This window comes from Gorillibacterium massiliense (genome assembly GCF_000455485.1).
Taxonomy (GTDB): Bacteria; Bacillota; Bacilli; order Paenibacillales; family NBRC-103111; genus Gorillibacterium; species Gorillibacterium massiliense.
Genome location: NZ_CBQR020000161.1, coordinates 1 through 57671, shown reverse-complemented (window position 1 = coordinate 57671; position 57671 = coordinate 1). Strand labels below are relative to the sequence as shown.

At 52.5% G+C, this 57671-nt stretch carries 55 protein-coding genes; 28 read left to right on the top strand and 27 right to left on the bottom strand.

Features of this window, described 5'->3' with window-relative positions; all coding sequences use genetic code 11:
• Nucleotides 1-6: 6 nt before the first annotated feature.
• Nucleotides 7-198: a hypothetical protein gene (locus tag TJ79_RS22865; protein WP_040952663.1), complete on the top strand. Its 192-nt coding sequence runs from the start codon at nt 7-9 to the stop codon at nt 196-198.
• Nucleotides 199-266: 68 nt separating this feature from the next.
• Here the strand turns inward: TJ79_RS22865 and TJ79_RS22860 are convergent, their stop codons facing one another.
• From TJ79_RS22860 to TJ79_RS22850, 3 genes are read right to left on the bottom strand one after another with little or no spacing between them, the layout of a single operon-like run.
• The gene (locus TJ79_RS22860; protein WP_040952662.1) at nt 267-719 is read right to left on the bottom strand and encodes a hypothetical protein; all 453 of its coding nucleotides are present in this window, start codon (nt 717-719) and stop codon (nt 267-269) included.
• A 58-nt stretch (nt 720-777) separates the two neighbouring features.
• Nucleotides 778-2493, bottom strand: coding sequence for an ATP-binding cassette domain-containing protein (locus TJ79_RS22855; RefSeq protein ID WP_040952661.1), 1716 nt, complete (start codon nt 2491-2493; stop codon nt 778-780).
• A complete protein-coding gene (locus TJ79_RS22850) occupies nt 2484-3341 on the bottom strand; it encodes an energy-coupling factor ABC transporter ATP-binding protein (protein WP_040952660.1) in 858 nt (285 codons plus the stop codon). Before TJ79_RS22850 ends, TJ79_RS22855 begins: the two co-directional genes overlap by 10 nt.
• A 119-nt stretch (nt 3342-3460) precedes the next feature.
• Between TJ79_RS22850 and TJ79_RS22845 the strand changes: the two genes are divergently transcribed.
• From TJ79_RS22845 to TJ79_RS22820, 6 genes are all read left to right on the top strand, one after another.
• Nucleotides 3461-4063: a biotin transporter BioY gene (locus TJ79_RS22845; protein ID WP_040952659.1), complete on the top strand. Its 603-nt coding sequence runs from the start codon at nt 3461-3463 to the stop codon at nt 4061-4063.
• A 255-nt stretch (nt 4064-4318) separates the two neighbouring features.
• Nucleotides 4319-4615 (top strand): ArsR/SmtB family transcription factor, encoded by a 297-nt coding sequence (locus TJ79_RS22840; RefSeq protein WP_040952658.1) that lies wholly within the window; start codon nt 4319-4321, stop codon nt 4613-4615.
• Nucleotides 4608-6275 carry an FAD-dependent oxidoreductase gene (locus tag TJ79_RS22835; RefSeq protein ID WP_040952657.1) on the top strand — a complete coding sequence of 556 codons (1668 nt, stop codon included), beginning with the start codon at nt 4608-4610 and terminating at the stop codon, nt 6273-6275. Before TJ79_RS22840 ends, TJ79_RS22835 begins: the two co-directional genes overlap by 8 nt.
• Before the next feature lie 165 nt (nt 6276-6440).
• A complete protein-coding gene (locus TJ79_RS22830) occupies nt 6441-7007 on the top strand; it encodes a TetR/AcrR family transcriptional regulator (protein WP_040952656.1) in 567 nt (188 codons plus the stop codon).
• Nucleotides 7008-7126: 119 nt separating this feature from the next.
• Complete coding sequence (locus TJ79_RS22825) at nt 7127-8251, top strand: ABC transporter permease (protein WP_040952655.1); 1125 nt, start codon at nt 7127-7129, stop codon at nt 8249-8251.
• Nucleotides 8248-8955: an ABC transporter ATP-binding protein gene (locus TJ79_RS22820; RefSeq protein WP_040952654.1), complete on the top strand. Its 708-nt coding sequence runs from the start codon at nt 8248-8250 to the stop codon at nt 8953-8955. Before TJ79_RS22825 ends, TJ79_RS22820 begins: the two co-directional genes overlap by 4 nt.
• A gap of 91 nt (nt 8956-9046) precedes the next feature.
• Here the strand turns inward: TJ79_RS22820 and TJ79_RS22815 are convergent, their stop codons facing one another.
• The 4 genes from TJ79_RS22815 to TJ79_RS22800 are packed head-to-tail and all read right to left on the bottom strand — an operon-like array spanning nt 9047 to nt 13567.
• Complete coding sequence (locus tag TJ79_RS22815; protein ID WP_040952653.1) at nt 9047-9478, bottom strand: RbsD/FucU family protein; 432 nt, start codon at nt 9476-9478, stop codon at nt 9047-9049.
• Between the two features lie 48 nt (nt 9479-9526).
• On the bottom strand, nt 9527-11056 hold the full coding sequence (locus tag TJ79_RS22810) for a rhamnulokinase (RefSeq protein ID WP_040952652.1): 1530 nt from the start codon (nt 11054-11056) through the stop codon (nt 9527-9529).
• Between the two features lie 30 nt (nt 11057-11086).
• Nucleotides 11087-11746: a class II aldolase/adducin family protein gene (locus tag TJ79_RS22805; RefSeq protein WP_040952651.1), complete on the bottom strand. Its 660-nt coding sequence runs from the start codon at nt 11744-11746 to the stop codon at nt 11087-11089.
• Between the two features lie 21 nt (nt 11747-11767).
• Nucleotides 11768-13567 carry an L-fucose isomerase gene (locus TJ79_RS22800; RefSeq protein WP_040952650.1) on the bottom strand — a complete coding sequence of 600 codons (1800 nt, stop codon included), beginning with the start codon at nt 13565-13567 and terminating at the stop codon, nt 11768-11770.
• Nucleotides 13568-13728: 161 nt separating this feature from the next.
• On the opposite strand from TJ79_RS22800, the gene TJ79_RS22795 reads away from it, so the two are divergent.
• Entirely contained in the window at nt 13729-14745 is a 1017-nt protein-coding gene (locus TJ79_RS22795; RefSeq protein ID WP_040952649.1) for a LacI family DNA-binding transcriptional regulator, read from the top strand.
• A gap of 405 nt (nt 14746-15150) precedes the next feature.
• Here TJ79_RS22795 and TJ79_RS22790 read toward each other — a convergent pair whose 3' ends face one another.
• The 6 genes from TJ79_RS22790 to TJ79_RS22765 form a co-directional block, all read right to left on the bottom strand.
• Nucleotides 15151-15879 (bottom strand): LutC/YkgG family protein, encoded by a 729-nt coding sequence (locus tag TJ79_RS22790; protein WP_040952648.1) that lies wholly within the window; start codon nt 15877-15879, stop codon nt 15151-15153.
• Nucleotides 15880-15941: 62 nt separating this feature from the next.
• Nucleotides 15942-17453, bottom strand: coding sequence for a LutB/LldF family L-lactate oxidation iron-sulfur protein (locus tag TJ79_RS22785; RefSeq protein ID WP_040952680.1), 1512 nt, complete (start codon nt 17451-17453; stop codon nt 15942-15944).
• A 107-nt stretch (nt 17454-17560) separates the two neighbouring features.
• On the bottom strand, nt 17561-18289 hold the full coding sequence (locus tag TJ79_RS22780) for a (Fe-S)-binding protein (protein WP_040952647.1): 729 nt from the start codon (nt 18287-18289) through the stop codon (nt 17561-17563).
• Nucleotides 18290-18376: 87 nt separating this feature from the next.
• Nucleotides 18377-19132 (bottom strand): DeoR/GlpR family DNA-binding transcription regulator, encoded by a 756-nt coding sequence (locus TJ79_RS22775; RefSeq protein ID WP_040952646.1) that lies wholly within the window; start codon nt 19130-19132, stop codon nt 18377-18379.
• A 59-nt stretch (nt 19133-19191) separates the two neighbouring features.
• The gene (locus TJ79_RS22770) at nt 19192-21261 is read right to left on the bottom strand and encodes a bifunctional rhamnulose-1-phosphate aldolase/short-chain dehydrogenase (RefSeq protein ID WP_040952645.1); all 2070 of its coding nucleotides are present in this window, start codon (nt 21259-21261) and stop codon (nt 19192-19194) included.
• 198 nt (nt 21262-21459) lie between these two features.
• Nucleotides 21460-22746, bottom strand: a complete 1287-nt coding sequence (locus tag TJ79_RS22765) for a class II aldolase/adducin family protein (protein WP_040952644.1) — start codon at nt 22744-22746, stop codon at nt 21460-21462.
• 257 nt (nt 22747-23003) lie between these two features.
• On the opposite strand from TJ79_RS22765, the gene TJ79_RS22760 reads away from it, so the two are divergent.
• A complete protein-coding gene (locus TJ79_RS22760) occupies nt 23004-23252 on the top strand; it encodes a MoaD/ThiS family protein (RefSeq protein WP_040952679.1) in 249 nt (82 codons plus the stop codon).
• A 33-nt stretch (nt 23253-23285) separates the two neighbouring features.
• On the opposite strand, the gene TJ79_RS22755 is transcribed toward TJ79_RS22760, so the two are convergent.
• Entirely contained in the window at nt 23286-24059 is a 774-nt protein-coding gene (locus TJ79_RS22755) for a HesA/MoeB/ThiF family protein (protein WP_052339891.1), read from the bottom strand.
• 169 nt (nt 24060-24228) lie between these two features.
• Between TJ79_RS22755 and TJ79_RS22750 the strand changes: the two genes are divergently transcribed.
• The 4 genes from TJ79_RS22750 (at nt 24229) to modB (ending at nt 27311) form a co-directional block, all read left to right on the top strand.
• Nucleotides 24229-25257 carry a MoeB/ThiF family adenylyltransferase gene (locus TJ79_RS22750; protein WP_040952643.1) on the top strand — a complete coding sequence of 343 codons (1029 nt, stop codon included), beginning with the start codon at nt 24229-24231 and terminating at the stop codon, nt 25255-25257.
• Nucleotides 25258-25300: 43 nt separating this feature from the next.
• Nucleotides 25301-25510, top strand: coding sequence for a TOBE domain-containing protein (locus TJ79_RS22745; protein WP_040952642.1), 210 nt, complete (start codon nt 25301-25303; stop codon nt 25508-25510).
• Nucleotides 25511-25641: 131 nt separating this feature from the next.
• Nucleotides 25642-26538 (top strand): molybdate ABC transporter substrate-binding protein, encoded by an 897-nt coding sequence (modA, locus tag TJ79_RS22740; protein ID WP_040952641.1) that lies wholly within the window; start codon nt 25642-25644, stop codon nt 26536-26538.
• Entirely contained in the window at nt 26535-27311 is a 777-nt protein-coding gene (modB, locus tag TJ79_RS22735) for a molybdate ABC transporter permease subunit (protein WP_081757103.1), read from the top strand. The genes modA and modB overlap by 4 nt, the downstream gene beginning before the upstream one ends.
• A gap of 47 nt (nt 27312-27358) precedes the next feature.
• Here modB and TJ79_RS22730 read toward each other — a convergent pair whose 3' ends face one another.
• From TJ79_RS22730 to TJ79_RS22715, 4 genes are read right to left on the bottom strand one after another with little or no spacing between them, the layout of a single operon-like run.
• The gene (locus TJ79_RS22730) at nt 27359-27934 is read right to left on the bottom strand and encodes a nitroreductase family protein (RefSeq protein ID WP_040952640.1); all 576 of its coding nucleotides are present in this window, start codon (nt 27932-27934) and stop codon (nt 27359-27361) included.
• A gap of 53 nt (nt 27935-27987) precedes the next feature.
• The gene (locus tag TJ79_RS22725; RefSeq protein WP_040952639.1) at nt 27988-28326 is read right to left on the bottom strand and encodes a histidine triad nucleotide-binding protein; all 339 of its coding nucleotides are present in this window, start codon (nt 28324-28326) and stop codon (nt 27988-27990) included.
• Nucleotides 28327-28363: 37 nt separating this feature from the next.
• On the bottom strand, nt 28364-28702 hold the full coding sequence (locus TJ79_RS28695) for a YqkE family protein (protein WP_081757102.1): 339 nt from the start codon (nt 28700-28702) through the stop codon (nt 28364-28366).
• A gap of 43 nt (nt 28703-28745) precedes the next feature.
• Nucleotides 28746-29942: a DUF3900 domain-containing protein gene (locus tag TJ79_RS22715; RefSeq protein WP_081757101.1), complete on the bottom strand. Its 1197-nt coding sequence runs from the start codon at nt 29940-29942 to the stop codon at nt 28746-28748.
• A 146-nt stretch (nt 29943-30088) separates the two neighbouring features.
• Here TJ79_RS22715 and TJ79_RS27625 point away from each other — a divergent pair, with 146 nt between their 5' ends.
• From TJ79_RS27625 to TJ79_RS22700, 3 genes are all read left to right on the top strand, one after another.
• Nucleotides 30089-30295, top strand: a complete 207-nt coding sequence (locus TJ79_RS27625) for a DUF5808 domain-containing protein (protein WP_040952638.1) — start codon at nt 30089-30091, stop codon at nt 30293-30295.
• 197 nt (nt 30296-30492) lie between these two features.
• Nucleotides 30493-30927 (top strand): Lrp/AsnC family transcriptional regulator, encoded by a 435-nt coding sequence (locus tag TJ79_RS22705; protein WP_040952637.1) that lies wholly within the window; start codon nt 30493-30495, stop codon nt 30925-30927.
• Nucleotides 30928-30947: 20 nt separating this feature from the next.
• Nucleotides 30948-31619, top strand: a complete 672-nt coding sequence (locus tag TJ79_RS22700) for a LysE/ArgO family amino acid transporter (RefSeq protein WP_040952636.1) — start codon at nt 30948-30950, stop codon at nt 31617-31619.
• Nucleotides 31620-31656: 37 nt separating this feature from the next.
• Here the strand turns inward: TJ79_RS22700 and TJ79_RS22695 are convergent, their stop codons facing one another.
• Nucleotides 31657-32838 carry an MFS transporter gene (locus tag TJ79_RS22695; RefSeq protein WP_337588962.1) on the bottom strand — a complete coding sequence of 394 codons (1182 nt, stop codon included), beginning with the start codon at nt 32836-32838 and terminating at the stop codon, nt 31657-31659.
• A 185-nt stretch (nt 32839-33023) separates the two neighbouring features.
• Here TJ79_RS22695 and TJ79_RS22690 point away from each other — a divergent pair, with 185 nt between their 5' ends.
• Both TJ79_RS22690 and TJ79_RS22685 read left to right on the top strand, forming a co-directional pair.
• Nucleotides 33024-33920: a LysR family transcriptional regulator gene (locus TJ79_RS22690; protein WP_040952634.1), complete on the top strand. Its 897-nt coding sequence runs from the start codon at nt 33024-33026 to the stop codon at nt 33918-33920.
• A 194-nt stretch (nt 33921-34114) separates the two neighbouring features.
• Nucleotides 34115-34363: a hypothetical protein gene (locus TJ79_RS22685; RefSeq protein WP_052339896.1), complete on the top strand. Its 249-nt coding sequence runs from the start codon at nt 34115-34117 to the stop codon at nt 34361-34363.
• 54 nt (nt 34364-34417) lie between these two features.
• Here TJ79_RS22685 and TJ79_RS26285 read toward each other — a convergent pair whose 3' ends face one another.
• Complete coding sequence (locus TJ79_RS26285; RefSeq protein WP_162162983.1) at nt 34418-35227, bottom strand: AraC family transcriptional regulator; 810 nt, start codon at nt 35225-35227, stop codon at nt 34418-34420.
• Between the two features lie 153 nt (nt 35228-35380).
• Here TJ79_RS26285 and TJ79_RS22675 point away from each other — a divergent pair, with 153 nt between their 5' ends.
• The 4 genes from TJ79_RS22675 to TJ79_RS22660 all read left to right on the top strand — a co-directional run bounded on the left by TJ79_RS22675 (nt 35381) and on the right by TJ79_RS22660 (nt 38958).
• Complete coding sequence (locus TJ79_RS22675; RefSeq protein WP_040952633.1) at nt 35381-36166, top strand: ABC transporter ATP-binding protein; 786 nt, start codon at nt 35381-35383, stop codon at nt 36164-36166.
• A 138-nt stretch (nt 36167-36304) separates the two neighbouring features.
• Entirely contained in the window at nt 36305-37339 is a 1035-nt protein-coding gene (locus tag TJ79_RS22670; RefSeq protein ID WP_040952632.1) for an ABC transporter ATP-binding protein, read from the top strand.
• Nucleotides 37339-38145, top strand: a complete 807-nt coding sequence (locus tag TJ79_RS22665) for an ABC transporter permease (protein WP_040952631.1) — start codon at nt 37339-37341, stop codon at nt 38143-38145. The genes TJ79_RS22670 and TJ79_RS22665 overlap by 1 nt, the downstream gene beginning before the upstream one ends.
• Nucleotides 38146-38160: 15 nt before the next feature.
• Entirely contained in the window at nt 38161-38958 is a 798-nt protein-coding gene (locus TJ79_RS22660) for an ABC transporter permease (protein WP_040952630.1), read from the top strand.
• A gap of 270 nt (nt 38959-39228) precedes the next feature.
• Here the strand turns inward: TJ79_RS22660 and TJ79_RS22655 are convergent, their stop codons facing one another.
• From TJ79_RS22655 to TJ79_RS22640, 4 genes are all read right to left on the bottom strand, one after another.
• A complete protein-coding gene (locus TJ79_RS22655; RefSeq protein WP_052339888.1) occupies nt 39229-43269 on the bottom strand; it encodes a chitobiase/beta-hexosaminidase C-terminal domain-containing protein in 4041 nt (1346 codons plus the stop codon).
• 38 nt (nt 43270-43307) lie between these two features.
• Entirely contained in the window at nt 43308-45605 is a 2298-nt protein-coding gene (locus TJ79_RS28305) for a carbohydrate-binding protein (RefSeq protein ID WP_238323112.1), read from the bottom strand.
• A gap of 658 nt (nt 45606-46263) precedes the next feature.
• Nucleotides 46264-48201, bottom strand: coding sequence for a copper amine oxidase N-terminal domain-containing protein (locus tag TJ79_RS22645; RefSeq protein ID WP_040952629.1), 1938 nt, complete (start codon nt 48199-48201; stop codon nt 46264-46266).
• Nucleotides 48202-48453: 252 nt separating this feature from the next.
• On the bottom strand, nt 48454-49542 hold the full coding sequence (locus TJ79_RS22640; protein ID WP_040952628.1) for a Gfo/Idh/MocA family protein: 1089 nt from the start codon (nt 49540-49542) through the stop codon (nt 48454-48456).
• A 134-nt stretch (nt 49543-49676) separates the two neighbouring features.
• On the opposite strand from TJ79_RS22640, the gene TJ79_RS22635 reads away from it, so the two are divergent.
• Both TJ79_RS22635 and TJ79_RS22630 read left to right on the top strand, forming a co-directional pair.
• Complete coding sequence (locus TJ79_RS22635) at nt 49677-50552, top strand: helix-turn-helix domain-containing protein (protein ID WP_040952627.1); 876 nt, start codon at nt 49677-49679, stop codon at nt 50550-50552.
• A 32-nt stretch (nt 50553-50584) separates the two neighbouring features.
• Nucleotides 50585-51232 carry a DUF1054 domain-containing protein gene (locus TJ79_RS22630; RefSeq protein WP_040952626.1) on the top strand — a complete coding sequence of 216 codons (648 nt, stop codon included), beginning with the start codon at nt 50585-50587 and terminating at the stop codon, nt 51230-51232.
• 80 nt (nt 51233-51312) lie between these two features.
• Here TJ79_RS22630 and TJ79_RS22625 read toward each other — a convergent pair whose 3' ends face one another.
• Together TJ79_RS22625 and pnpS are read right to left on the bottom strand one after the other, a co-directional pair.
• Nucleotides 51313-52026 (bottom strand): response regulator transcription factor, encoded by a 714-nt coding sequence (locus TJ79_RS22625; RefSeq protein WP_040952625.1) that lies wholly within the window; start codon nt 52024-52026, stop codon nt 51313-51315.
• A gap of 138 nt (nt 52027-52164) precedes the next feature.
• On the bottom strand, nt 52165-54030 hold the full coding sequence (gene pnpS / locus TJ79_RS22620; RefSeq protein ID WP_040952670.1) for a two-component system histidine kinase PnpS: 1866 nt from the start codon (nt 54028-54030) through the stop codon (nt 52165-52167).
• A gap of 297 nt (nt 54031-54327) precedes the next feature.
• Between pnpS and TJ79_RS22615 the strand changes: the two genes are divergently transcribed.
• Both TJ79_RS22615 and yfbR read left to right on the top strand, forming a co-directional pair.
• Nucleotides 54328-55221, top strand: coding sequence for a polysaccharide deacetylase family protein (locus tag TJ79_RS22615; RefSeq protein ID WP_052339887.1), 894 nt, complete (start codon nt 54328-54330; stop codon nt 55219-55221).
• Nucleotides 55222-55258: 37 nt separating this feature from the next.
• Nucleotides 55259-55876, top strand: a complete 618-nt coding sequence (gene yfbR / locus TJ79_RS22610) for a 5'-deoxynucleotidase (RefSeq protein ID WP_040952624.1) — start codon at nt 55259-55261, stop codon at nt 55874-55876.
• Nucleotides 55877-55890: 14 nt separating this feature from the next.
• Here yfbR and TJ79_RS22605 read toward each other — a convergent pair whose 3' ends face one another.
• Complete coding sequence (locus TJ79_RS22605) at nt 55891-56787, bottom strand: LysR family transcriptional regulator (protein WP_040952623.1); 897 nt, start codon at nt 56785-56787, stop codon at nt 55891-55893.
• A gap of 64 nt (nt 56788-56851) precedes the next feature.
• On the opposite strand from TJ79_RS22605, the gene TJ79_RS22600 reads away from it, so the two are divergent.
• Together TJ79_RS22600 and TJ79_RS22595 are read left to right on the top strand one after the other, a co-directional pair.
• Nucleotides 56852-57301, top strand: coding sequence for a CidA/LrgA family protein (locus tag TJ79_RS22600; protein WP_162162982.1), 450 nt, complete (start codon nt 56852-56854; stop codon nt 57299-57301).
• Nucleotides 57302-57671, top strand: a 370-nt coding sequence (locus tag TJ79_RS22595; RefSeq protein WP_040952621.1) for an LrgB family protein, incomplete at its 3' end; no start/stop codon positions are given.

Sequence of the window (57671 nt, the reverse complement as noted above, 5' to 3'; positions counted from 1 at the left end):
GTCGTGATGCAGAAATGGAATGCTTGGCTGGGAAGATTAGCTCATGAATATACGCTGATCGTCTTTGCCGCTGTTTTATTCTTTACCGCAAAGGCTATCATCGCCTACTATTCCTACCGTCACTATGACAAAAAATTAGACCGTATCGAACAGCAGGTGCAGGAATTGTCCAGAAGGAAAAACATGCCGAAAAGCTAATCGTTTTTGCAGCGATCAAACGTAAAAAGGCTCCGACCTCAGTAGGTCAGAGCCTTTTTTTTCCCATCCTAGCTTATCTCGACAGATCTCAGACTATTAAGAATATGACCGATTGCGAACAAGGCGTTGCAGATAAAAAGCGGCAAGGAATGCAGAACGGCAGAAGCGCACATGAAATATAGAACCGGAAAGACGGCCATCGGGACCGGAATGGCAAGGAGCGAAGAAAACAAAAGCCGGTATTCCTGATTTCCCGAAAAATAACGCAGCCACTCCACGTAATAGAAAGCAAGAAATAACGCCATTCCAATCCATGCGGCGATTTCGTAAAAACGATCCGTATGAATCGCGTAAAATATCGGGATCCCGAAGGAACCGACCCGGCCTATACCTTCAAATGCGGTTAGGAGCCTGTTTCCTTTCGGTTGTTCGGCGGGAGCATTCCTCGGCGGCCATTTTATAAATAGAAGATTCGGCAGCAGGATCATGAACGGAATGAGCAGACTGGGCAGGTGGAACAAAGGGAGCCCTCCTTTTGATAACACTCAGTATACGGGATGGAATGGGAAAAGGATGTGATCATCTCATCAGATTCGCCGCAATCAGCAGGAAAAAGAGGAAAAGCCCCAAGCTGAGCGCCATCGTATCCTTCCGTGACCAAACGAAGGTATCTACGCCGAAATCGAGCCGCGAATCTCCCTTCTTCATTTCCATCGCCATCACCAACTCTTCGCCCCGAAACAAGAGCGCGAGGAGAAGCGGCACGACCAGGGCGGGAAGATCGCGCAGCCGAATAGCGCCAGGCCGAAGCGCAGCTTTCCCTCTGGCCCGGACGATGACGGAGAAGCGTTGCCACTCCTGACCGATCATCGGCAGAAACCGGAAGAGAAACGAAGCGGCCAAGGCGAAGGAATAGCCCGGCAACCGCAGTTTATCCAAGGGCTTCACGGCCCAATATAAGCCCTGCACCATGCTCCGGCTAGTATTGGCAGCAGATAGCCAATAACTGGCGGCGGCGATGATGAACAAGCAGCTGGCATTCCAGGCCGCGGCTTCCACTCCCGCTATCGAAAAATGAATATGCGGCTCGTTCAATCCGCCGGACCATGCGAATCCTGCCAATAGGACAGCTAATCCCACTAAATAAAGCAGGGGTCTCAGCGCTTTCCACCCGTTTTTCACCTTTATCAACGGAGCGCCGATGAAACCCGCGGCAGAAAGACTAGCGCAAACCATAAGTCCCCACCATGAAATCTGCACCATTGTCGCGATCGTGATCAATAAGTAAAAGGCCCACTTCAGCCGGGGGTCCCGGTTCTGCCACCACCAGGAATATGCGGATTGGACAACAGTCAAAACTTTTGCCGCTGTATCGAATTCTGCATCGGCCTTAATCCGCGATAGGTTCAACTCTGCAGCCCTCTGTCCTGTTTCTTCTAATGAAGTATGCATCACATGGATAATCGCCTCGGCAGCTTGATCCGGTGTGAAAAGATCACCGCGAACCGACAATCCCTTCGCCGCGAAACAGGCAGCCAGTTCGGCACAGGCCGGAAGACCGACTCCGGCGGCAAGAAGCATTTGCGGCCGGGAGACGACCTCACTCGGCGTACCGTCTGCCGCAATCTCCCCTGCCGCGATTACGATAACTCGATCGGCAAGAGGCAAAAACGTGTCCAGGTCATGGGTGGACACGACCGTTCCGAGACCAGCTTGTTTCCTTGCCGCAAGCAGCTCGGCCAAGCTGCCTGCCGCAGCCGTCTCCATAGCGGCTGTGGGCTCGTCCAGCAGCAGCCAACCAGGAGCTGCAGCTGCCGTTGCTGCAAGAGCCAGCTTTCTTTGCTGGCCGCCGCTAAGGGAGAACGGCGAACGCTCCCGTTCATAAAAACCCGCTCCGCCTAATAACCGGCTGGCGTAAACCGCCTTCTCTTCTTTCTCTTGATTATTCATTCGATAGGGTGCAAAGGAGTAAGCGAACTCCTTTTCCATATTCCGGGCAAAAAGCTGCTGCTCCGGGAATTGAAAACCCAGGCTGACGTCCAGCAGATTCATTTTTGCCGCTTTACCGTTTCCGTCCCAATGAGGACAGCCGTTCAAGCTGACTATACCAGCATCTGGCTTGCGGATGCCCGCCATCACATGGAGCAGCGTCGACTTCCCGGCTCCCGACCGTCCGATGAGGAGCGTAAGCTCCCCTTCCCGCAGCGTCAGATTCATATTCTGCAAAATCGGCACCGGCGCTGTACCCTCCACGGAAACGGCGTTTACCGAAACATGACTCAGTTCTAGCGGCATCGTAAGATCACCGCCTCAGCCAAATCTTCCCACGTTAAAGGCGACGGGGAGAACCGGCACTTTTTTGCCGCCAGTTGTTCTACGGTCTTGACGATAAATGGCGGTTCCAAACCCAAACTGCGGCAGGGTGTGATCATCGCGCATGATTCTTCGTGGTTCCCCGCATCGCCTGTTTCTTCCCCGTAAAAAAAGACCCGCGGATCCCCGTCAAAAGCGACGGCCCCGTCGGAAAAAGCAACAACTCGGTGAGCGTTAGCCGCCTCTTCCAGCCGGTGGGTAATCCAAACCACCGCCGTTCCGTTCCGGTTGGCGGTCCGAACAGCATCGATAGCGATAGCGCGGGTGGCCGGGTCCAGCATCGCGGTGGGTTCGTCCAGCACCAATAGATCCGGTGAAGAAGCCAGCACCGCCGCAAGATGAATGAGTTGTTTTTGGCCTCCTGACAGCCGTTGAACGGGATGATCGGGAGACAAGAGGAGTCCGACACGGCTCAGCGCTTCATCCACCGCACTTCGCATCCGGGCGGCATCCTGGATATCCGCGCCAAGCTGCCAGGCGAACTCTTCTCCGATGGTTTCCCCTAGGAATTGGGCATCGGCGGTTTGGAGCAGACCGCTCAGCTTCATCCCTTCTTGGCGGTGTAGCTCCCCAGCCGAAAGGGGGCAAAGGCCCAACAGAACGGAAGCAAGGGTGCTTTTGCCGCTGCCGTTGGCTCCCGCTACGACGACCCATTCCCCGCGTTTTACGGTTATCGAAACGTCCGACCAAACCCGGCGGTGTGCTCCCGCTTCTGCGGGATAGATAACGGCGGCATGCCTTAATTCGATTAATCGCAAATGGCTATCCATAACGTAAGGCTATCCTTTCCGCTCGTTCCATGTTATGCTGTAATCCTCAATTGTTAACCTATTTCAATCTTCGTTGGTTAACAATACAACTCTAGCAAAAGAACGGAGAAGTGACAACCATGAATTGGACCCTTCGTGGAACGGTATTTACAGCACTATTTGCCGCCATAGTCGTCGTTTTCGGCTACATAAGCATTCCGTTAGGTTTTACGGCGGTTCCCATCACCCTGCAAACCCTTGGCGTCATGCTGGCCGGCGGACTGCTCGGTCCTCGCTATGGCTTCATCAGCATGGCGCTCATCATCCTGCTTACCGCACTGGGCTTTCCGCTTTTGCATGGAGCCGGAGGCATGTCTGTCCTGCTCGGCTATACGGGAGGCTTCGTCATCATGTGGCCTTTTTCGGCCATGCTGATCGGATTGCTGCAGCCTTTTTCACCAAAAAAAGGATGGTTGAGCTCTCTCTATTCCTTCATAATCCTAGAAGTATTCGGATCGCTCATTATGTACACCACCGGAGTCGCCTGGTATGCCCATGTCGCACATGCATCATTGGCTAAGAGCATGGCTGCGGCTTGCTATCCTTTTTTACCCGGAGACGCCATAAAAGCCGCAGCCGCTACAGCGATCATCGCCGCCGTGCGCCAAGTGTTTCCCCCGGAGCGATTAACCGGCGCCGCCCATCGCCGCGTCGTCATGGAAAACAAATCGCCGCTTGCCTAAAGGGGTAACAATCGTAAACGACTACCCGTACATCGAGTCTTACAAGCATCATGACTTTCTTTTCCGTGATCGTGAATATAGGGAGCAGCCGGTATATCGACTGCTCCCACACTGGTGAAGTGCTAGCTTCTGAACGGCGTGGAATAACTCATGAAACAAAAAAGGAAGGGTCTACCCTTGCAGCTTTACACATTATATCGTATTATATGAATATATTAATTTAGTTTTTCATTTCTTAAGAAAGGGGGCATTGTTTTGGACAGCAATTATCAGGCTTACCAAAAATCCGCCGAACTGCTGAAGGCACTGGCCCATCCGGTCCGGCTCTGCATCGTTCATGGACTGCTACAGAAAGGCAAGAGCAACGTCACCTATATACAGGAATGTTTGGACTTGCCCCAATCCACCATCTCTCAGCATCTGCAAAAACTGCGAAGCTTGGATATTGTCCGAGCGGAACGTTCGGGACTGGAAATGATTTATTCGGTACCGGATGAACGCATCGGAATCATCATAAAAATACTAATCGGAGAGGATTCCTACCATGAGTAAAAAAGTTCTGATTGTCGGCGGAGTCGCCGGTGGCGCATCTGCAGCAGCACGTTTAAGAAGATTGGATGAAGAAGCCCACATCGTCATGTTCGAACGGGACGCCCACGTATCGTTTGCCAACTGCGGCCTGCCCTATTATATCGGAGGCTCGATCAAAGACCGCGGCAAGCTTCTGGTGCAAACGCCGGAATCGCTTTACAACCGGTTCAACATCGATGTTCGCATCCACAGCGAAGTCATCGCCATCGACCCGACCGCCAAAACCGTCACCGTGCAAAGCCGGGACCGCGGGCAATATCAGGAAAGCTATGACGCCCTCATTCTGTCACCAGGCGCGAAGCCGATCCGTCCGGCTCTACCGGGGGCTGAAAGCGCCCGAATTCACACCCTTCGCAACATTGCGGATACCGACCGGATCATGATCAGCCTCAGTCAGGGCGCGGCAACGTCAGCCGTCATTGTTGGCGGCGGTTTTATCGGAGTCGAGCTGGCGGAAAATTTGCGGGAACGCGGACTTGCCGTAACCCTCGTTGAAGCGGCCGACCAGATTCTCGCCCCCTTCGATCAGGAAATGGCCGGAGTGCTGGCGAAGGAAATGGAAGATCGAGGAGTCCAACTGATTTTGTCCCGCAAAGTGGAGGGCTTCCAAGAGACCGCCGACGGCATCGATGTCCGTTTGGATAACGGAGCTGTCGTTCACGGCAGTTTGGCCGTCTTGGCTATCGGCGTAACGCCGGACACCGGCTTTTTGCGGAATAGCGGGCTGGAAATGGGACCCCGGGGACACATTATTGTCAACGAGCGGTTGGAAACCAATCTGGAAAATGTGTATGCCGCCGGCGATGCCGTCGAAGTCGTCGATTTCGTCAACGGAGCGAAAACAGCCATTCCTTTGGCCGGACCCGCCAATAAACAAGGCCGCATTGCGGCGGATAACGTTTGCGGACTGGGTTCGGTATTCAAGGGCTCTCAAGGCACTTCGATTCTGAAGGTGTTTAACCTAACCGGAGCCGCAACGGGCAACAATGAAAAAACTCTCAAGCGGCTAGGCACATCTTACCAAGTCGTCAATGTTCACCCAAGCTCTCATGCCACTTACTATCCCGACGCTTCCCCAATGTCGCTCAAATTGATATTCGATGAAAAAGGGACGATCTTGGGCGCCCAAGGGGTAGGAACGGACGGGGTAGACAAACGAATCGGTGAGATCGCAGCCGTTTTGCGGCTCCGCGGGACGATCTACGATCTGGCCGAGCTGGAGCATTCTTACGTTCCTCCCTACTCTTCTGCCAAGGATCCGGTACATATGGCTGCCTTTGCGGCGGAAAATGTATTGGCCGGTCTGACCGAAGTATTCTTGCCTCGGGATCTCGCATCCATGGACCGCAGCAAGTCCATTTTGGTGGACGTGCGCACGGAGCTGGAGCACAAAAACGGCAACATTCCGGGCAGCGTGAACATCCCAGTTGACGAGCTGAGAAGCCGCCTCGGTGAATTGGATTCATCCAAGGATATCTGGGTGTACTGCCAGGTCGGACTTCGGGGTTACACCGCCAACCGGATTTTAACGCAGAAAGGTTTCCGCGTGAAAAACTTGACGGGCGGATATAAATCCTACCGGATGGCTGAGTACAAGCCGAAGGCCCCATCCTTCGAATAAGGCGGAGCGGCCATCGCATTCAAGGGACTGTCCCAGACGGGGCGGTCCTTTCGCTTTTCTCCCTCAACGTTTCGGCTCAAATCAAAGGTCATCTCCACCTTGGCCTTTTATTTTGATACAATGAAGAAAATGTAGAGCGGCTGGTCTTAAGGAGATGAAGCGCAGATGGGAAGAAAACAAACCTATAGTCAAACGGAGCTTTTGGATACAACGAAGCGTTTGTTGTTGGAGCATGGCTACGACGGCTTTCATTTGAAGCTTTTATCCCAACACCTCCATGGGGCCAGAAGCACGATTTATCAATATTACGGCAGCAAAGAACAAATTGTGGCCGCCTGTATGAAACGCGTGATGACGCTCATGTTGGACGATGCGTTAAAGGTTGATGAATCGGATTGCATGAATGCGTTACAACAACTGTTGGGCATCTACGTGCAGGAATCTACATTTCATCAGCTCCTAGGCGAAAAGCATAAAATTAATACGACGGATTTCCCCGATGCCGCAAACGATCTTACGTTTGTGGAACAATCCCACGAGACGCTGAAGGCGCAGCTAACCCGGCTGTTCGAACGTGCGCAGCAAGAAAACAAGCTTCGCAAAGACGTTCCGCTCCCCGTTCTGATCGGAGTCTTTTTCAATCTGATCGATACGCCGAATATGCTGAACCTGCCTGCCGATAAGTGGAGCAAGTATCTGTTCGAAATTTGGTTCACAGGCGTCCAAAAATAAATTTTTAGTTTATTTGACACAAGTGTCATTTATGGAGTTTAATAAAAACAGCCTTTCAGGGATGAAAGGGCCAAATTTGACACAAGTGTCAACTATATTTTCGTAAAGGGGTTGATTCCATGTTCTTGGCAATCAAGGAAGTGATGCACAATAAAATGAGATTTCTCATGATTGCGATCATTTTTGTGCTGATCTCTTGGCTGGTTTTTATTTTATCCGGGTTGGGAAACGGTTTGTCATCCTTGGCCGCTTCTACAGTAAAACAAATGAAAGCCGATTATGTCATTTTTGAAGAAGGATCACAGTCTTCGCTGAGTAAATCATTGCTGTCGGAGCAATTGATGGCGGAAGCCGAGAAGCAGCCAAATGTGAAAGCCGCCTCGCCCATTGGCAGCACGATGGCCACAGCCTTGAAGGGTGAGAGTAAAAAAGATGAAGACAAACTGGACATCGCCATTATCGGAATTACTCCCGGCAGCTTTCTTGAACCGGCGGTCGTGGAGGGAAATGGTTTGGAAAGCGGCAAACCCAATGGGGTGCTTGCCAATCTATCCATGAAAGACGAAGGGTTTCACCTAGGCGATACGTTTAAGTTGGATGGCTCCACGGAGTCCTTGACTATTGTCGGGTTCGTGAAAGGCGAAACCTACAACCATGTCGCTTCCGTATTCACCCCTCTTGAGGAGTGGCGCAAAATTGCTTTTGCCGCGCCGGGTTCGGATAACAGCATTGTCCAGCCCATTAACGCCATCATGCTGCAGGGCAAAGAGATCCACCCGGTCGACATGAATAAGAGCCTGCCGAATACGAATACCGTCACTCGCGCAACGGCGGTGCAAGGGATGCCCGGGTACAAAGAAGAGAACGGCTCCATCCTGATGATGCTTGCGTTTCTCCTGACGATTTCCGCCTTCGTTCTCGGCGTTTTTTTCTATGTGCTCACCATGCAGAAATCCAATCAGTTCGGCGTGATGAAGGCGATCGGAGCGAAAAACGGGTTTTTGGCAAAAGCGATCCTATCACAAGTTTTCGTGATCTCCGTGGCCAGTATTGCAATCGGAGCCCTGTTGACCTACGGAACGGCCGTCGTTTTGCCTAAAGGAATGCCATTCATTTTGAGCACGAAGCTGGTCGTCCTCTATTCCATTCTTCTAGTCATCATCGCACTAGTCAGTTCTCTCGTATCGGTACGAACCATAACGAAGGTTGATCCATTAAAAGCGCTGGGGAGGGTTGAATCATGACAACAGGACTCGACATTCGCAACGTGACGAAGTATTACGGGGAAGGCGATAACCGTATCGCAGCCCTCGATAACGTGTCCATCACGGTTAATCCGGGAGAATTTGTCGCCGTTGTCGGCCCGTCCGGTTCGGGAAAAAGCACGTTCTTATCCATCGCAGGGGCGCTGCTGAAGGCGTCCGAAGGGGATGTGAGGATCAATGGAAAAGAAATCTCCAAACTGTCGGACCGCGATTTGTCTGCTATCCGCTTGGAGGAGGTCGGCTTTATCATGCAGTCCTCAAATTTAGTCCCTTATCTGGACGTTTTGGATCAGTTGCTGATCGTGAAACGGATGTCGGGCAAAGTGAAGGCGGCGGACAAAGCAGCTGCTGTCAAATTGTTGGAGGAGTTAGGGCTCGGCGCAAAGTTGAAAAGCTTTCCGGAAGAGCTGTCCGGCGGCGAAAAACAGCGAACCGCCATTGCCCGGTCGCTCATTAACGATCCTAATGTGATATTGGCGGATGAACCGACGGCTAGTCTGGACACGAAGCGCGCCCACGAAGTCGTCCGTTTGATCGCCCAGGAGGTTAAAACCCGGCGGAAAGCGGCGGTCATGGTGACCCATGACGAGAGGATGCTGGAATATTGCGACAAAGTCTACCGCATGGAAGACGGCAAGCTGACCCTATCCCGGGAAGCTTCCCGGGCTCATGTAACCGTGTGACCTGAAATAAAAAGGGATTGTTCCGGAAGCGCCAAGAATCGGCGGCTTCTGGTACAATCCCGTCTTTTTTTGCGGGAAACGGCGATAGCGGTTACTCCGTGACGACGCCCTTTTTTAGGATCAGGTTGGCGTAAAGCGCTCCTTCGCCTGTCGCCACGATGGCGTAAGCGTTTTTTGCCCGCTCATAGAAAGCGAAGCGCTCCACCTGCTCGAAGGGCTCCACCAAAGAAGCGCGGGCTGCAATAATACGGCGGTACTCCTCCCAAACGGGGGTTTCCACCGGATCACCGGGCACGACCTGCATCAGCGCCGCCGGCTTTGCCACATAGGGATCAAGGGGAAACAATTGCAAAAGAGCGTCCAGCAGAACGGGGATGGCGATACCATCGCACCGCACCAGCCGTTTGGCATGGCTTACTGCCGGAAAGTTGGCGTCTCCCAGTACGATTTCGTCACCGTGGTCCATCTCCATGATGATTTTCAAAAGCTCGGGGGAGATCACCTTGGGAATTCCTTTTAACATGCCGCATGTCCTCCAATCGAAGGGTTTATATCGTTCGGGCAACCCGCTTTATTGACCGGATACTTTTGCTTGGCTATGGCGTTCCTCTAGCTGCAGAAACCCTTGGTACGCGGCGTCCCATGACCGCCGGCTTTCCGCTTCCGGCTCGTAAATGATCGGATCGACGGAAGCTTTGGCCAGTTCCCGTGCTTCCTGCAAATCCCGGCAGTGTCCCATAGCCGTAAGCTGCAGCAGCAAATTCCCGATAGCGCTGGCTTCAACTGGCCCTGCCCAAACGGTCCGGCCGATGGCGTTAGCCGTCAACTGGCATAATAGCTCGTTCTGGATGCCACCGCCGACCATATGCAAGCCGGGATAATGGCTGGACGCCAACTCTTCCGCATGCTCCAGCGCATGTCGGTATGTGAGCGCCAGGCTTTCTAGAATGCAGCGAGTAATGGCTCCGATATTTTCAGGCACCGGTTGGCCATGCTCGCGGCAGTAGTTGCGGATTTTGTCCGGCATGTCGCCGGGGGCGTAAAACCGCGGATCTTCCACGCGGATCAAGCTGCGGAACGGCTCAGCCTTGCGGGCGGCTTCCACCAGCTCGGTATAGGAGACGGATTGCCCATCATCCTCCCACTCCCGCTTGCATTCCTGGAGAATCCACATCCCCATGATGTTTTTCAACAATTGGTATGTGCCGCCGGCTCCGCCTTCATTGGAAAAATCATGCTCCATCGCCTCTTCGCTCAAGACGGGTCCGGACTGTTCCATGCCGAAAATCGACCAGGTGCCGCAGACCAGATAGGCCGGCGCGACACTGGCGGGAATGGCCGCCACAGCGGATTCCGTATCGTGAGAGGCGACAGCGATGGCCGCAATAGGCGGAACTCTCAGCTCCCGGCACACTTCCTCGGACAGCTCACCAATCCTGGTTCCCGGCGCCACCGGGTCCGGAAACAGACCAGGCGGGATGCCGAGTCGGCTCATGAGCGCGTCGTTCCATACCTGCTTATCCGGGTGGTAGAGCTGAGTTGTCGTCGCCATGGTGAATTCGCATACCTTGCGTCCCGTCAGCAAATAAAGTAGAAGATCCGGTGTGAGCAGCAGCGTCTTGGCGATATCCAGCTTGGGCGATGCTGCTTTTTTCATGGCGTACAGCTGGTAAAGGGTGTTGAAGGGCATATTTTGCAGGCCGCTCTGGAAAAAAAGCTCCTTTTTCCCGATCAGCGCCAGAACTTCATTTACCGCTTCCTCGGTCTGGGGGTCGCGATAATGATAGGGATTGCCGATCAGTTCGCCGTTTGCGTCCAACATTCCGAAATCGACGCCCCACGTATCGATGCCGAAGGCTTCCGGCGAATAGCCTTGCTGGAAGGCGGCGCGAATCCCCTTCTTCACTTCCTGAAAAAGGCTCAGAATGTCCCAATGCAGATGTTTACCGACTTGCACCGCCTGATTGGGAAAACGATGGACCTCCGTAACGGTCAGTTTTCTTCCTTGTCCGGAGCCTCCGATTTCCGTCAGTTGGCCTACCAGCGCTCTGCCGCTGCTGGCGCCGATATCAAAGGCCAACACCGTTGCGATGATGCTCACAGGAAACTCTCCTTTCTCTGCCTGGGCGGTTCACTTCATTTTCTGCAGGAGTTGGATACGGTAGGCTTCGCTTTCCAAAGAGGCGATTTCGTCGACTTCTTCGTCCGTCAATACCTTAGGTTCGCGGACGGCGCTGGCGGTGAGGAAAATCTTCGCGCTCTCCTCCACCACCTCCGTGCGGTAGTACGCCTCGCGCAGGTTGCGGCCCGTGGTGACAAGGCCGTGATTGCCGAGAAGAATCGAGCTCGCTATGCCAACTTTTGCAGTAACCGCGTCAGCCAACCGGTCCGTCGTCGGCAATACATAGGGAACATAATCAGTTCTGCCAACCAAAGCGGCTTGATCCGGGAACATGATGGGCAGTTCCTGCTCCACAAGAGTGAAAGCGATGCAGTTGGGCGGATGGGTGTGCACCACGGCGCCGATGCATGGATTCGCCCGGTAGGCGTACAGGTGCATCAAAACTTCCGACGAGGGGCGCAAGCCGTTGTCAGTAATTGTTCCCGCGGCGATGTCCACCTCTACCCACTGCTCCGGCAATATTTCATCCAGGGCAAAGCCACTGGGAGAAAGGTACATTTTACCGTCATGGCTGGCGCTGATATTGCCGCCGGGTCCGACGACCAAGTGGGCTGCGACGATTTTTTGAGCGTATTTGCATAACTCCTGGCGAATGTTCGCGGAATCCATTTGTTTAGGCTCCCTTCTGGGTTATTTGTAAAGCGGGCCAAAGTTGGCGCAAGCGCGATAGTCAGCTTCTTCCGGATTCGCCGTGCCGAACAATCCCCAAGCTCTCGGACGGAAAATGCTCTCTTCCTGAACGTTGTGCATGCAGACCGGAATGCGTAGGATGGAGGCCAAGGTGATCAAATCGGCGCCGATGTGCCCGTAGCTGATGGAACCGTGGTTCGCTCCCCAATTATCCATGACGTCGTAGACGGTGCGGAATGCGCCTTTTTCCGTTAAAATCGGAGCAAACCAGGTGGTCGGCCAGGTCGGGTCGGTCCGTTTGTCCAAGGTGTCATGGACGTGCTCCGGCAGATCAACCGAGTAGCCTTCGGCGATTTGCAGCACCGGTCCGAGACCTTTTACCAGGTTCAACCGGGTCATCGTCATCGGCATGCCGCCCTTGGTTAGGAAGTCGGAGGAATAACCGCCGCCGCGGAAATACTCGACGGATGCGGGACGCCAGGAGGTGGCTTTCAGGCAGTTATCGGCTTCTTCCTGGCTGATTTCCCAGAAGGGCTTCATCACCGGTTTGCCGTCACGGGTTTGTTCGCCGGTGCCGTCCAAGGTGGCTGAACCGGAGTTGATCAAATGCAGGATGCCTTGGCTTGCGGCGCCTTCCAGCTTGTAGCCGGTTACCCGTTCTACAGATTCGGGGCTCCAGTACGTGCGGACGTCGGCAAAAATTTGCGCCGTATTGGTGAGCAAGTAGCCAAACAGCATGGAAGCTCCGTTCAAGCTGTCGTTTTCGGTGGCAACGAGATAAGGAGCGCGGAGACCGTTCCAATCGAAGGAAGAGTTCAGGATCGATTCCAAAAAGTCGCCGTTAGGGAAGTGGTCTGTCCATTGCCGTTGTCCTTGAAAACCGGAGACGATGGCGTTATGACCATTGGCCTCTTCCTCAAAGCCTATTTCCTTGAGACGCGGATTGCCGACCATCATGTCCCGGGTAATTTGGGTCATTTTGACGACGGTTTCCCAGTTTTGATCTTTCTGCTCGCGGGACTGCTGGATGGCTGCCGAGTTGTTGTCCGGGCCTTCGATACAGTTTTCCTTCACCCAGTTCATCGCTTGGACGAATTCTTCTTTGTCGTAGATGCCCTCATCCATGCGGCGCACGAACTCGGACATATCGATGTATTCATTGCGCATGCCTAAATATTCTTGAAAAAAGACGTCGTTCACAATGGAGCCGGCGATCCCCATGGATACCGAGCCCATGGACAGATAGGATTTGCCGCGCATGAGGGCGACGGCAAGACCGGCTTTAGCAAAGCCGAGGAGCTTGCCTTTTACGTCTTCGGGGATGGTGGCATCGCCGGAGTCCTGCACATGTTCGCCGTAGATGCCGAATGCGGGCAGTCCCTTTTGGGCATGGGCAGACAGAACAGCCGCCAAATAAACCGCGCCAGGACGCTCCGTACCGTTGAAGCCCCAAACGGCTTTGGGTACAGACGGGTCCATATCCATCGTCTCGGTGCCGTAACACCAGCAAGGGGTTACCGTGATGGAAACACCTACCCCGGCTTTGGAGAATTTGTCGGCACAAGCCGCCGCTTCCGCCACGCCGCCGATGCAGGTGTCCGCGATAACGCTTACAACCGGCTCGCCGTTAGGGTAACGCAGCTCGGCTGCCAGCAATTCGGCAACGGCTTTAGCCAGATTCATTGTTTGCGCTTCCAAAGATTCGCGAACGCCTTTGCGGCGGCCGTCGATAGTGGGGCGGATGCCGATTTTCGGATAACCGTCTTGCCAGCAGGTTTGATTAACGAAGGATGATGACATGATGGATGACCTCCAATTTTTGGTGGGGTTATCGATAACTCTAAAATAGCAACGAAGCCCATTGCTGTCAATGCTTTTCTTCGGTAAGATGATAAAAAGATTATTCGGCCAAGTTTGCGAGTATGATTTCTCACGCCAAACTATTGAAAACGGAGATTGCTATGGTTACGATTTACGATATTGCTTCAAAGGCTGGCGTGTCCGCCATGACCGTGTCCCGGGTCATCAACAATACGGGACGGATCAGCGAGAAAACCCGAGCCAAAGTCAGACGGGTCATGGAAGACCTGAATTATGTCCCCAACCAGACCGCGCGAAGCCTGGTGCTTCAGGAAACGCGGATTTTGTTTCTGCTCATCACCGACATCGCTAACCCGTTCTATACCACCGTTGCCAGGGGCGCTGAAGATGCGGCGCGGCATTACGGGTACCGGTTGTTTTTCGGCAACAGCGACGAAAATATCGAAAAAGAGCAGGAGTACGTCCAGGTCATCCTGTCGACCCGGGCCGACGGCGTGCTGATCGCACCGGCGGGCGACCCCTCCCGGGACAACCTGGAAACCTTAGGCAAGCACCGCGTGCCTCTCGTGCTGTTGGACCGGGAGGTGCCGGGCATCGCCTGCGACGTCGTCATGGGCGACAGCAAAGAAGGCGCCCGCCAACTGGTGGAGCATCTTGCCGCTCACGGCCACCGGCGTATCGCTATGATCAACGGCTCCCCCTCCATTTCCAGCGCCCGCTCCCGGCTGCAAGGTTTCCAAGAAGCGCTGGCGCTTCTCGGTCTGCCGGCGTTTCCCGGCAACATCTATGAAACCAGCTTTGGCCCGACCCAGCAGCTTGCGGACGCGGAAGCTTGGCTCAGCGCCATGGATCCGCTGCCCACCGCCATCGTGGCGGGCAATAACGTCCTGGCGGTAGAACTCATCCGCTTGCTACGGGCCCGGGACATCCGCGTGCCCGAAGATATCTCCGTCGTCTGCTTTGACGACCTGGGTCCCTACTCGGAGGTGGACCCCTTCGTCACCGTCGTAGCCCAACAAGCTTACCAATACGGCTATCTGGGCATTGAGCTGCTGGTGGAACGCCTCCGGCAAGGAGACGAACCCGAGCCCTGGAAGCGCATCGTGCTGCCTACGGAACTCCTCGTCCGGCGTTCGGTGAGCACGGTGGGAGAGTAGTTGCTTGGTTTTGCTGAGCAGTCAGCGGGTATATGCCTTCTGTGCAGTTGCGTAACACTGCCACTCTGCCCACTGCCGATTTGCCACTTTCTTACCAACTGATCTGCGCCAACTCTCTCTATCAGCAGCGGCAAAACGGCAAAATAAATGTAATGCATTTTGTGCAGCATATTTGGGCTCAGATCCCATTTTTGAAAGAAAAGCCAACATTAAGCTGCAGGTGGTGCAGCATATTTCCGTATCGGGCTGTTTCCGGTGAAATATGCTGCACTTTTTGCATTTCACACAAAAATGGTTGCTTCTCACAAGCGCCATTCTGTGTATCAGGATAGCTGAGGTTTGTACCGGGGGGTGCGGGCTCTCATCGGCTGACCGCCCTTTGAGAACCTCAGACAATCGAGAGTCTCAACCCACCAGTAGAGCGAAAACGATACCGGGGCCATGGACGCCGATGGTCAGATCGTTTTCGATGTCTGCCGACCGGCTGGGGCCGGAGATGAAGTGAATGCCGGCTGGGAGAGCCGACTGCCCAGCTTGGTCAAAACCGGCCAGCACTTCGCCCAGTCGCGTTTTCACTCGTTCCACCGGAATAAGGGCGAATAGCGCCGTCGGCAGCAAGCTGACCGACCGCCCTTTATCCCGGTGGGACACCGCGACGATGGAGCCGGTGCTGGCGACCGCATGATCGGCAAGGATGATGCCGATGTCCGCTTCGGCTGCCCGAGCCCGCATGTCTTCCGCCGGATCGCGGTTCCACCGGGTGATCCGTGCCTCCTCGGGCAGCCGCTCCCCAAGCTGGAGCGCATCCAGTTCCGGCTGATTCTGCCGGACTACGTAGCGGGCGCCCAGCTTCTCTGCCTGCCGGGCGATGTACTCGCCCGCCGCATCCCAGTCCGGCAGCCGCTCCACGATGCCTCCGGCTGCGGTAAAATTGGCCGCGAAGCGCGCAAGCCGCTCCGGCAATGGCCACTCCACCTGCTCCCAAAAATCGGGAGCGCCGCGAAACGGATGCTGCGGAGCCGAAAGCGGCCGCGGCCGGTTAAGTCTGCCGGCAATGCCGTTCATCATCGCCTCCTGCATCCGGCGAGATTCCGCCTCGCGTTCGTCCAGCCAAGCTTTATAGGTATCTCCCATGTTCCCGCCTCCTTCTTTCCTTCATAACGGGTCCCACCTCTGTTTTGCCCACGCGTTTGACCCTACTCCTCCACTTTCTCCTTTCTACCCACTTTTTTCAAAACCCGCTCCCGCAAAACGGTCTCCATCCGGCTTTTCATCACCGGGTCCAGCTCCCGTTTTCCGTTTCCCACTTCCCGGCTCAACCGCTCCCAGCCTTCACGGAACGTTTCGGCGGGTAAGGCAGGCATCACCCTGTAACGGTTCCACCCTTTAAGCGGACCAATCTTCGCGCGGATCTCGCCGTTTTTCGCAATAAGCCGCTGCCCAATCCGCACCGCACGCAGCGCACGCCTATACCGCTTCGCACTGGCCATGACGGCGCCGAACCCCTTCATCCCCACGTTTTCGCCCAGCTCCCCGTGCCCCTGCTCCACCTTGCGCCGGCGCAAGTAAACGAGCATTTCGTGGAGCGGAATCTTCACGGGACAAGCTTCGTAGCAAGCCCCGCACAGGCTGGAAGCTTGTGCGATATCGTTCCACTCCGCGGAATCCTTGTTCAGCGCAGGGGTCAGCACCGCCCCGATAGGACCGCTGTACGTCCCGCCGTATGCATGGCCGCCGATATGCCGGTATACCGGGCAAGCGTTCAAGCAGGCTCCGCAGCGGATACAATTCAGCAGTTCCTGAAACTCTGGATCGCCCAGTTGCAGCGACCGCCCGTTATCCACGATAACGATATGCATCTCCTCCGGGCCGTCGCCGTCTCCCTCCCGCCGGGGACCGGTAATGCCGGACATGTAGACAGTCAGCTTTTGTCCCGTCGCCGAACGGGGCAGCAAGGTCGCCATCACCTCCAGATCCGCCCAAGAGGGAATAATCCGTTCCATGCCCATGAACGTAATCTGCGTTTTCGGCAAAGTCGTGACCATCCGTGCGTTGCCTTCATTTTCGAACAGAACAATCGAACCCGTTTCGGCGATGGCAAAATTACAGCCGGTGATGCCGATATCCGCCGCAAGAAATTTTTGCCGCAGCTTGCGTCGGACGTATCCGGCCAAGACGGCCGTATCCGGCGGCAGCTCCTCTCCAGCGTCCCGGGAAAGCAGATCGGCTATGCGATACCGGTTCATGTGAATCGCCGGAATGATAATGTGGGACGGAGCTTCACCCGCCAGTTGAATGATATACTCACCCAAATCCGTTTCTACCGTCTCCACGCCTGCATTCTGCAGCGCTTTGTTCAGGTGCAGCTCCTCCGATACCATGGATTTGGATTTCACGGCGGAAACCGCGCCCTTACGCTCCGCAATCTCCAAAGCCAACTTGACCGCATCCTCTGCCTTCGGGGCAAAATGCACACGCACCCCGTTAGCCCTCGCATTTTCCACAAATAGATTCAAATAGTAATCAAGATGAGCGATGGTATGCAGACGGATTTGCCGCCCCCGTTCCCTCCACTCCTCCCAGTTGCCATGTTCTTCCGCAGCCTGCTTTTTGCCGGAACGCAGACGTTCGGTGGTAAAACGCACCGCCTTGCGCAAAAACTCGTCATTCAGCGCTAGCTCCGCCCGTTCTTTCACGGTTCCGTCCATCGGTCCGCGGCCGTGGCTATCGCCAGTCCCACTCCTGCCGACAGCATTTCGTCCCGCATCCGCCGCCTTATGCGCCACTGCCGCGCTATGATCTTTGATCTGTCCGCTCACGCCAGCCGCACCCCTTCCTCCAGCAGCTCGGCCAGGTGCATCACCCGCACCTTTTTGTCACGGTATCTTAAATGCCCGCCGATATTCATCAGGCAGCCCATATCCAGCCCGGTCAGCACCTCAGCTTCCGTCTCCAGCACGTGATCCGCTTTTTCCGTCACCATCGCGCCAGAAATTTCGGCCATTTTCACCGCAAACGTCCCGCCAAAGCCGCAGCAATCCTCGGCAAAAGGCAACGGAACCAGCTCCATCCCCCGCACATGGCGCAACAGTTCCATCGGTTCAGCCTTAATTCCCAAAAGTCTACTTCCATGACAGGAAGGGTGATACGTCACCTTATGAGGAAAAACCGCCCCGATGTCCGTCACGCCCAACACATGAACAAGAAATTGCGTGAACTCGTAGGTTTTTTCCTGCAATCGCTGCGACCGTTTCAACAAGTCCGGTTCATGCTCGAACAGCTTTGGGTAGTGATGAATCATACCGGTACATGAACCCGATGGGGAGATTATGAAATCGCTGTCATCAAAAGCCTGCAAAATCGTGCGGGCGCTCCTTCTCGCCTCCTCCCAATAGCCGCTGTTGAAAGCCGGCTGGCCGCAGCAGGTCTGCTCGAGAGGAAGCGACAGGGCGATGCCGTACCGCGCCAGAAGCCGCACCATCGCGTCCCCCACACGGGGGAACACCGCATCGCTCAAACAGGTGATGAACAAGGAAACCTTCATGGCGCACCTCTATTCTTTTTGCTGGAGTTCTAAAAGGCTCATGATATGGGAAAGGGCAAACCACCGGGAAGGAGGTTCGCCCTCTTGCTATACGATTTTCACGGAAAGCGAACGTTCGGCAAGCTGAGCTAAGGTCTCATTGGCGATACGCTTATCGGTGATGATCGTGTTTACTTTATCGAGAGAAGTCACGTGAGTGAAGGCTTGAACGCCGAATTTGCTGGCATCGGCCAACAAGATCACTTCATCGGCTATTTCAATCATTTTCTGCTTGATCCGCGCTTGCAGCTCATTTGATTCGCTGGCCCCTCGGGTCAAATGCACGCCCTTGCAGGAAAAAAAGGCTTTATCCACGTAATAGGCATCCAGCGAGCGTTCGGCAAGGGGACCGACGAAGGAAAGGGAGGTAGGAGCAAGCTGGCCGCCGGTGGAGATCACATCCACTCGCTCTTTCGTGCTGAGCTCCGTCGCCACTTTGATGGAGTTGGTCAGCACGGTCAAGGGAATGTCCGGCAAAATCGCCGCCATGTACCAAGCGGTGGTGCTGGCATCCAGCAAGATTCGGTCCCGCGGCTTGATGAGCTTGATGGCTTCGGCCGCGATCCGCTGCTTTTCGGCGGCGTGGGTGACCTCCCGCTCGAAATACGGAACCTCAGACTGGTCTTTGACGCTGACCGCCCCGCCATGGGAGCGGCGCAGGCGCCCGTTTTGCTCCAGCCGGTCCAAATCCCGCCGGATGGTTTCCTCCGTCACCTGGCATAAATCGCTCAGCTCGGACACCCGGATGCTTCCCCGTTCATTTACCAATTCCACGATTTTTTCGTAGCGTTCTGCGACCAGCATAGCTTACCTCGCTCTTTTCCGTTAATTTTGTTTCATGCAGCAATGGTGCTCGCCTTCCGTTACCGGGTGAAAGCCGCCGGGACGCCGCCATCGATGGTCAGCATGCAGCCCGTCGTCTTCTCCGCTTTGGAGGAAGCGAAAAAAGCGACTCCCTCGGCGATATCCCGCGGATAGACGTTCACGAGCAGCGTCGTCCGCTTGCGGTAATACTCCTCCAGTTGGTCCGGCGCGATGCCGTAGGCGGCCGCCCGCTCGCTGCGCCAGTTGGAGTTCCAAATGGCCGAACCTTGCAGGATCGCGTCGGGCAGGATTGTGTTCACCCGGATGCCCAGCTCTCCGCCTTCCACGGCGATGCAGCGGGCCAGATGGGCTTCCAGCGCTTTGGCGGAGCTGTAGGCGGTGACGTTTTTGCCTGCATAAACCGAGTTTTTCGACCCGATAAACACCATGCTGCCTCCCGTGCCCTGCTCCTTCATCTGCCTGAATGCCTCTCGTGCCACCAAAAAATACCCCGTGCCCAGCACACCGACGTTCAGATTCCATTCCTTTAGCGATGTTTCCGTAAACGGGCTAGATGTGGCGAGTCCCGCATTATTGACGACGATATCCACGCCGCCGTAAGTCAATGCCGTCTCGGCGTAAGCGGCGGCCACCTCGTCCTCTTTCGTTACGTCCATTTTAACCGCAATGGCCCGCATCCCGCCATATATATCGTTGATCTCCACGGCTGCCCGCTCGGCTCCCTCCAGGTTCAGATCCGCCAGCACCACATGAGCGCCTTCGGCTGCAAGCCTACGAGCCGATTCGCTGCCGATGCCTCCTGCACCTCCGGTGATGAAAGCGACTTTACGGGAAAACTCCGCTTCCGCCGGAGCCAGCGACAGCTTATACAGCTCCAGAGGCCAATATTCCACGTTGTAGGATTCCTTTTCCGAAAGGGACACAAACCGGCCGAGAGCCGTCGCTCCGCGCATCACCGCGATGGCGCGGTGGTAAAGATCCCCGCTGACCTGGGCCATCGCCCGGCTTTTACCGGTGTTGATCATCCCGACACCCGGAATCAAAATCACCCGGGGAACCGGCTCGAACATGATATCCGCCTTGCTGCCATTCCGATCAAAATAAGCTTTATACTGCTCCTTGTACGCCGCGATTCCGGCGATCAGCTTCATTTTCAAGCCCTCAGCGTCTTCCGTGTCCGGCGTCCAGTCGATGAACAGTGGGACTACCTTCGTATGCACCAGATGATCCGGACAAGCTGCACCTACTTGGGACAGCGCTTGAGCGTCCGCGCCGCCGACAAAGCCGAGCACATCCTCCTCATCATTGAAGGCAAGGATCATGTTCTTGCCGCCATTTACGGCACCGCGCACCGCCGGCATCACCTGCGCCGCCAATCTGTGGCGACTCTCCGGAACTAGGGGCGGATGAAGAATGCCACCGAACAAACGGTCCGGTTGCACCCGATCTTCGATAAAACGTTCAGCTTTTTGGATGATGGCGATGGTTTTCGCATAGCATTCCGCCGAGGTTTCCCCCCAAGTGACCAGCCCATGCTTCTCCATGAGCACCAGCTCCGCTTGAGGGTTCGCCAGCACTCCGGCAGCGATCATTTTGGATAGGGTAAAGCCGGGTCGAATGTAAGGAACCCATACAAATCGGTTGCCAAAAATCTCACGGGCCAATTCCTTCCCGTTATCTGCGCAGCAAAGGCTGATGATGGCGTCAGGATGGGTATGATCCACATGCTTGAAGGGCAAAAAGGCATGGAGCAGCGTTTCAATGGAAGCCCTGGGATGCCTGGAATCGATCATGCAATTGGCCAGATAAGCAACCATCTCTTCATCGGACATCTCGTCTCTTTCGAAAAGCGGCCGGATATCCTCCATCCGCAAGCCGGTGAACTGTCCCGCTTTCATCGTCGCCAGATCCGATCCGCTGCCTTTGACATACATGACTTCCACATCGCGACCGCGAAAATCTTTCACCCATGTTTTGGTTGATGTATTGCCTCCGCCGTAATTGCATACCGATCTGTCCGAGCCGAGAAGATTGGAGCGGTAGACCAGTTGCTCCACCCCTTCCTCCCATTGCAGCGCTTTCATTTCATCCCAAAGCTGGCGAACCATACAGCACCTCCGCACAAAATATGTATTTTTTGTGTCTTCGGTCTGATTATAGCTCTTTTGTTTTTGTTTGAATAGTCATTAAATAAGCATTATCAAAGGAAAATATTTTGAAATTCCACACAAACAAAAAGAAGCTGTCCCATTGGCGGAAAATCCCTCACCCGGAACAACTCCTTTTCAACCTGCTTTATCGCGAGCTTAGAGCTGGAAGGCGACCTCGATGTCGCGGATCTTCTCTTGATCGATCTTCACGATTTCGCCGAGACAGCCCGTGGAAATGATAGCTTTGGCACTGTATTCCGCCACTTCCAGCCGGTCGAAGGCGTTCAACAAACTGCTGCCGGTAGCGATGGTGCAGTTGTTTTCGACGATGGCGATAGGGGTTTCTTTTTTGAATACCGCTGCCGTCTTCGCCACATCGGAATAAACGGAATCAAAGGGAAGCTTCGGCGTATTCCGCAACAGAATATAGCTTTCCGGAATTGTGCGGGAATCGAAAGCATTGTCGGTTACGGCAAAAGCCATGATATTGGGCGGATGGGCGATGATGACGGAATTCACATGAGGATGCGCGTCATAAATGGCTTGATGCAGATGAACGGATCGGCTTGGGGCTTTCCCAGCTTCTGCACGGCCGTTCTCGATACGCACCAAGTCTCTCTCTTCCAAATACTTGCGGTCCTTGCCGTAAGGGGTGATGACGAAATTGTTGCCGTCCAGCCTCTGGGAAAATGTCCCTTGGGTGCTCATTACCAACTTCTGATCGTAGGAACGGAGGATGAATTTGATCATCTCCCGGCGGGCTTCTCTTTCGAGGGTAGAATATCCCTTCGGAATGAAGCTATCCATACGGACTTCCCGGTTCGCTTCCACCGTATCGAAATGCTCGGGCGCAAGCAGTACCGGTTTGCCGATGCGGTTTGCCTTGATCTCCAGCCGGGCTACGAAATCCAGCGTTTCAAAAGACTTGAACGCTTCGAACAGATTGGCTCCGCCAGCTACCACGCCGTGATTCTCCAACATCACCGTGTTGATGCCCTCGGCAAAAACAGCGGCGATCTTCTCTCCCAAAAGCACGCTGCCGGGCAGCGCATATTCGGCCATGCCCACTTCCCCGCAAATCTGCCCCTCGTTTGGCAAGAGCCGAGTGTCGGGGATGCGCCGCACGATGCTAAACGCCACCAAAGCCGGGGGATGGGCATGTACCACCGCCTTCAAATCCGGGCGGGTTTTATACACGAGGCGGTGAAATGGATATTCGCTGGACGGCTTGTGATTGCCGATGATGGTGCCGTCCGGCTTAACGCAGACGATATCCTTGCGGGTCAGCGAGCCTTTATCGATGCTAGCCGGGGTGATCCAAATATCTCCGTTATCGTCCAAAATGGACAGGTTCCCCCCTGAGGTGGTAGTCATGCCGTAGCCGTAAATGCGCTCCATGATCAAAATGATCTGGTCAGCGGGATGCAGAAGCGCAAAATCCATTGTTTGATTCCTCCCATTTATCTTTGTTTTCTTTTGTTTATGTTTATTACTATACACTCTATTTTTGTTTTGGGAAGATGATTTTTCTCACTACTGCAAAAAAGAAGACTCCGCCGCTTCAGACGATTTTCTTCAACCGCCTGTGGGAGCCTTCTCGATTCTGACTAAAGCAAAATGTGAAAAAACGGTAAATTTTATAGTTCATCTTTCCCATATATGGTATTCTGGTTGCAAAACACCGGGAGGAGAAACCAACCATGCAAATCCGTCTGCACTTATTCGCTGGCCTGGCTGAATCGATGGGCAGTCCGACCTTGGAGCTAGAGCTTCCAGCCTCAACTTATTCGGTGAAGGATTTAAAGGAGCGGCTTGCTTCTCTTTACCCTGCGGCCGGACCTGCCCTGCTTCAAGCGCTGGTGTCCGTCGATCAAAAATTCGCAACGAACGACTCCACTCTTTCCGAGGGCAGTGAAGTCGCCTTGCTTCCGCCGGTGTCCGGCGGTTAACAGCCACCCGCCGACATCGGCGGGTGGTTTTTTTCATCCTATCGCCTTCGCCCGCCTGGCTTCCGCCCTTGCGCGGCATGCCGGGCACATCGGCACTCCGGTCAAATCCACCTGATAGGCGGAATTACTCAAGGTATCGTAGCGGAATAACGCTCCGGCGCTGACACGACCAACTCCGGTGATCCACTTGACCGCTTCCATCGCCGCCATGCAACCGGCCATACCGGATACAGCGCCCAGCACCGGGAAGCCAAGAGGCTCCCATGCCCCCGGTGATGGATACAAGCATTCCAAACACGGAGTCTGCTCCGGCACAAAGGTGGTCAGCGAGATTTCAAAGCCATACATGGCAGCTTCGACCATAGGCTTGCCATAGTCGCGGCATAGACGGTTCAATTCATAGCGCTCGGGAAAATCATACCGGGCATCCACTGCAATATCCGCATCCTCCACCCAGGCCCTCCCCCGGTCATACTGAATGCGCTCCGCATGAATCTCCACTTCCACCTCGGGATTCAAACGGTGAATGCTGTCCGCCGCTGTACTCACTCTCTCCATACCCAGCCGTTCGTCCGTCATTAAGATTTGCCGGTTAAGATCAGGCAGGGCGATGACGCCTTCATGAGCGAGAATCAGCTTCCCGACACCCGCCGCGGCAAGATATAAAGCCGTTGTGCCGCCTAGTCCACCTACTCCGGCGATAAATACGGTAGCTTTCCGCAGCTTTTCCTGTCCGTCCGCCCCCAGCAATTTCATTTGCCGCAGATAGCGTCCCTGCTCAATAGAATTTACGGTTTCTTCCCCCATGCCACCAACCTCCGTATCCCATATATGTCACGTTATCTTCCATATTCACCTTCATTTAAGAACAAAAATTCATGTAAAGTCAATGAAATGAATCCGTTCTGGAAAATTTCATAGAAAAATCCGTATCACATGTCGTATAATATGACATTATCATCACACAAAGGGGCGGATGATCTTGTCAGATGATCGCTATTCACGGCAAATCCGATTCTTTGGAATCGGACAGGAAGGACAACGACAGTTGGCCTGCAAGCACGTTCTCTTAATCGGTGCGGGAGCATTGGGCTCAGGCAACGCGGAAGCGCTGGCGCGGGCCGGCGTCGGACAGATCAGCATAGTGGATCGGGATTATGTAGAGCTCAGCAACTTGAACCGTCAGTTACTTTACAGTGAAAACGACGCTGAATTGCGTATGCCCAAGGCCATTGCGGCTCATAAACGCTTAAGAGAGATTAACTCGGACGTAACAGTCCACCCTCATGTTTTGGATGCCACCCCGTTTGAATTGAAGAAATTAGCCGAAAATATTGACTTGATCATAGACGCCACGGATAATTTCGAAACCCGTCTCGCCATCAACGATATTTCGCAAATGTACCGTATTCCCTGGATCTATGGAGCCTGTGCGGGAAGCTACGGGATCAGCTTCACTTTTTTACCGGGCGCTACTCCTTGCTTGAGCTGCCTCCTCGACTCGGTTCCTTTAAGCGGAGCCACCTGCGATGCGGCGGGTATCATTTCCCCCGCTGTTCAAATGGTAGTAGCCCATCAAAGCGTCGAAGCCCTCAAGCTGCTGACGGGCAATCGAAGCGCCTTACGGAGTACCCTCTTAACCTTCGACCTATGGAGAAACCAGCACTTCGAAATGGACGTCACCGTCTCCAAAAAGGCTGATTGCCCATCCTGCGGCGCTCATGCCAGCTACCCCTATCTGTCCAGGGAATATCAAACGAAAACCGCCGTCCTCTGCGGCCGGAATACGGTTCAGCTGCGTCCTGCCAAACGGATGGAACGGAATTTGGACGAGCTAGCCCGGCACTTGTCGGCACTAGATGGAAATGTCGAGTGCAACCCGTTTCTCGTATCCTTTTCCGAGAAGGACCACCGAATGGTTTTCTTCAAGGACGGAAGAGTTCTCGTACACGGCACCAGCGACATCGCTGAAGCCAAGTCGCTCTATCACCGGCTGCTTGGATAACGTTCATGTATTTACGAGACAAATAGGAAAGGAGGTGGAAAACTTGAAAATCAGCGCCCGCAATCAGTTGTCCGGAACGATTATTAAAATCGTAAAAGGACAGGTAAATGCCAATATCGTCCTCGATATCGGGGGAAACCAAACCATCACCTCCATCGTATCCCTTGATGCCTTGGAAGAGTTGGAACTCACTGTCGGCTCGGAAGTCACCGCCCTGTTCAAAGCTTCATCCGTCCTTCTCATGACCGAATAATGCAACCCCCTCCACGATTCCATTTGAAAATTTGAAAATAATTCATAAATAAACAATGCTCCGTTTTTTATATCGTGTTATATTTAGATAAAATTAGTTATAACTAGATATGATCTGTGGAGGGGAATTGTATGAAAATGGGAAAAAGAATCAGTTGTTTGCTTGCCGCCCTTATGCTTATCTTGGTATTTGCTCTCGCCGGCTGCGGATCAAAATCCGAGGACAAAACCGCATCATCCACCGATCCATCACCTTCCGTTTCCGCCGCGGCAACTGCAACGGCTGCAGCATCCGAATCGCCTTCACCAACGCCAACGGCTGAGCCGGTCGAACTGACCATATCGGCGGCAGCAAGTCTCACGGAAAGCTTGAATGAACTGAAAGAACTCTACCATACAAAAGCTCCTCAAGTTACCTTGACCTTCAACTACGGCGCATCCGGCACCCTCCAACAGCAAATCGAGCAAGGCGCGCCTGCCGACCTGTTCATATCCGCCGGAGCGAAACAAATAAACGCTCTCGTAGATAAACAATTGATCGACAAGAGCCAAGTCACAAAGCTTCTATTGAATGATCTCGTCTTGGTCAGCTCCACAGACAGCAAAGTCGCTATAAGCAAACTAGAGGATCTGACAAACGCGGACATCAAGAAAATCGCCATTGGCATCCCGGAAAGCGTCCCCGCAGGCAGCTATGCCCAAGAATCATTGACCTACTTCAAACTGTGGGATACCTTGCAGCCGAAAATCGTGCAAGCCAAAGATGTCAAGCAAGTGCTGAGTTACGTGGAAACCGGCAACACCGAAGCGGGTTTTGTCTATAAAACCGATGCCCTCACCTCGAAAAAAGCCAAAGTCGTTCTGACCGTCGATCCTGCCAGCCACAAGCAAATCGTGTATCCGATGGGGATCATCAAAGCGACTAAGCATCTGGAAGAAGCGCAAGCTTTCTATCAATTCCTGCAATCCCAAGAGGCGCTAGATGTTTTTGTAAAAAACGGATTCACCGCGCCTAGTAATGCATCATGACCGCCCTCGGTGACGATTTTATCGCACCGGTTATCCTTTCGCTCAAAGTATCCGTCCTCGCCAGCGTGATCGTTTTCTTGATGGGAACGGGAGCAGCATGGTTGTTGGCACAGCGCCGATTTTTCGGGAAAACCTTACTGGAAACCGGATTTATGCTGCCGCTCGTGCTTCCTCCTACCACCGTGGGCTTTATTCTTCTGGTGCTTTTAGGGAGAAGAAGCTGGATCGGCCGGGCGATTGAACAGGTTTTCGGCGGACCCATCGTATTCAGTTGGTGGGCTTGCGTCATCGCAGCCATAGTGGTTGCCTTCCCGCTAGTGTACCAAGCCGCCAAAACCGGATTTCTCTCCGTCGAAAAAGAATATCAGGAGGCCGCCCGCGTAGCGGGAGCGACAGAATTTCAAGTGCTTCTATACATCACGCTTCCGGCTGCTTGGCGCTCCTTATCATCCGGCTTCCTGCTCGGTTTCGCCCGGGGTCTCGGCGAGTTCGGCGCAACGTTGATGCTCGCCGGGAACATCCCCGGCAAGACGCAAACCATTCCCACGGCCATTTATCTCGCAGTTGATGCGGGCAAAATGCCCCTCGCCTGGACGCTGACCGCCGCCACCGTCGGCATATCCTTTCTCATGCTGCACATGATCGGCAGAGTCCAGTTAGAGGAAAGACAAGATAAGCCAAGTCGCTACAAAAAAACGGCTCATGCCAAAGATCTGACCATCACGGCACCTGCAAAAAAACAATCCTATACCGTAACCCACTCGCCAGAATAAATAGAAGGGTCCCGCTCTTTGCGGGACCCCTCTTTTGTTGGATTAATTTATTCCCCCGTCAACCACGTGGTTTTGTCTTTGACGGGATTTCGTTTTCCTTCCGGCGGTTCCATATCCGGCTTGCCGATATAGATGAGGGCAACCAGTTCCTCGCTGCCGTTTAAACCGAAAGCTTCCTTCATCAACGGATGATAAAGCGGCTCGCCGGTGCGCCAAACAGCGCCAAGTCCCAGCTCGTGAGCAGCGAGAAGCATGTTTTGCACGGCTGCGTGGGCCGCTGCGATTTCTTCTCTCTTGTCGATGTTGGGGACAGCGGATGGCGACACGGCGACGGCAATGACTACGGGAGCGCGGAAGGCTTTAGCCTCTTGTTTCCGCCGTAACTCGTCGGGATCGAACATCCCGTCTCCCGCTTGCTGGCAGGCTACCTGGAAATAGGCATCCGCCAGCACACCCCGCCCGGCGCCTGTCATCACGAAAAAGCGCCAAGGCTCGGTATGGTGATGATTGGGCGCCCAATTGCCCGCCTCCAAAATTTGTTCCAAAATAGGACGGTCTATGGGTTCATCCTTCACTTTACCGATGGATCTTCTCTCCCGAATGGCGCGTAAAACATCGGACATGCGGAATCCTCCTTATTTTCGGATCGCTGCTTTTATCCACGGCCTGAATCCCTTTACGCCTTCCACTCCAATTGACGGCCGCCGATGACATGATAGTGCAGATGGGGAACGGTTTGCTGGCCATGGGTGCCGGTATTCGAGATGATGCGGAAACCCGTCTCGTCGACGCCCGTTTCCTTCGCCACTTTGCCGATAGCCTGATGCAATCTGCCGATCAATTCCACATCTTCCTCCCCAATCGCCAATACTGAGGAAAGATGCTTTTTCGGGATCACCAGCACGTGAACCGGGGCAAGCGGGCTGATGTCATGGAAGGCATACACCTGATCATCCTCGTACACTTTTTTTGATGGGATCTCGCCGTTTACGATTTTACAAAAAATACAATCCATTGTTCACGCCTCCTATGTAATATATGTAGACGAACGCCTATTTATAGTTTCGCCAGTTGGAATCGCTCTTCTCCAGCAGGTGGGCGAAGTCGTTGTCCTGCCGTTCCTGCTCAGCCTTGCGGGCTTCCGCCGCTTTTTTTCGCTCTTCTTCCCGGCGCTGTTCCTCTTCCACTTTCATCTCCGCCGCTTGGCTTTTAAGTTTCGCCAAGACGTCGGGATTCAGCAAATCCTTCAAGCTGGACGCGGAATCCGCCCGTTTACCCGAATCGTCATCCCGAGCTTCAAAGCTGGCTCCATATTTTTCAGCTTCTTCACGACTGCCGTACTCTCCCCGGCCTTCCTTATGGAAGGGGGCATTCCTCTTTTTCTTTGCCATTATGGCACCTCCCGTTCCGTGTTTGCCGCTGCATCATCGATGATTACCAGGGAGGAGCGTCTTCCCCTGAACCGGCAAATCCCGCGTCTCCAAGCTCTTCAGTTACATCTCCCGCACCAGCTTCAGCAGTTGCACCATTGGAGTCCCATTGACGATTCGCCTCTTCTTTGGCTGCCACCGCTTTGTTGCGGATATGCTCTACCACCTCCGCCAGTGGCGGCGGCTTCAGCAATTCGATGGGCGAGACCCCTTTTTCAAACTGAAAAAGGTCCCCTTCGATGAGCACGACGTATCGGCCGTTCTCCTCGGCAATATGGATGCGGTCGCCATAATCCGCCAGAAATCCTTTTACTGCTACGCCATCCAGCTTGAACTTCAGCTCCAGATCTTCTTTGTGTGCGGTAAGATGCACCGCGGCATCCACGACTTGCCGGTGCTCCCATAATGCCTGAAGTTCACGCTTTTCACTGGCCGACCAAAACTCGACGTTTTGTTCTTCTTTTTTCCGCTCCTCATGCTCGCTGTCCGGCCACTTTTCCTCGATAAACTGCTGAACCATGGAGGTGACCTGTTCGGTGATCATTTCCGGCATGGACTTTTCGTAGCTGACATACCGCAAAAAGTCTTCAAAATATCTCGCATGAGAAGCTTGATGAATCTTCAGCTCCTCTTCCTCCAGCATTCCCTCTTCGGGCATGTGGGGGTATTGGATCGACTTCATGTTCCGGGCGCTGATGGCCATGTCTACCTGAGAGATCAGACTCCGCTCATCGGAAATGCGGGCTACCTTCGGTTCGAAATCACATTTCAGTACGAAGAGAAACGGCTCGTCGAAAAAACGGGTCAGCTTAGCTGCCACGGCGATAAACGCTCCGCCACGCACTGCGCTGGTATCCATATACATCCGTACCATGTCATCGCAGCCGTTTTGGAAGCTTTCTTTGCTGTCCGCAAGCCGCAGCCGCTGGAACAAGTTAAAGTTCGGGTTGCTGCTCAGCTCATGGCCAGGCTCGACAATAAATCGTCCGATCTTGGTAGGGGCGTTCTCCGTACCGGCATTCCGCTCCGCTTTGCGCTTCACGATGCGGGGAAACTCGCTGTCGAGGAACTCCCGGATCTCGCTCCCCATATATCCGTCCCGGTCCATCGTGCGGTAATGTTTGTACCCCTTGGCGCCAGCACCCCCATCTCCGTCTCCTTGTATCACATAAAAAGATAAATACTCCACCGTAAAATCCATTTTGCCTCCTGTGCAGCTTTCGTCCTTTCCATTTTACATGGTCAAGCTGACGCTTTCCACCGCCTGCGGCAAGGAACTGGTGAACCTGATGTCGAATGTGAAAAACATGCCGATTTTTCATATGGAAACGGAAGGAAGATCAAGCCATGGCAAGAAGGAAATGGACAGTGGACGAAATCGAGGAATACAGAAGAATGCACGGTGTGATTGTTTATTTCAATAAAGAAGATTCCAATCTCTTCATTCCAAAATCTTTCGGGATTGGGTTCACGCTGAACTGGGGAAATCCCATCGCATGGCTCCTTATTTTAGCCACGATTGGTATAGTTGCTTTTCTAAATCACGACAAGTAAAGATGCATTTCGCATGTCTAAACTGTACTTTCCGCCGCTTAAATTATTTATGAAAAGCACTTTTCCAGATAGGACGAAGTAAAAATTATATATGCGAAATTTTAATTTGCTTAAATCTTTTTGGATTTTTCGATCCAATATTGAATGATTTTAACATACCGGTATAATGATCTTAAAAAAACAAGGAGACTACCCCCTTGGATGCCATTGATAAACAAATCCTGCGCCTGCTCACGGAAAACAGCCGCACCACCAGTTCGGACATCGCCAAAGAAGTCCATCTCTCCATTCCTGCAGTAGCCGAAAGGATCCGCAAGCTGGACGAACAGAACATTATCGAAAGCTTTACCGTCAAGCTCAACCGACGCGCTCTTGGGTACGCCCATTTGGTGTATATCTCTGTCGTGCTGCCTGGCACCCTGGATACCGACGTGTTCCGCAAAGCGATGCGGGAGCATGCATTCGTTATGGAATGCCATCATATCGCCGGCGAATACGATTATTTGCTGAAAGTGTCCGTACCGGACACCGACGCTCTTGAGTACTTCATCACCGACAGCTTGAAGAAACAGCTCGGCGTGCTGAAATCCAACACCGTTTTCGTTTTATCCACTGTAAAAGAGAAAGTTTAACCAAAGGAGGAGCGCCGATCATGATGGAGGAATCATGGATACGCATATTAAAAGGCATTCTGCTCGGCTTCAGCATTGCGGCGCCTGTCGGTCCTATCGGCATCTACTGCATCCGGCAAACGCTGACGCGAGGAAGACGAACGGGATTCGTCGCTGGTCTCGGCGCCGCTACCGCCGATGCGACATACGGCATGCTGGCCGGTATCGGGATAGGCGTCTCTGCCCGGCTGCTCCAGCATATCGGGCCGATTTTGCAACTGCTCGGGGGCCTGTTTCTAATCTACATAGGTTTTAAAACCGGAAAAACAGTCCGCCGCGAAGACGCCAAAGGAGCCGGGCTCGACCCGGCCGCTGACACCTCCATTAAATCCTTCTCCCCCATGATGAAAACCTACCTGACCACTCTGCTCCTTACCTTAGCCAATCCGGCGACCATCCTGTCCTTTCTCGGTTTCTTCACCGCCGCGGGCATTTCCGCTTCCGCTGCCAACCCCCAGTCCGCCCTTTTCTTCGTCGCCGGCGTCTTTTTGGGCTCAGCCCTCTGGTGGCTGATTCTTTCCACGACAACCGGCTTCCTACGCGGTAAGATCATGAATACCGCTGCCCTTGCCACCATTAATGGCATATCCGCTTTTGTACTGGCCGGTTTTGGGATATGGGCGATCTGGAATGGCGCTTCCGGTTTTCTCTAAGCGAGATCATCCATTATGTTTCCATCAGATGAAGTTTCTAGGCGCTTTCTGTTTGTTTTTTGCGGATGCCAAGTCTCCCGTGATGCCGATGATGTAGCGCGTAGTAGAAGGCGACGGACAATAGCGCCGTGAACCCAGCCACCGAATACATCATCCGATAATCCGTGAAAGCAGCAATCACTCCCATAAAGTAAGAACCGCACCCATAACCCAAATCAAACAGAAGGAAGAACGTCCCTGTAGCGCTGCCTCTTCGATGTTCGGGAGACAACTTGACCGCAAGTGTCTGAAAGCAGGGCAAGAGCGCTCCATAACCAATCCCCATGATGATACCCGCCAACAGGATCGCGGCCCCGGAATGTACTTGGCTGAGCAAGATCATACCGATAGCGAACAACACGATCCCGGGGTAGTACAAATAATGCTCTTTGTACTTATCGAATATTTTTCCGATAACCGGGCGAAATAGTACGATCATCACGGCAAATGTGAGGAAGAAAACAGACGTTATACTCGATTTGTGAATGTCTTGAGCAAAAGAAGCGAAAAATCCAGAAAGCGAACTATAGGCGAAAGATACGATAAAACCCACAATTGAGATAGGAAGGGCCTTGAGCTCGATAAAGTCGCTCCAATGCAGAGGCTTTTTTACATGGCTGGAAGCCATCGGCGAGATGATCTTCATGCCTTTCTCCTGTTGCCCCGGAAGCCTTATGCTGAGCGCGAACGCAAGAGACAATGCGGCTATTAAACATACGGCCAGCAGCAAGATGTTTTCATTCTTATCTTTCCACAGCAAAAGCCCGAGTGCAGGCCCGACTGCCATCGCTATGCTCATGAACATGCTGTAATAGCCAATGCCTTCCCCCTGACGAGAGTCGGGGATGATAGCGGAAGCAGCTGTGCTGATCGCAGTCGAAGCTACCGCATAGCAAATTCCGTGAACCAGACGAACCGCTAGAAATAATAGAATTCCCTTCGCTCCAAAATATCCGATACAGGCTAGCAGAAACAGGGACAATCCGATAACCGCCATCTTCTTTATCCCAAACCGGTCGACCCATAAGCCCGAAAACGGCCTGCCAATGACTCCCCCTATGATATATACGGTAATCGTCAAGCCCATCTGCTGCTGATTGCCATGCATACTGTCTTTCACATATAACGGAAAAGCAGTCGCTAAAATATAAAAAGTGAGAAACATGAAGAAACTACTCAAGCAAACAATTATAAAATCTCTCGTCCAGATTCTCTCCCTAAACAAGACAAATGCTCTCCTTTACATCCAAATATCACGCTCTCTCTATATATCAGATCATTATATAATTGCATTTTTATTATGTATAATACTTATATGATAATGGAATTATCATATGAAAGTTATAAAGAGAGTGAGTTGCCCCCATGGAATTTCTTCAATTGAAATATTTCCAAGCAGTCGCCAGGCTGGAGCATATCACGAAAGCGGCCAAAGAATTGAACGTGTCGCAACCATCTCTAAGTAATTCCATTCAGCGTTTAGAGAAGAAGCTCGGCGTTCCTTTGTTTGTACGCGAAGGCAGACGGATCAAGCTGAACTCCTTCGGCAAAACCTACCTTCGCCGCGTTGAACGAGCTTTCTTGGAACTGGAAGAGGGAGAACGCGAGATTGTCGACATGACAGGGCTCGAACACGGCGTCATTTCAATCTCGATTACGCTCCCGTACATTTTGCCGACGCTTCTCAAAGAGTTCTTGACATCTCATCCTCATGTCCGCATTATTCAACATCAATTAGGCTCCGCACTGGAGATCCAAAGCGAGTTGGAGAACGCCCTTATCGATTTCTCCATTTCCACAGTACCCGTTACGGGGCCGGACATTGAGTGGCTGGTCTTGGCAAAAGAGGAATTATGCTTAACGGTTCCGGCATCGCATCCTTTTGCTTCCAGGGAAAGTATTTCACTGATTGAAGCTGCAAACGAGCCCTTTATTACGTTATCCTCTAGCTCCAACTTCCGGGAGATCACGGATGGATTTTGCCGAATAGCAGGCTTTGAACCCAATATCGCGTTCGAGCTCGAAGAGGCCAGCTCCATCCAGACACTTGTCGAGATGGGACTCGGCATTACCTTCACGCTCCCTCTCTCGTTAGGCAACAGAGCCTCTAACCCAAATACCGTCCAGATAAAAATAAAGGATCCCGAGTGCCAGCGAACATTTGGGATCGCGTGGAATCGGAAACACTATCTGTCCGAAGCTGCTGTCCATTTCCGGGAATTCGTGATTAAATTCTTTGGGGAGTCCGTATCCACTTTCTAATTAACGAAGAGATGCGAAGGGCTTTTTCAGTCTATAATGAATCCATAAATCCTCTATCAAGGAGTTTATCCATTATGCGCCAACATGACGATTATCCTGAATTCAACGACGATCCCTACGCAGACCGGGAGAGCCGGAACCAACGCAAAGAATTAGAAAATCAAATCGTCCGCAACTATCAAAAAGACGAGCAAATGATGATCCTCGTATTTGCCCAGTGGTGCATTAATCACGAAAAAGATCCTTATGAATTATACAAAAAGGCGTATCCCTCCCAGGGAGAAAACGCTGCATTAACCCAGGCGATGGAGCTTACCGTACCGAAGGAGGAAGCGGGAGACATCCCCGATGAAACATTGCTCGGCGTGCTTTCTCTATACGGCAATGAAGATTTGGCCTTCGTGGTAGCCGCTGAAATCGCCGAAAGAAAGAGAAAAAAATGAAAAAATTCCGGGCAACCGGAATTTTTTTTGCAATGCGCTATCCTATCCTCCAGTTCAATGATGCCGGTAGGCTTGAGGCGTCGATCCAGTCAACTTCCGGAATGCCCGGTGGAATTGACTCGGACTTGAAAACCCAAGCTCCGCGCTAATCTGTCCGATCGTTGCCTCCGTGCTACGCAAACGGTTCATCGCCTCCGTGATACGCAGCTTCAATACATACTGATACGGCGTTGTTCCGGTGGCATCCCGAAAGGAGCGAATGAAATGAAACCGGCTTTGATGGGCGATCACCGCCAGTTGGTCGATACTGACGGTATTTTTGTAGCAATCCTGTATGAACGTGAGCGCCCTCTGAAGATGAGGGTCCATCTTCCCCGATGACGCAGAGATTAGCGGCTTCGCTTCCTTCGCCTCAATCCCCAGCCATTCGCCCAAGTAGGCAATGACATCGTATTCCACTTCCTGAACGGAAAGCGGATCTGCCAGGGATTGGCCTTGCAGCAGCGTTTGCATCCAATGGCGAAAACGGCCGACAATGTCCTCCGTCGCGAAGGGCTGGCAAATTTCATACTCCAGTCTCCTACCGAATTGCGGCTCTAACGCGGCCATGTTGCCGATACCCTTTTCATGCACTTTCAAAATAATAACGGAATCCTGGGCGCCAAGATGAAAATGATGCTGTGTCCCCGGAGGCAGCAGCAAACCGCTCCCCTGCTCCAAACCGCAATTCCGCGCTTCCCGAGTAAAATGGCATATCCCTTTGATCGGCAGTGTAACCTGCATCCAGTCATCATGTTTATGGGGAAGGTTTTTAAAATTGGCGCTTCCCTGCCAAAGCTCGACCCATTCGGTTTCGATTTTCATTTCCATGTCTCTTCACCTGAAGCCATTATAACAAATGAAAATAGCAATTGTTGCTCGGTCGCAGCACTAATCGCGACGACTTCACAGCACACATTCGCTATAATGGATAAAAAACTCCCACCCTATCACCAGAGAGAGGAGATCGAGCGGTCCATGGTCATCCAAATTGAACACGCCACATTTCGCCAAGGGGGGCGCAACCTGCTAAACGATGTAAGCTGGCGAATTTCGCCTGGTGAACACTGGGCACTCCTTGGCCTCAACGGTTCCGGCAAGACAACCCTGTTGAACCTGATCAACGGCTATTATTGGCCTACGGAAGGCTCCATCGAAGTACTTGGACATCAGTTCGGCGATGTCGATCTTCGCGAGCTGCGCAAAGAAATCGGCTGGGTCAGTACATCCCTGCAGGAAAAGCTGTACCCCTCCGACCGGACGCAATATGTTGTCATCAGCGGCAAGCACGCGACCATTGGCCTCTATGATGATATAACCGAGGAGGATCTGTCCCTTGCCCGCTCCCTGATGGATACGCTGGGCTGCTCCCACTTGTGGGACCGGGAACTTCGCTCCTGCTCCCAAGGTGAGAAGCAAAAACTGCTCATCGCCCGGGCACTGATGGCGAAACCGCGCATTCTCATCCTGGATGAGCCGTGCAACGGTCTTGATCTGTTTTCCCGGGATAAGCTTCTGGCCAGCATCAAAACGTTGGCGGATAGCCCAGAGGCGCCGACCTTAATCTATGTCACCCACCATACGGAGGAGATTCTACCGGCGTTTTCCCATGTGCTGCTTATCCGCGACGGCACCGTGATCCGAAGCGGAAAGAACGAAGACGTCCTAACCACTGAGGTACTGAGCGAATTTTACGAAGCGCCGGTTACGGTCGAGAAGCACGGAGAGCGCGTGTACGTGCGTACGACGGATTCAATGGTTTAGAAAAATCGAATGAAATCTTTTATTCCGGGCAACCGGAATTTTTTTTGTGCTATAATGAGCAAATATTCACAAGCGGTTGGTAAAGTTTTCATGCGGCGCTGCAACCGCAACGGATCATTGTCGGAGGGATAACCTAACATGAGTCAAATTGAGGTGTCGGGCTTAACGAAAGTTTTCCGTCAGGCGATCAAACAGCCTGGCCTTAAGGGAGCGGTCAAACATTTCTTTACCCAGCAGTACCGGGACAAACAGGCGGTTGATGGCATCAATCTGACCATCGAAAAAGGAGAATCGGTGGCTTACGTCGGGCCCAACGGGGCGGGCAAGTCCACGACGATTAAAATGCTTACGGGTATCTTAGTTCCCACCTCCGGAGCCGTCCGCGTAAACGGGATCGATCCGCATAAGAAACGGATGGAGAACGCCGGGAAAATCGGAGCGGTGTTCGGACAGCGGACTCAGCTATGGTGGGACATACCCGTAGCGGAATCCTTCTCCCTATTGAAAGACATCTACGAAATACCCGACGGCGTCTACCGGGAAAACATGAAAACGTTCACCAAGCTGCTGGAATTGGATGAATACATCCATCTTACGGGGCGCAAGCTTTCCCTCGGTCAACGCATGCGTGCCGATTTGGCCGCGTCTCTCTTACATAATCCGGAAATCGTCTACCTGGACGAACCGACCATCGGACTGGACATTGCGGTCAAGGAACGAATCCGCAAATTCATCAAACATATCAATGCCGAGCTGGGAACTACGGTGATGCTGACCACTCATGATCTGGGCGACATCGAAGATTTGTGTAGCCGACTCGTCATTATCGACCATGGCAAAATCATCTACGACGGAGAGCTGCAAGCGGTTAAGGACGCCTTTGCCCGGGAGCGCACCCTCCATTTCCAATTGGGTAAGCCCGCCTCGGCTTTAGCCCATACGCTTCACGGAATCCCCGGCATTATCTCCCATGAAGCCGACGGCAACCAGGTGTCGGTGAGTTTCGACCGCTTCGCCGTCACCGCCGGGGAGGTAGCCGGCCAAATCATGAAGCTGGCCGAAGTCGTAGACTTCCGCATCGACGAGCCCAGCATCGAGACGATCATCCGGCGAGTCTATGCCGGCGAGCTGGACTTGGCGGAGATGGCGACCGAGGAACGGGGTGTCGTCTAATGAGGGTGAGCGGCGTCAAAAAATACGTCACCATCGCCAACCGTTCCATGCAAAACACCTTTTCCTACCGGCTGGCCTATTTCATGAACATGCTGAACGCCTTCGTCGGTCTCTTTTCCATGTATTTTCTATGGAAGGCAATCTATGGAGGTAGGGATGTCCTCGCCGGTTACACGTGGGACCAGATGAAGGCATACATCGTCATTACGTTTTTGGCTAATTCTCTCTTATCCATCAACAGCGAATTTAAAATCTCAAGGGATATTCTCGATGGCGGCGTGGCGATGGATTTGATTAAACCCGTCGATTATCAGAAGGCAAGGCTATCCGAGACCCTCGGTTCCTGTCTGGTGGAGGGTTTGTTCAGCGCGCTTTTTGTCAGCCTGCTGCTGATTGCGACAGTCGGTATCATGGTGCCGGATCGTCTGGCGACCTGGTTATTATTTGTCGTAAGTTTGGCCTTATCGATCCTCGTCAAATTTGGAGTCGTGTACTTGACCGGATTGCTGTGCTTCTGGACAACGGGGTCTGTCGGGTTAGTATGGGCGCGGGCGGCCATCACCAATTTATTGTCCGGCGCACTCGTCCCCCTTTCCTTCTTCCCCCATTGGCTGGAAAAGCTGGCGATGGTTTTGCCGTTTCAAAGCATCATCTATACGCCTACCCGTATTTACATGAATGGACTTTCTGCCAGTGAGGCGCTGCAGATGATCGGCATCCAGCTTTTTTGGGCGGTTGTCCTCTGGTTTGCCGGGAAGTTTTTGTGGACCCATGCGATTAAAAAAATTACGATTCACGGCGGATAAGCGGAGGGAATAAAGATGAGGCTTCGACGCGGCCTGTTCTTGTACAGGCGTTTGTTCACCCAACAGCTGAGAGCAATTCTAGAATATCAGGCGGATTTCTTCATCATGATCGGCGCCGCCGTCTTGACCCAACTGCTCGGCTTTATTTTTCTGTGGGTGGTTTATCAGCGAATCCCCGATATCAACGGTTGGAAGTTCTGGGAAGTGACCTTCATGTACGCCATGGTCTTTTTTACGGAAGGAGTAGGGTCCTTATTCTTCGAAGGGACCTGGAGGCTTACTCGCCTGGTCAACATGGGAGAACTGGACCGCTATCTGCTTCGACCGATGCCGACGGCGCTGCAAATTTTCACCACCGGCATTGGGATGAACGGCATCGGCAACATCATCCTTGGCCTGGTCATCATCGGCCAGTCCTTGGGCCATATCGATATCAAATGGACAACAGGGAAAATCGTCGTGGGGATCGTGCTGTTCGTCTCCGCCATTGTCATACGGGTGGCCATCAATTTTGCCGCCAACTGTGCGGGATTCTGGATCAAATCGTCGGGGAACGCATTCCCGCTAATGGTTCACTCCTTCGCCGATTTTGCCAAGTACCCGATCTCGATCTTTTCCATCGGCCTGCAGGCCTTCATCTCGGCCATCGTACCTTTCGCATTTATCAGCTTCTTTCCCGCCGCCTATTTGTTTGGTAAGGAAAGCTGGGGCTGGATCGGCCTCTTTGGGCCGCTTGTGGCAGTCTATTGCGTGGGAATGGCCTATCTCGTATTCCGCATCGGCTTGAGCAAATATGAGAGTGTCGGGAATTAACTATCGTGAGTTCGCTCGCACGACCGACCGCTAAGCTTCAACGGCGCGAAACGCAGAAGTGTCGATCAACGAGATAGAAGGCTGGGCTGCGGCAGAGAAAATCTCCAGGAGATCTCTCGCCTCCGCCCACCCCGATCTCTTTGATCAAGGATGCATTTGCGATCCGCAGCAGGTGAAATAGAAAAAGGGAGTCACTGAGCCAAATTCATGGCTTTAGGGACTCCCTCTTCTTCAATACGGCCATTCCATCTTTAACTGCGCTTAATGCATTTAGGAGGGATTAAAATTTTGCAGCCCATAGCCATACGGGAACAGCGGATTGCCATAATTGGTTGGAACCGGTTGGTTGTTGTTGATATAATTGCGTATTTCGGCCCGCTCCGCTTCCGTGGCGCCGAGGTCGTATGGAAGATCCCATTTCTCAAGCTGATTAGTGATTACATCCGTTCCCACCTGATCTACCGAGCGGGGGAGTTGGAACGGCAGCTTGCCTTTCGGCAAGTAATCGCCGAACAGCAGTTGGGCGGTTGCCAGCCCTCCTCCATTCCCCGGACGATACACGACGAGAACGGCAGCGCATTTGCTCAGAATGTCTGTCAAAACATAAGGCCGCGGCATCACGACTACGGCAATGACGGGTATGCCCCGGTTATAGAACTTGTCGATCTGCGCTACTTGGTCAGCCGGAAACGTAATCTGTTTGTCCGGCCATTCCGTACCGTGGGTATAGCTTTTTTCGCCGATCACCACAACGGCTGCCTTTGCTTGAGTAGCATCATTCAAAACGACGTTGACGCCGGTGCCCGCTCTATCCTTAATGCCCTGAAAATAAGTTTTGGCAGCGGGATTATCGTGGTAAATCGATTGCCAAATGACATTGGCAATATTGTCGTTGGCCATATCGTCGCTGGTCGCCCGCGGCCCCGCCACGACAATCGTGTCTCCATTATTCGGCTTAAGGGGCAGAACGCCGTTGTTTTTCAACAGGGTGAGTGATTGGCGCGCCGCTTCATTGACGATATTATTGCTTTCCTCACTGTGCCAAATCGTGGTCGGATAATCGGGATCTCCATACGGATTCTCAAAAAGCCCCATCCTGAACTTGAGATCCAACACTCTGCGTACCGCTTCATTCAACCGCGTCCAGCCTACGGAAGCGATCAATGCATTGAAGTCGGTTCCTGAAGCCATGGCTCCTCCCATGACATCGCAACCCGCGCCCAAGCTTTTGGTAGATATATCCGTTGCCGACGCCAGCCAGTCTGTCATAACCACCCCATTGAAACCGATTACATTCCGCAAATAGTCAATGGTCGGTTTGCTGGTTCCCGCGCCATTTCCGCTGGGATCAAGGAACGGAGCGCCGCCATAACCGGGCATGACCGTTGCCGCGTTGGCATCCATCGCCGCATACCATGTCTTCATGTGCCATTTAATGGTGGTGCTGTCGTAGACGATGGACTGCTCGCCGCCTGCACCTTGGCTCGGCCAATGCTTCACCGTGATCATGATCGACTTGGGATTCACTTCAGGCCCGCCCTGCATCCCCGCGATCATAGCCCGCACCATAGCCGCCGAGTAATCGGCATTCTCGCCGGTGCCTTCCTGGAACCGGGGATAGAGCACCTTAGTATCTACTTCGGCCAGTGGCGAAAGGGTTCCGGTGAAGCCCCATGCCTTCTGTTCCCTGCGCTGCAGATCGCCGACCTGCCAGGCCAGGGTAAGATTCCGGGTTGCGGCCAGTCCCAGTTCAGTGGGAAATATCGTCTTCCAGCCGTGGATTTTATCGCCGGTGAAGGCGATGGGAATGCCCAGCCGCTGAGTGCTGGCCACTTTCTTCTGGGCATCCGTAATAAAATCGGTTGTTCCATAGGAAAAGACAAACCCCGCCAGCGGATTCAGATTATCGAGGGTGTCCGGAGAAAAGAAAAGCTGATTCAGCTTCTCTTCATTGGTCATCCGCGACATCAGGTCATCCAAGCGCGTCGAAATCGGGTTATGCCAATCCTCATAGGGCTCGATGGTACCGTTCTTGTTCAGATCGCGCACGCCGTTAACGAGGTTGACGCCATCGGCAACCTGCTCCATATAGGGCAGGTAGACGCTGAATTGGCCGACTGCGGACTGGCTTCTGTTACCGCTGCCGTCAATGGCGATGACGTACCATTTGTAGGTCCAGCGGTCAACCAGAGACGGCGCGGTAAAGCTGGTTCCCGTCACCTCGCCGACCTTGGTGTACCGGTCCAGTAGATTACCCGCCGCATTCCAGTCGTAGTCGGTTCTGGAGATATTGACCCAAACTTCGTATTTTGCCGTTCCCGCTTTGGCTTCCCAATTTAACAGCGGGGTTCTGGTCGTTGTCACCATTTGCCCGTTCACCGGAGAAAGCAGCCGGAAAGCCGAAATGGTGTAGGCTGCAGAGACGATATCCGAATCGGTCATCCCCGACTTGACGGCTACCGCCTTAATGGTTGTCGTAACCGGCACATTAATAGGACCGGTATAAGTGGGCGATGCCGTTGTCGGCGTGGAGCCATCCGTCGTGTACTTGATCGTCGCTCCGGACGAGGCGCTGGTTATGGCAACATTCTGAGCCGATGTGTAGACTCCCGCAGCGGGGGTAAAGGCGGGCGCCGCCACCTTTGGAGGCAGAGGTGTAGACTGACCGTACACCTCAAATTCCCATAATGAATATCCGTACGGCGTATTCCGCAACGTACCGCTCATTTTTACATACCGTGCCGTTACGGGTGTCAGCGTTATATTTTCGGTGCCTCCGGGTCCGTTCGTCTGGGTATAGACATCCGTCCATTGATTCAAATCCGTTGAAACCTGAATTTTATAGGATTTGGCACTTGCGGCTTCCCAAACCAGCTTGAGGCCGGTTACCGTGTTGTTAGCCCCCAGATCCACATAGATCCATTGGGGATCGCTGAATTCCGACTCCCATCGGGTCCCGGTATTGCCGTCAAAGGCGGCGGCTGCCGTTCCGGCTCCAATGTAGGAGGAAGCAACTGCATTTTTGTTCAAAGCCAAGTTCACCGGAGCTGCGGCGATGACATAGTCCGCAATCCCAATCGCCGAATCGGTTGTCCCCGACTTGGTGGCAATGGCTTTGACCGTCGTGCTCTGCGATACGCTAATCGGTCCGGTATAGACGGGAGAAGCTCCCGTTGGCGTAGAACCGTCCGTCGTATACCGGATGACGGCATCGGCCGTAGTGCTGGTAATTGTAACCGTTTGCGTAGAAACATAGGTTCCGGCACTTGGTGTAAACACAGGCGTTGCCGCAACCGGCCGATCGGAAATATCCACGCTTACGGCAGAATTGGGATTCACCGTAAAGGTGAGGGGATTGCCCTGCAGTACGTTGCCGTTCTGGTCGGTGGTCCGGAATTGGACCACCCTCTGCTCAACCATGTAGTTTACACCGAGGGTTACCGTAGAGCCGACGTTGTACCGCATGGTCTGATTAATGGCGGCGTTTTGAGATTTTAAGGAGGCGATGCCGGTAAGATCAGCCGGACTCAGCCCGATCTCCAAGTACTGAACGTATGGCCCTGTCACTGGAACGTTAACCGCTGTCTGGCTCGAGTTCACGACATAGGCTCCGGTGACTACAGCGGAGTCTGTCATGCCCGACTTCGTGGCGATGGCTTTAATAGTGGTGGTCGTCGTCACATTGATGGCCCCGGTATAAGTAGGGGAAGCCGCTGTCGGAGTGGAGCCGTCAGTCGTGTACTTGATTGTCGCCCCGGACGTGGCACTGGACAAGGTCACGCTTTGGGCAGAGGTGTAGGTGCCAGGCGCTGGCGTGAAGGTCGGCGCGGCAACCTGCTGTACCGTCCCTGCCGAAGTCAGGCTGAACCAGTTCAGGTTCCAGCCGTTGGTAAGACCAAATATGCGCAGAGTTTGATTGCCGGCCGTCAAATTCACGGTAGCGGTAACCGTCTGCCAGGTTTGCCAGCCGCCTGTATTGGGTACGGTTGCCGTTGCCAACACATCCGTCCCCTTCAGCAGCTGCAATTGCGTTCCCGTGTAGGGGCTGGATACCCGGAACTCGACGGTGTAGGTCCCAGCCGTCTGAACGTTAACCGCATAATCCATCCAATCGCCGTTATCCACATACCCTACGTCCAAACCGCCTTCCGAACAGGTTTCCGTCTGAATGCCGAACATGGCGGTGTAGTTCTCCGCTTCGATCTTTCCCGGATCGCCTGTCGCCGCATGGGCAGCCGGCCAGGAGCCAGCAATCAATGTAAAGACCATAACCAGGATCAGCAGCATGGACATGATTTTTTTCTTATACATGGCTTGAGCCTCCCATAGTTTTTAGGAAACGATACTCGTTACCATCCGACTGTAACAATCAATGCCAACGGATCATTATGCTCCAGATACGCTGCATAGCCGTTCACGTCGTCGTAGCAAAACCCGTAGGATAACCCGTCAATGCTGTGATCGTGCCAAAATTTCGCATAAAAATTGCTCGGTGCTGATTTGTAAAAATAGCTGGAGTCCGCCCAATGGGCCGGGTCCATATACACGCCCCTGTTCAAGGCCGCGCATAAAGCCGGATCGGCTGCCGCGCCAATGCCCAGTAAAATCTCCTGGGTTGTTGGCTTAGGACCTGACTGATGCCAAACCTGATTCACGTAGCTGTCGAAGTAATTTCCATAGGGTCCTCCCGCTTTGAATCCGCCCTTCGCAGGAGCCAGAATTCGGTAAGGCGCATTGACTAGTGTTTTAAATTCCGCCGGAACCTCGTTCTGATAGGCAGCGAATAAAGCGTCGCGAGTTTCCGTTTCACCGACGGTTTTGTCATACCCGTCGGCGGTGATCAGCCGGTGGGTAATGGGGAAGCCGAAAGCATCTACTCGGGTCGTGTTGCCGTGGTAACCTCCGGCATCAAGGGTAAATTCGATAAAGTCCCAATAGATATCATTGTTTGGGTCCGTCACATTGTTCACATCGGGTCCGGCGTATCCGTCGTCGTACAACTTGATGAACATCGGCGAGTTGATGCTCAGGAACATCCGGCCGGACGAAATGGCAGGAACGGACACCAACGGCACATCGCTTAATTTGTGATAGATATTCGCGTAATTTTGCCCGTTCTTGGTTAAATGTCCCGGTGCGTCGTTGAGAGCTGCCGATATCGGCACCAGATTGCCACTTGCGTCCAGGTAGCAAAGCTTGTTTTGAGCGTTCAGTCCGAGGATCGCCCAATAGATTTGACTATCGGAAAAGTTCCCCCTCGTTCCGTTCTTGATCTGAAAATCCATGGCGCCTCCGCCTTTTGAAATTTTATAGGCGGTGCTGGACAGTTCCGAGTCGGCCATGCCGGATTTGATGGCAATGGCCTTGACCGATGTGGTGGCTGCGACGGAAATCGGTCCGGTATAGGTGGGAGAAGCTGCGGTTGGCGTAGAGCCGTCCGTCGTGTATTTGATGGTGGCGCCTGCGGTCGTTGTGGCAAGGGTTACATTTTGCGCGGTTGCGTACGTGCCTCCCGGAGGGGTGAAGGTAGGCGCCGCCACTTGAGGGGTAGGCGCACCTGAACTGAACTGAAACCAATTGATGTTAAAGCCGCCGGCCGCCGCATAAAGAGTCAGCGTTTGGTTCCCCGCCGTCAAATTCACGACATCAGTGACGGTTTTCCAGGTTTGCCAGCCGCCGGTATTCGGCACTGAGGTTGTCGCCAAAACCGACGTTCCGCTCTTTAATTGAATTTGCCCACCCGTATTCGGACTCGCAACCCGGTATTGAACCGTATATGTGCCAGCCGCGGCCACGCTTACGTTAAAGCTCATGGAATCGCCGGTATCCACCCAGCCTACATCCAGTCCACCTTCCGAAGAAGCCTCTGTCGCAACGCCGGACATAGTGTCATAGCTCTCCGCTTCGATCTTCCCCGGGATTGCCTTGCCGGGCGAAGCTTGAATCACGTACGCCGCGGTGGCAACTGCCGAGTCGGTGAAACCGGATTTGGTGGCAATGGCCTTAATCGTGGTTGTAGCCGTAACAGAAATAGGCCCGATATACGTGGACGATGCCGAAGTCGGTGTGGAGCCGTCAGTCGTATACTTGATCGCCGCTCCAGACGTGGCGCTGGTTATGGTTACGCTTTGGGCCGAAACGTAGGTTCCGCCAGCAGGGGTAAAGGTCGGCGTCGCCACCTGCTGTGAAGGTGCAGCCGAGGTTAGGCTGAACCAGTTCAAATTCCAGCCGTTGGTGAGGGCATAAATACGCAGAGTCTGGCTGCCTGCTGTCAGATTCACGGTAGCTGCAACGGTCTGCCAGGTTTGCCATCCGCCTGTATTGGGAACGGTTGCCGTCGCCAACACGTCTGAACCCTTCTGCAGTTGGAATTGAGTTCCCGCATAAGGGCTGGATACCCGAAACTCGACCGAATAGGTTCCAGCCGTCTGGACATTAACCCCATAGTCCATCCAATCGCCGGCATCTACATAAGCGACGTCCAATCCCCCTTCCGAGCAGGACTCCGTCTGGATGCCGAACATTGCTGCATAATTCTCCGCTTCGATCTTTCCCGGATCGCCGGCTGCCGCATGGGCCGGAGCAAACGTAAAAATCATGCTGGCAATCAGCGAAACGATCATCAGAAACGAAATCCTTCTTTTCAAAAAACGCCTTCTCCTATTCATCACAATCATCCCTTCTTTTACTCAAAATGCAGAACAGAAGTCCAACGACCTGACTTGCTTTTGAGCAGAATGCTTTTGTTGTTGGGGTATTGCCCGCATGCCGGCTGAAACCCATGATTATTGTAGAATCTTCCTCCTCTCGCAATCTCGAAATCGATTTCATTTTGACGCAATCAAACGCACCACCTCCTTTCCATGGCAAATACAAACGAAATCGGTTTCGGAAAAGGATAGACTTAGAACTGGAGAAAATTCTTGTTCTTGCAGGGGATAACAGGGCGACTTCTTAAATCTCGTAAAGATGAGACAGAGCGTCTAGGGGCGACAATTCGATGGATGGAGCGGACGGATGGACAAGAAAATGGGAGGATAAGCATGGACGGTATGTACGAGTCGAGCGAATAACCTACTATCACCTATAAATTCCTTTATATTACATATCGTAATTTGTTTCGTAGTTTTCGTAAAACAAAAAATAGAGTCAGCTCCAATTTTTTTTGAACAAAGTGTCATACGTAATTATTTTTGCTGCGAGCCTGTCTAGCACTATCTAGTAAATGCCTGTGCGTAAGCTCTTGCAACAAAAAAACCAGTGTCCAAATGGACACTGGTTTTTTGCTGTGACGACCGAATAGGGTCAATTAATGATGAGATAAACCTTCCCGTTAACGAAAGATACGGTGTCAAAATTGGAGTAAACCCAAACTTCTATCGTATTGCCGTTAGAGGTTGAAGTGCTCGTACTGGCAGGACTCCCCCATGATAACCGAACTTGATCTTTCGTCATACCGATTGAGATTTGCTCAGCCTTTATCTGATTCCAAATCGCCTGTGACCAGTTGTATTTTTTATAGGGATCATAGGTGAAAAAAACGGAAGAATCTGCAAATAAATATTTAACATTATCGGAGCTCATCGAATAACTTTTCACTATTTTCCCTGAACTTGTTTTAAATTCGATGATAAAATAGCCTGTTTCATCCGGAATGATATCAGAAATGGTGACTTTCGAAAAGCGTTCCCAGCCTTCGTAGTAGTTAACCCAATAGGTTTTGCCAATATATTGAGCAAGACTGCCCTGAGCCAATTTTTTTAGGATAGAAGCCGTTTCACTGGATACGACAGTCATGGTTGCAGCACCGAAAGAAATGTTGGCTTGTTTTTTGGTCGAATCCCATTTCACCGTAGCGCCGAAAGAATCCGTCAACAATGAGGCTGGGAATAGCACATCCCCCTTGTCAACAATTGGCGCCGCTTTTAGAACAATTGCTTTGCCGTTAAGCTTCGCGTTTTTATCTCCTGTTTTCATTGATAGTGTAGTATCACCGAGCTTTATGTCGAATGCTCCATCCTTGGCTGTAACCGTTCCGCCGAGAGCTTGAAAGACAGGCTTAATCGGTAAGAAAATGACGCCATTTACTAATTTAGAGTACTTTTGATTTTCACGACTGCTTGAAGCAACTGTAAATGTTTTAGTAAAGCCGCTATAGGAGACGGTAACCTTGGATTGTCCAACCCCGAGAACCTTCAGCTTGCCGTCTGATTGAAGCTTAAGTAGATACGGCTTATCGATCGTGACTTCTAGGTCTGTTGCGGGGATTTTGAATTTGGCATCGTTCGAATAGGTTTCTAATGTGTTAATGTCCAAATTATCACTGAGATAAGGCTTTAAATTCGATATCGACACATCTAGTGTTTTCACGTAAGGCGCATTGACCGGTGTAACTTCTCCCTTGTTGTAAAACAGCCAGCTTCCGTCGCTTTTTTGTGCGTAAAATTGATCATTATCATCAAACTCCCCGGTCGTTTTGACGATTTGGCTTAATTGGGGCAGTTGTGTAAGTTCTGTGGTATCCCATTCATACACTCCTGTCCTCCAGACAGAGCCATCTTTCTTGGTGATCATGACCGTGTCGGCTGTAATACTATGCAAATAGGTAACATGAACGGCATCTTGCACAATTGTAACCGGAAGAGTGCGCATCTTGTCATCTAAATGATAGGGGTCATAGACAACCACATTGCCGTTTTTATATAAAAGAACGACTTTGTATCCGGATATCGCAATCGAGATAACGGAAGCCGGGTCAGAGACGTTTAAACGGTTACTAGGATCTTCCCTATTATAACTGTCTAGGAAAAAGATATCGCCGTTTTTTGTCAAAGCAACTGCGTGAGGATAAGCATAGCCCAGGAGTAAAACGTCTTTGATGGTTTTAACTTGTCCCGCTTGATTCCAAACCGTACCGTCCCCTTTCAACCAGAAGTTACCAACAACCTGCATGACTCCAGTTTGGCCTTCCACTATCTTGGGGACAGCTTTATCAACGAGCATAACTAATTTACCATCATTGGTAACTCCGTAATAATCAGAAATGGATGAAAGATTACCGTAATAATGTTTTGTTTCATTACCTCTGAGCCAAACCGAGCCATCGTCCATTAGCATTCGGTTTTCGCTAACGATGTCTTTAATTTGAGGTGTGTCATCTTGTGCGGCATAAGACTTCTCAAAACCGCTGCTCAAGCAAAATAATAAGCTGAAGGACAAAAGAAGATATAACGCCTTTTTCATCAGTTCGAACCTCTTTCATATTTAGAATACAATATTTTCCGTTAATTTAATTGTTTCGACAAAAAGAATGGTTCCCCTCCTAAATTCTTCCTTTCCCATGCAAAAAAGCACATCTATTGAAGGTGGCGGGTAGCGATTCGTGCAATAAAAAATAGCCCTCCACCTAACCAAGAAGGCCAAGTGGAGGGCGATAATCGTATAAACAGTCTAACAGATGCCGAATGAACGTCGGGTTCGCATTGTGCGTAACGCTTAGTTGTTCAAGTAAACGGTCTTGCCAGTTTTTGCGGATTCGTAGATGGCTTCGAGGATCTCGGAAACGACAAGGGCTTGCTCTGGCAATACAACCGGATCGGTGTCATTCAGGATCGCTTCGATCCAGAGACGTGCTTCCAGTTGGGGATCGGTTTCCGCAGAACCGGAGTAGAAGGCGACTCCACCAGCGCCCGTGTCCACCTTGGTTTCCCACAGGCGACTGAATTCTTCGCCGTTCAAACGGAGGCCGTCTTCCATGTCGGCGCCGCCTTCGGTGCCGCACAGCGTGACCTTCGCTTCTTTCACGTCAAGGGTGTTCAGCGCCCAAGAGGATTCCAGCACGACGGTTGCGCCGTTTTCGAATGTGATCATGCCGAACGCGGAATCTTCAACCGTGAATTCCTTCGGATCCCAGGAGCCGAAAGCGTTAGCGGCGTTCTCTTTATGGGAAAGCTTGTGGTAAACGGAGCCGAGAACAGCCTTGGGTTTGTAGTTGTTCATCGTCCACAGAGCCAGGTCGAGAGCGTGGGTGCCGATATCGATGAGCGGGCCTCCGCCTTGCTTTTCTTCATCCAGGAACACGCCCCAGGTCGGAACGGCGCGGCGGCGGATGGCATGGGCTTTCGCAAAGTACACTTCACCCAATCTGCCGGATTCAGCCACTTTTTTCAAGTGCTGGCTGTCTGGGCGGAAACGGTTATTGTAACCGATGGTGAGCTTTTTGCCAGTGCGCTTGGCTGCTTCCAGCATGGCGCGAGCGTCAGCCGCGGTTTTGGCCATCGGTTTTTCGCACATGACATGTTTGTCAGCTTCCAGAGCGGCGATGGTGATCGGCGCATGGGAATCGTTTGGCGTACAAACGTGAACGACGTCGATAGATGAATCCTTCAAAAGTTCTTTGTAATCTTCATACACTTTGGCGCCTTCTGCACCATATTGTTCTTTCGCTTTTTCAGCACGCTCCACGATAATATCGCAGAAAGCCACAAGCTCAACGGTATCTTTTAACCGGGACAAACTGGGAAGATGCTTACCATTTGCAATGCCGCCGCAGCCTACGACAGCCACTTTCAGCTTTTTGGACACGAATAGTCCTCCTTTTGAATAAAAGCGCTTTTAATAATGGTTCCTACACACTAAAATATAGTATAGCAAAAGAAAAAAAGAAATATTTGATCTGGTCGATCTTATATGCAATTTTGGCGTCTTGGAGGCGGGCCATGGAAATCTTCAACGAGAATATTCAGTATGAGAATCCGTTTTTATGTATGAAAATTTTTGAGGCGAACCGCACCTCTACGTCTCGGAATCCGTTAGGACACTGGCACTACCATAAGGAGATGGAGATCCTCGCCATCCTGGACGGTGAAATCGAGCTTCACGTAGAAGACGAATATTTCACGCTAACTGCCGGCGACGTGCTGATCATCGGCTCCTCCCAGCTTCACCGGGACCGGATCATGTCAGCCACTTCCCGCTATTATGTATTCCAATTTGACATGTCGTATTACATTGAGCCCAGCGTCATGCCGTATTACAAGCTGTTCATGGAGCCAGACTTCCCCTTAAGCCGGTTAAACTACATTTTCCGGGAAAATGCCGATGCGCGGCAGCTTATTCAAGATGCAGTGCGGGTCATTCATGAGGAATCCCAGGAAAAAGCCGATGGCTACGAGCTAGCGGTCAGTCTCCAGATCAAAAAAATCATGCTGCATTTGCTGCGGAGCGATAGCCGAAAGCTGCTGAATCACCCCAACAGCGCCGAACTGATCCGTTTAAAGCCGGTGCTGGATTACATCGATGCCAACATCGAGCACAAAATCCAGGTGGAGGACGCCAGCCGGGTCGTCAACGTCAGCTATTATTATTTCGTCAAATATTTTAAAAAAGTGCTGGGTATGTCCTTTCTGGAATATGTCAACTTTAAAAAAATCAAAATGGCCGAGCGCTACTTGCTGACCAAGGACATGAGCATCGCCGAGGTGGGGGAAGCCATCGGCATGCCAAACATGGCGCACTTCTACAAGCTGTTCAAAAAATTCAATGATTGCTCGCCTAACGAGTACCGCAAGAAGATGCAGGAATGGAGAAAATAATTCGAGTCAGAAAGAGATAAGGAGAGAATACTGTGAAGTTTACGGGTTTCGAGCCAGCGGATTTTGAGCTTTTTACCATCGAGGGATTAGAGGAACGAATGGCTGCGCTCATCAAGCAGCTGCGGCCGAAGTTCGTCAATCTGGGAGAGGACCTGCTGGGGCCGATCCGCGATATAACCGGGACGGACATGTTCGCCCACGTTGCCAAGCACGCCCGGAGAAAAACCAACCCGCCGGCGGACAGCTGGATCGCTTTCGCCGCCAATCCACGGGGCTATAAAATGCTGCCCCACTTCCAAATCGCCGTATGGCCGACCCACGTTTTAATCCAGTGGGGAATCATCTATGAAGCGCCGAACAAAAAAGTTTTCGCCGACAGCTTGATCGCGCATCTGGACGAAGTAAAACGGAGTCTTCCCGACACATTCACTTGGTCGAAAGATCATATGAAACCGGAAGGCGAGATTCATAGCCGTTTAAGCGATGACGATTTTGCCGACTTCGCCAATCGGCTGCGCCACAACAAAAACGGGGAGATCATGGTCGGACTTTCCATCGCGAAACAGAATGCCCTCGCCATGCCCCCCCATGATTTTCTTGCAACGGTAACAGATGTGTGGGAAAAGCTGATGGTGCTCCACCGCCTTGCCACGGATTCAAACGCCCTCATACGAGCTTAATCGCATTAAAAAAAGGCACAACCGGCGCCGCTCGAGCGCTTGTTGTGCCTTTTTCATGCCCTTTCCTATGCGGGGTAACGCTACTTTTTCACACCGATCAGCTTGTAGCCCACTCCGCGGATGGCATCGATGCGTACGGATTGTTGGTTCATCTCCAACTTCTTCCGCAGAGAGCTGACGTGCACATCTACCGTACGCTGGCCGCCGATATAATCGAAGCCCCATACGACGTTCATCAGGTCGTCGCGGGTAACGACGATGCCCGGACGCTGCACGAGATAAAGCAGCACTTCGAACTCCTTCGGCCGAAGGGGTATCGCTTCGCCGTTCAAATGCACTTCGTATTTCTCAGGGTAGATAATTAAATCGCCGGCGACGATGGTCTTCTCACCTGTTTCCGTCGCAACCGCCACTCCGGCGTCCTCGGGGTGAAATCTTCTCAGCACGGCAGCGACCCGAGCCAGAAGTTCCGCCACGCCAAAGGGCTTAGTAATGTAATCGTCCGCCCCAAGCCGCAAGCCCTGCACCACTTCTTCCTCTGCATTGCGAGCCGTTAAAATAATAACGGGTGTTGTGGAGCCCATCTTCCTTATTTCCGTGAGCACCTCGAACCCGTTCATCCCCGGAAGCATGATGTCCAATATAATCAAATCAAAATCCTGGCGCAGAGCAAGGTGCAGCCCTTCTCCGCCATGAGCCGATGCCTGGACCTGGTAGCCTTCCTGACCCAGATTGTACGTCAGAAGCCGTGATAGAGTCGGTTCATCCTCGATAACCAAAATCTGAAAAGGCATTCCGATCCCCCATTTATATAATGCTTGTCCGTGCAGCCAAAAGCGACTTTCGGATCGATTTGACGTTCTTAACAAGTTTAACACGAAAATGTAAGCGTAGTGTAAAGGTTTTATTAAGAGAGTGTAAACGGAACCGGGCTACAGGCCTTCCTGAAGAACGTTCAGCTCGATGATAAAGCTGGAGCCGACGCCGACCTGGCTGTCTACCGTGATGGTGCCGTGATGCGGTTCCACCAAATGCTTCACGATGGAAAGCCCCAGGCCGGTTCCGCCTGAACTGCGGGAACGGGCTTTATCCACCCGGTAAAAACGCTCGAAGATCCGCGGCAAATCCTTGCGGGGAATGCCGATACCGCTATCTGATACCGTAATCCGGATCCGTTCCCTTTTCCCGTCTCCATACGCAGGAACAAGCTTGTCATTCCCTTCTTCTCCATTATCATCCGCAATCTCTTCAGGTTCATCCAACACTTCGACCTTCACCCGCACCTCTCCGCCCTCCGGCGTATAATTTACGCCGTTAGACAGCAGGTTGATCATAATCTGCCGCAGCTTGTCTTCGTCCGCTTCCATGTAGATATCGCTTTCGGCCTCCAGGCTGAGGCGAATCCGTTTCCGGTCCGCTTCCCCTTGAACAGTTCGTAGCGATTCCTCCATAAAGCTGCGCAGCTCCACAGGAGAAAAATCCGTTGTGTTGGTGCGACGCGATTCAATTTTGGACAGCTCCAGAATATCGCCGATCAGACGGTTCAAGCGTTCGCTTTCATCAAAGATGATCTGAATAAAAGAACGGGCCGTCTCCGGATCATCCAGTGCACCTGCCAGCAGCGTTTCCGAAAATCCTTTTACCGCGGCGATGGGCGTCTTGAGCTCATGGGAGACGTTGGCGACAAATTCGCTTCTCATCCGCTCCAGGCGGCGAAATGCGGTGATATCATGAAGCACGATGAGGGAGCCCGAGCCGCTTCCATCCGATTCATACAAAGGCGTGATATTTAATTCGACGATCCGCTCATTCGGGAAATGCAGCACGAACTCGTCATGAACGGGGCTTCCCGTCTCTTCGCACATTTCAATTTCTTGAGCCATCTCATGAGGCAAACCGGCTTCCATGTAGACCTTATCCACCAGCTCATCGCTGGAATAGCCCAAATACTCTTCGGCAACGGGATTCACGATGACGATTTTCTTCTCTTTGCTCACAAGCAAAATACCGCTGGTCATGTTCATCAGCACGTTTTGCAGCCGGGTTTTATGCTCGGATATGCGTTGTAGCTGATTTTGCAGGCTATCTGCCATTGTATTGATCGCTTGACCCAATTGGCCGATTTCATCCTTGCGCATAACCGATACCCTTGAGCCGTAATCTAGATTGGTGATCCGCTGGGCAACCCGAGTGATCTTTTCCAGCGGCCGGGTTATGCTGAAAGCAATGCGATAGCTGACTAAGCCGGCAACGGCAAAGAGAACAAATAAACCGATCAGCATGTACATCCAAAGCTTGTTCAGAGATTCATCTACGCTCTCCAGACTCATGGCTAGACGGATGTACGCGATAATCTCGTTATTCCCGTTTTTGATCGGCTCTGCCGCATACAGCATATCTTGCCCAAGGGTATTGCTATGACGCACGGAATACCCGATGCCGCTCTCCGCCGCCTCGCGGACTTCTTCCCGGCTCAAGTGATTGTCCATTTCCTCCGGGTTCGATTCCGAATCGGCCAATACTTTCCCGTCGGCGCGAATATAAGTAAGCCTCGCTCCAGCGGAATCCTTCAGCGATTTTACCCTTGTGCCGTAATATGCGGTCATCTCATCCAGGCTGCCTTCCTTCGCCCAGTTATCCGTTGCCAAAATAATCGCAATCTCTCGAACCAGATTTTGCTCCAAGGCATCGATATAGCTGTTTTTTAAGATACGAGCGGAAAAAATCCCCGCCGCCAACACCGACAAACCGACAAGCAGGATCAGCATGAAGGTGAGCCTGGTCCGTACTTTTTTCATCGCATGATTCACCCCGTTCATTCACCTGACAAATTCCGACTGACAAGTACCTAATCTCTATCGTAATCTTATCCTTAAACTTTATCCATACCGATAAATTATCGTATTGTTAAGGGAATGTAAAAAGAAAAGAAATACTTCATAATCGATGGTATAGTATAATGAAAATCTAGTTTTGGACTGTATCCATCGGCGTCTGGAAAATCATGCGGCTAGAGGAACGCTGGAAAGGGTTCACCGGATAACGTTATAATAAAGGGATGAACCCAACGAAATTCATTTTCAAGGAGATAGCCGATGCTTAAGCATGTATTAAAGTGCGCCTTCGCCATAGTCGCCGGACTCGCCTTGCTCGCCGCCAGTCTAGGTCATTACCGGCCGCAAGTTCCCTATAAAAATCAAGTCGCCGTTCTCATGTATCACCATATCCACGATACGGATACCAGCTCTGCCACCATCTCGACCCGGCTGTTTCAGGATCAGTTAACCTATCTCAAGGCACAGGGCTATCATTTTATCACCTTGGACGATTTGAAGGGTTTTCTAAACGGCGGCGCTGTTCCTCCGGGAGCGGTGCTGGTCACTTTTGACGACGGCTACAAAAGCGTGAAGACAAACGCCCTGCCTATTCTGGAAAAAATGAATATTCCGGCAGTCATTTTTTACATCACCCAAAAACAAGAGCATCCTGAGAAAGGCATACCTCCTTTTCAAAGCAACGAAGACATCCGCGGCATGCTGCAGGAAACGTCTTTGGTGGACATCGGCTCCCATACGCATAACCTCCACAATAAAACCGGACCGGGCAAGGGTGAAGGACTGCTCGTTGCGCGGCTCAAAAATAACGGCAAAACCGAAACCGAGGAAGAATACGAGAAACGGATCACAACAGACCTCAGCACCTCCCTTGAACGCTTGCAGGCGCTAACCTCAAAAAAGGTCGACACGCTGGCTTACCCTTACGGGATATTTGATCGCAAATCCATCGATCTCGCCAAAGAAGCGGGGATCCACTATGCTTTTACCATTACACAGCGCATGACCTTATCATCTACCGACCCGATGCAGATCCCACGGATCAACGCCGGCAGCCCGAACATCACGCCGGAGCTTCTGGATAAAACCATCCGCAGAGAGACTATCGCCCTGCCCGGAGTGATCAACTGGCTGCACGATCATCTGAAGCTTTAACTTCTGTTCCAAAACCATTCCGGGAAGGAAGCTGGACATGGATCATTCCTTTTTTGCCTATATGTACCGTCTTCGCTATATTCGGCGCTGGAGCTTGATGCGCAACGTCGTGGAGGAAAATGTAGCCGAGCATTCTTTTCACGTGGCGATATTAACCCATTTGCTCTGCACGGTCGGCAATGTCGTATACGGAAAGCAGCTGTCTGCGGATAAGGCTGTTACGATGGCTCTGTTTCATGATGCCACCGAGGTGATCGTCGGCGACATTCCGACGCCGGTCAAGCATCAGAACCCGGACATTCTCAGTAATTTCCGGGAAATCGAGCGGCTTGCTGGGGAGCGGCTTTTGGATATGGTGCCGGTTGAACTGCAGCCGGTTTACGCATCGCTAGTAGAAAGTAAAAACGCCTCCTTGCCCACGGATGCCGATGAATCGGAAAGGGAGCTGCGCAAGATCATCAAGGGCGCCGATTTGCTGGATGCCTATCTGAAATGTGTCACCGAACTGGCCGCCGGGAACCGGGAGTTTGCCATCGCCAAAGGTCAAATCGAGAAATCGTTGATGGCGCTTCACTTGCCGGAGATCGAATATTTTCTGGAGCATCTGGCACCCAGCTTCGCTCAATCGCTAGATGAGCTTGCGGAGGATCATTAACCGGTGCGGAATTCCTATCGGCTGGTCGGCTGGATGCTTTCCTGCTCGACGTGGTCAAGAAACGCCCGTGCGGCAAAGCTCAAGTAGCGGCCGATACGCGTGATAACGGCCACCTCGTAGGGGATGACGGGACCGGTAAGATCGAGGGTCCGAATACGGCTTGCGTCCAGCTTGCGGCAGAGGCTTTCGGGGAGAAAGGAAAGACCTAAACCTTCCGCAACCATTTCGCTAATAAAATCCCACTCTGCGCTTTCATAGACGATGTGGGGCACATATCCCAAACGACGGCACTCTTCGCGGATACGGTCGTTAATGGCGAACCCTTCCTTCAGCAGGATGAAGGGTTCGTCTTTTAGTGCGGCCAGTTGCACCTCCCGACTACCCGCCAAAGGATGCTGGCATCCGACGATTACCGCCAGCTTCTCCTGTAAAAACGGCCGGATATCGAACAGCCCCTCCTCCACCGGCAAGACGACGACACCCGCGTCCGTCTCGCCGTTTTGCACGGCCTGCTCCACCCGCTTCGATCCGTCCTCGCCGAGACGAATGGAGATTCCCGGATACTGCTTATGAAATCGCGCAATGATTCCCGGGAAGAACAACGACCCGATAATCGGCGGCATCCCCAGTCGTACGGTCCCTTTCTTGACTTGCATGACTTCATAAAGAGTATCCGTTAGATGGTAAAAGGATTGGAGGATGCTTTCCGCTTCCGAAAGCACCGTCTCGCCGGCATCTGTAAGCTCGATTCGTCTGGATGAGCGGTCAAAAAGGGAAACGCCCAGCTCCTCCTCTAAACTTTTTATCCCTTTGCTCAAGGTGGATTGCGAAAGATGCAGAGTCTCCGACGCTTTTGTAAAGCTGCCGCAGCGGGCGACTTCCGTAAAATAATGCAGCTGGCGGACGTCCATCCAGGCGCCTCCTTGTTCACGATTCGTTTCTGTCATTATATCATTCCAATATGGAATGTTAATTATGAAATCTATGAATTTTACGAATGACGCATCTGGCGGTACAATGAATAAACCGACAACGGAAATACATTTTGGAGTGACTAATTTGAAACGTTATCTGCTCATCCTCTGTCAGATTGTCCTGTTCTCCGCTATCGCCATGGGAGGGGAATGGTTTGTCCACTTGATCCATCTGAAGCTGTCCGGGAGTATTCTTGGCATGATCGTACTGTTTCTGCTGCTAAAAACCGGTGTTGTCAAACTGCGCTGGTTTGAAGAAGGCGCCGAATGGATGCATGCCCGGCTTGTTCTCTTTTTCGTGCCATCGGCGGTTGGCATCTGCCAGTATGGCGGCTTGCTCCGCACGGACGGTCTTTCCCTTCTCGCAATCATCGTTGCCAGCACATTGGCTGTCATGGCTTTAACCGGCATCAGCGCCCAGTTTTTAGGCAGACGAAAGGGGCGCGGATAAATGGTTACGCTGATCAGTACAGCAAGTTTGTTTTCAACGGTTGCCGTTTATAGTGCCGTAAGGCGGCTCTACCAACGGATCCCCCGCTTTTTATTTACACCTATCCTGATTTGCCCTTTGATTCTGCTTGCCCTATTGGCAGTCAGCCGGGTTTCCTATGATGTCTACGACCGGGGGGCGGATGTTCTAACCTTCTTGCTGAAACCGGCAACCGTTGCTTTTGCCATCCCGATCTACAAACACTATGACATGCTGAAAAAGCATGCGTTGGAAATCGTAGGCAGCGTCATCATCGGATCTGCCGCAGGCATTTCCACCTCCATGCTGATGGGCCGTCTGCTGGGCATGAGCCCGGAAGTTATAGGCAGCC

What these genes read in the sequence shown, in the direction of transcription:
- TJ79_RS22865 (WP_040952663.1), top strand. Translation starts at nt 7, where the DNA reads ATGCAGAAATGGAATGCTTGGCTGGGAAGATTAGCTCATGAATATACG.
- TJ79_RS22855 (WP_040952661.1), bottom strand. Translation starts at nt 2,493, where the DNA reads ATGCCGCTAGAACTGAGTCATGTTTCGGTAAACGCCGTTTCCGTGGAG.
- TJ79_RS22850 (WP_040952660.1), bottom strand. Translation starts at nt 3,341, where the DNA reads ATGGATAGCCATTTGCGATTAATCGAATTAAGGCATGCCGCCGTTATC.
- TJ79_RS22845 (WP_040952659.1), top strand. Translation starts at nt 3,461, where the DNA reads ATGAATTGGACCCTTCGTGGAACGGTATTTACAGCACTATTTGCCGCC.
- TJ79_RS22835 (WP_040952657.1), top strand. Translation starts at nt 4,608, where the DNA reads ATGAGTAAAAAAGTTCTGATTGTCGGCGGAGTCGCCGGTGGCGCATCT.
- TJ79_RS22830 (WP_040952656.1), top strand. Translation starts at nt 6,441, where the DNA reads ATGGGAAGAAAACAAACCTATAGTCAAACGGAGCTTTTGGATACAACG.
- TJ79_RS22825 (WP_040952655.1), top strand. Translation starts at nt 7,127, where the DNA reads ATGTTCTTGGCAATCAAGGAAGTGATGCACAATAAAATGAGATTTCTC.
- TJ79_RS22820 (WP_040952654.1), top strand. Translation starts at nt 8,248, where the DNA reads ATGACAACAGGACTCGACATTCGCAACGTGACGAAGTATTACGGGGAA.
- TJ79_RS22815 (WP_040952653.1), bottom strand. Translation starts at nt 9,478, where the DNA reads ATGTTAAAAGGAATTCCCAAGGTGATCTCCCCCGAGCTTTTGAAAATC.
- TJ79_RS22805 (WP_040952651.1), bottom strand. Translation starts at nt 11,746, where the DNA reads ATGGATTCCGCGAACATTCGCCAGGAGTTATGCAAATACGCTCAAAAA.
- TJ79_RS22800 (WP_040952650.1), bottom strand. Translation starts at nt 13,567, where the DNA reads ATGTCATCATCCTTCGTTAATCAAACCTGCTGGCAAGACGGTTATCCG.
- TJ79_RS22795 (WP_040952649.1), top strand. Translation starts at nt 13,729, where the DNA reads ATGGTTACGATTTACGATATTGCTTCAAAGGCTGGCGTGTCCGCCATG.
- TJ79_RS22790 (WP_040952648.1), bottom strand. Translation starts at nt 15,879, where the DNA reads ATGGGAGATACCTATAAAGCTTGGCTGGACGAACGCGAGGCGGAATCT.
- TJ79_RS22785 (WP_040952680.1), bottom strand. Translation starts at nt 17,453, where the DNA reads ATGGACGGAACCGTGAAAGAACGGGCGGAGCTAGCGCTGAATGACGAG.
- TJ79_RS22780 (WP_040952647.1), bottom strand. Translation starts at nt 18,289, where the DNA reads ATGAAGGTTTCCTTGTTCATCACCTGTTTGAGCGATGCGGTGTTCCCC.
- TJ79_RS22775 (WP_040952646.1), bottom strand. Translation starts at nt 19,132, where the DNA reads ATGCTGGTCGCAGAACGCTACGAAAAAATCGTGGAATTGGTAAATGAA.
- TJ79_RS22770 (WP_040952645.1), bottom strand. Translation starts at nt 21,261, where the DNA reads ATGGTTCGCCAGCTTTGGGATGAAATGAAAGCGCTGCAATGGGAGGAA.
- TJ79_RS22765 (WP_040952644.1), bottom strand. Translation starts at nt 22,746, where the DNA reads ATGGATTTTGCGCTTCTGCATCCCGCTGACCAGATCATTTTGATCATG.
- TJ79_RS22760 (WP_040952679.1), top strand. Translation starts at nt 23,004, where the DNA reads ATGCAAATCCGTCTGCACTTATTCGCTGGCCTGGCTGAATCGATGGGC.
- TJ79_RS22755 (WP_052339891.1), bottom strand. Translation starts at nt 24,059, where the DNA reads ATGGGGGAAGAAACCGTAAATTCTATTGAGCAGGGACGCTATCTGCGG.
- TJ79_RS22750 (WP_040952643.1), top strand. Translation starts at nt 24,229, where the DNA reads ATGATCTTGTCAGATGATCGCTATTCACGGCAAATCCGATTCTTTGGA.
- modA (WP_040952641.1), top strand. Translation starts at nt 25,642, where the DNA reads ATGAAAATGGGAAAAAGAATCAGTTGTTTGCTTGCCGCCCTTATGCTT.
- modB (WP_081757103.1), top strand. Translation starts at nt 26,535, where the DNA reads ATGACCGCCCTCGGTGACGATTTTATCGCACCGGTTATCCTTTCGCTC.
- TJ79_RS22730 (WP_040952640.1), bottom strand. Translation starts at nt 27,934, where the DNA reads ATGTCCGATGTTTTACGCGCCATTCGGGAGAGAAGATCCATCGGTAAA.
- TJ79_RS22725 (WP_040952639.1), bottom strand. Translation starts at nt 28,326, where the DNA reads ATGGATTGTATTTTTTGTAAAATCGTAAACGGCGAGATCCCATCAAAA.
- TJ79_RS28695 (WP_081757102.1), bottom strand. Translation starts at nt 28,702, where the DNA reads ATGGCAAAGAAAAAGAGGAATGCCCCCTTCCATAAGGAAGGCCGGGGA.
- TJ79_RS22715 (WP_081757101.1), bottom strand. Translation starts at nt 29,942, where the DNA reads ATGGATTTTACGGTGGAGTATTTATCTTTTTATGTGATACAAGGAGAC.
- TJ79_RS27625 (WP_040952638.1), top strand. Translation starts at nt 30,089, where the DNA reads ATGGCAAGAAGGAAATGGACAGTGGACGAAATCGAGGAATACAGAAGA.
- TJ79_RS22700 (WP_040952636.1), top strand. Translation starts at nt 30,948, where the DNA reads ATGATGGAGGAATCATGGATACGCATATTAAAAGGCATTCTGCTCGGC.
- TJ79_RS22690 (WP_040952634.1), top strand. Translation starts at nt 33,024, where the DNA reads ATGGAATTTCTTCAATTGAAATATTTCCAAGCAGTCGCCAGGCTGGAG.
- TJ79_RS22685 (WP_052339896.1), top strand. Translation starts at nt 34,115, where the DNA reads ATGATGATCCTCGTATTTGCCCAGTGGTGCATTAATCACGAAAAAGAT.
- TJ79_RS26285 (WP_162162983.1), bottom strand. Translation starts at nt 35,227, where the DNA reads ATGAAAATCGAAACCGAATGGGTCGAGCTTTGGCAGGGAAGCGCCAAT.
- TJ79_RS22675 (WP_040952633.1), top strand. Translation starts at nt 35,381, where the DNA reads ATGGTCATCCAAATTGAACACGCCACATTTCGCCAAGGGGGGCGCAAC.
- TJ79_RS22670 (WP_040952632.1), top strand. Translation starts at nt 36,305, where the DNA reads ATGAGTCAAATTGAGGTGTCGGGCTTAACGAAAGTTTTCCGTCAGGCG.
- TJ79_RS22665 (WP_040952631.1), top strand. Translation starts at nt 37,339, where the DNA reads ATGAGGGTGAGCGGCGTCAAAAAATACGTCACCATCGCCAACCGTTCC.
- TJ79_RS22660 (WP_040952630.1), top strand. Translation starts at nt 38,161, where the DNA reads ATGAGGCTTCGACGCGGCCTGTTCTTGTACAGGCGTTTGTTCACCCAA.
- TJ79_RS22655 (WP_052339888.1), bottom strand. Translation starts at nt 43,269, where the DNA reads ATGTATAAGAAAAAAATCATGTCCATGCTGCTGATCCTGGTTATGGTC.
- TJ79_RS22645 (WP_040952629.1), bottom strand. Translation starts at nt 48,201, where the DNA reads ATGAAAAAGGCGTTATATCTTCTTTTGTCCTTCAGCTTATTATTTTGC.
- TJ79_RS22635 (WP_040952627.1), top strand. Translation starts at nt 49,677, where the DNA reads ATGGAAATCTTCAACGAGAATATTCAGTATGAGAATCCGTTTTTATGT.
- TJ79_RS22625 (WP_040952625.1), bottom strand. Translation starts at nt 52,026, where the DNA reads ATGCCTTTTCAGATTTTGGTTATCGAGGATGAACCGACTCTATCACGG.
- pnpS (WP_040952670.1), bottom strand. Translation starts at nt 54,030, where the DNA reads ATGAAAAAAGTACGGACCAGGCTCACCTTCATGCTGATCCTGCTTGTC.
- TJ79_RS22615 (WP_052339887.1), top strand. Translation starts at nt 54,328, where the DNA reads ATGCTTAAGCATGTATTAAAGTGCGCCTTCGCCATAGTCGCCGGACTC.
- yfbR (WP_040952624.1), top strand. Translation starts at nt 55,259, where the DNA reads ATGGATCATTCCTTTTTTGCCTATATGTACCGTCTTCGCTATATTCGG.
- TJ79_RS22605 (WP_040952623.1), bottom strand. Translation starts at nt 56,787, where the DNA reads ATGGACGTCCGCCAGCTGCATTATTTTACGGAAGTCGCCCGCTGCGGC.
- TJ79_RS22600 (WP_162162982.1), top strand. Translation starts at nt 56,852, where the DNA reads ATGAAATCTATGAATTTTACGAATGACGCATCTGGCGGTACAATGAAT.